53 protein-coding genes (2 of these 53 only partly in view) are annotated in these 55,996 nt (G+C 59.4%); 34 read left to right on the forward strand and 19 right to left on the reverse strand.

Annotation, left to right across the window (positions count from 1 at the left end; translation table 11 throughout):
- Positions 1-608, reverse strand: partial view of a homocysteine S-methyltransferase gene (gene mmuM, locus HMPREF3147_RS06840; RefSeq protein ID WP_070446285.1) — the 5' portion only. Its footprint begins 271 nt before the window's first position; only the first 608 of its 879 coding nucleotides appear in the window; its start codon is at positions 606-608; its stop codon lies off the left edge, out of view.
- Between the two features lie 275 nt (positions 609-883).
- Here mmuM and HMPREF3147_RS06845 point away from each other — a divergent pair, with 275 nt between their 5' ends.
- The 4 genes from HMPREF3147_RS06845 (at position 884) to HMPREF3147_RS06860 (ending at position 4,953) form a co-directional block, all read left to right on the forward strand.
- Positions 884-2,080 (forward strand): quaternary amine ABC transporter ATP-binding protein, encoded by a 1,197-nt coding sequence (locus tag HMPREF3147_RS06845; protein WP_070446287.1) that lies wholly within the window; start codon positions 884-886, stop codon positions 2,078-2,080.
- A gap of 3 nt (positions 2,081-2,083) precedes the next feature.
- Positions 2,084-2,956: an ABC transporter permease gene (locus tag HMPREF3147_RS06850; protein ID WP_070446289.1), complete on the forward strand. Its 873-nt coding sequence runs from the start codon at positions 2,084-2,086 to the stop codon at positions 2,954-2,956.
- Positions 2,957-3,011: 55 nt separating this feature from the next.
- The gene (locus HMPREF3147_RS06855) at positions 3,012-3,911 is read left to right on the forward strand and encodes a glycine betaine ABC transporter substrate-binding protein (protein ID WP_070446293.1); all 900 of its coding nucleotides are present in this window, start codon (positions 3,012-3,014) and stop codon (positions 3,909-3,911) included.
- A gap of 487 nt (positions 3,912-4,398) precedes the next feature.
- Positions 4,399-4,953, forward strand: a complete 555-nt coding sequence (locus tag HMPREF3147_RS06860; protein WP_070446295.1) for a CAP domain-containing protein — start codon at positions 4,399-4,401, stop codon at positions 4,951-4,953.
- Between the two features lie 270 nt (positions 4,954-5,223).
- Here the strand turns inward: HMPREF3147_RS06860 and HMPREF3147_RS06865 are convergent, their stop codons facing one another.
- From HMPREF3147_RS06865 to HMPREF3147_RS12580, 3 genes are read right to left on the reverse strand one after another with little or no spacing between them, the layout of a single operon-like run.
- Positions 5,224-6,966, reverse strand: coding sequence for a CocE/NonD family hydrolase (locus HMPREF3147_RS06865; RefSeq protein ID WP_070446297.1), 1,743 nt, complete (start codon positions 6,964-6,966; stop codon positions 5,224-5,226).
- 10 nt (positions 6,967-6,976) lie between these two features.
- Complete coding sequence (locus HMPREF3147_RS06870) at positions 6,977-8,446, reverse strand: YfcC family protein (protein ID WP_083276455.1); 1,470 nt, start codon at positions 8,444-8,446, stop codon at positions 6,977-6,979.
- 29 nt (positions 8,447-8,475) lie between these two features.
- Positions 8,476-9,180, reverse strand: coding sequence for an IclR family transcriptional regulator (locus tag HMPREF3147_RS12580; RefSeq protein WP_083276456.1), 705 nt, complete (start codon positions 9,178-9,180; stop codon positions 8,476-8,478).
- 485 nt (positions 9,181-9,665) lie between these two features.
- Here HMPREF3147_RS12580 and HMPREF3147_RS06875 point away from each other — a divergent pair, with 485 nt between their 5' ends.
- A complete protein-coding gene (locus HMPREF3147_RS06875; RefSeq protein WP_141740723.1) occupies positions 9,666-11,489 on the forward strand; it encodes a GmrSD restriction endonuclease domain-containing protein in 1,824 nt (607 codons plus the stop codon).
- A gap of 121 nt (positions 11,490-11,610) precedes the next feature.
- On the forward strand, positions 11,611-12,117 hold the full coding sequence (locus tag HMPREF3147_RS06880; protein ID WP_070446299.1) for a GNAT family N-acetyltransferase: 507 nt from the start codon (positions 11,611-11,613) through the stop codon (positions 12,115-12,117).
- Here the strand turns inward: HMPREF3147_RS06880 and HMPREF3147_RS13005 are convergent.
- The gene (locus HMPREF3147_RS13005) at positions 12,114-12,416 is read right to left on the reverse strand and encodes an ASCH domain-containing protein (RefSeq protein ID WP_246815739.1); all 303 of its coding nucleotides are present in this window, start codon (positions 12,414-12,416) and stop codon (positions 12,114-12,116) included. The genes HMPREF3147_RS06880 and HMPREF3147_RS13005 overlap by 4 nt on opposite strands.
- Positions 12,417-12,884: 468 nt before the next feature.
- Here HMPREF3147_RS13005 and HMPREF3147_RS06890 point away from each other — a divergent pair, with 468 nt between their 5' ends.
- From HMPREF3147_RS06890 to HMPREF3147_RS06915, 7 genes are all read left to right on the forward strand, one after another.
- Positions 12,885-13,919, forward strand: coding sequence for an ATP-binding protein (locus tag HMPREF3147_RS06890; RefSeq protein ID WP_371325738.1), 1,035 nt, complete (start codon positions 12,885-12,887; stop codon positions 13,917-13,919).
- The gene (locus HMPREF3147_RS13135) at positions 13,891-14,079 is read left to right on the forward strand and encodes a hypothetical protein (protein ID WP_371325739.1); all 189 of its coding nucleotides are present in this window, start codon (positions 13,891-13,893) and stop codon (positions 14,077-14,079) included. The genes HMPREF3147_RS06890 and HMPREF3147_RS13135 overlap by 29 nt, the downstream gene beginning before the upstream one ends.
- A gap of 408 nt (positions 14,080-14,487) precedes the next feature.
- Positions 14,488-15,735 carry an arginine deiminase gene (locus tag HMPREF3147_RS06895; protein WP_070446301.1) on the forward strand — a complete coding sequence of 416 codons (1,248 nt, stop codon included), beginning with the start codon at positions 14,488-14,490 and terminating at the stop codon, positions 15,733-15,735.
- Positions 15,736-16,239: 504 nt separating this feature from the next.
- Positions 16,240-17,478, forward strand: a complete 1,239-nt coding sequence (locus HMPREF3147_RS06900; RefSeq protein ID WP_210384580.1) for a hypothetical protein — start codon at positions 16,240-16,242, stop codon at positions 17,476-17,478.
- Positions 17,479-17,508: 30 nt separating this feature from the next.
- Entirely contained in the window at positions 17,509-18,084 is a 576-nt protein-coding gene (locus HMPREF3147_RS06905) for a hypothetical protein (protein ID WP_070446305.1), read from the forward strand.
- Positions 18,085-18,087: 3 nt separating this feature from the next.
- A complete protein-coding gene (locus HMPREF3147_RS06910) occupies positions 18,088-18,681 on the forward strand; it encodes a hypothetical protein (protein ID WP_070446307.1) in 594 nt (197 codons plus the stop codon).
- 325 nt (positions 18,682-19,006) lie between these two features.
- Positions 19,007-19,354 carry a DUF2200 domain-containing protein gene (locus HMPREF3147_RS06915; RefSeq protein ID WP_070446309.1) on the forward strand — a complete coding sequence of 116 codons (348 nt, stop codon included), beginning with the start codon at positions 19,007-19,009 and terminating at the stop codon, positions 19,352-19,354.
- 34 nt (positions 19,355-19,388) lie between these two features.
- On the opposite strand, the gene HMPREF3147_RS06920 is transcribed toward HMPREF3147_RS06915, so the two are convergent.
- Together HMPREF3147_RS06920 and HMPREF3147_RS13010 are read right to left on the reverse strand one after the other, a co-directional pair.
- On the reverse strand, positions 19,389-19,670 hold the full coding sequence (locus HMPREF3147_RS06920) for a hypothetical protein (protein WP_236659317.1): 282 nt from the start codon (positions 19,668-19,670) through the stop codon (positions 19,389-19,391).
- 220 nt (positions 19,671-19,890) lie between these two features.
- Positions 19,891-20,298 carry a nucleotidyltransferase family protein gene (locus HMPREF3147_RS13010; RefSeq protein ID WP_246815740.1) on the reverse strand — a complete coding sequence of 136 codons (408 nt, stop codon included), beginning with the start codon at positions 20,296-20,298 and terminating at the stop codon, positions 19,891-19,893.
- Between the two features lie 274 nt (positions 20,299-20,572).
- On the opposite strand from HMPREF3147_RS13010, the gene HMPREF3147_RS12585 reads away from it, so the two are divergent.
- The 8 genes from HMPREF3147_RS12585 to HMPREF3147_RS06965 all read left to right on the forward strand — a co-directional run bounded on the left by HMPREF3147_RS12585 (position 20,573) and on the right by HMPREF3147_RS06965 (position 29,323).
- Positions 20,573-21,496 carry a DUF2891 family protein gene (locus HMPREF3147_RS12585; RefSeq protein WP_144656096.1) on the forward strand — a complete coding sequence of 308 codons (924 nt, stop codon included), beginning with the start codon at positions 20,573-20,575 and terminating at the stop codon, positions 21,494-21,496.
- Positions 21,497-21,914: 418 nt separating this feature from the next.
- The gene (locus tag HMPREF3147_RS06935; protein ID WP_246815741.1) at positions 21,915-22,568 is read left to right on the forward strand and encodes a sortase family protein; all 654 of its coding nucleotides are present in this window, start codon (positions 21,915-21,917) and stop codon (positions 22,566-22,568) included.
- 285 nt (positions 22,569-22,853) lie between these two features.
- Positions 22,854-23,591, forward strand: coding sequence for a hypothetical protein (locus HMPREF3147_RS06940; protein ID WP_070446311.1), 738 nt, complete (start codon positions 22,854-22,856; stop codon positions 23,589-23,591).
- A gap of 404 nt (positions 23,592-23,995) precedes the next feature.
- Positions 23,996-24,364: a hypothetical protein gene (locus tag HMPREF3147_RS06945; protein WP_070446312.1), complete on the forward strand. Its 369-nt coding sequence runs from the start codon at positions 23,996-23,998 to the stop codon at positions 24,362-24,364.
- 210 nt (positions 24,365-24,574) lie between these two features.
- Entirely contained in the window at positions 24,575-25,336 is a 762-nt protein-coding gene (locus HMPREF3147_RS06950; RefSeq protein WP_070446314.1) for a 5-oxoprolinase subunit PxpA, read from the forward strand.
- Complete coding sequence (locus tag HMPREF3147_RS06955) at positions 25,336-26,883, forward strand: 5-oxoprolinase subunit B/C family protein (protein WP_070446316.1); 1,548 nt, start codon at positions 25,336-25,338, stop codon at positions 26,881-26,883. Before HMPREF3147_RS06950 ends, HMPREF3147_RS06955 begins: the two co-directional genes overlap by 1 nt.
- A 24-nt stretch (positions 26,884-26,907) precedes the next feature.
- On the forward strand, positions 26,908-28,701 hold the full coding sequence (locus HMPREF3147_RS06960; RefSeq protein WP_070446318.1) for an acetyl/propionyl/methylcrotonyl-CoA carboxylase subunit alpha: 1,794 nt from the start codon (positions 26,908-26,910) through the stop codon (positions 28,699-28,701).
- Positions 28,702-28,723: 22 nt separating this feature from the next.
- Positions 28,724-29,323 (forward strand): GntR family transcriptional regulator, encoded by a 600-nt coding sequence (locus tag HMPREF3147_RS06965; RefSeq protein ID WP_070446320.1) that lies wholly within the window; start codon positions 28,724-28,726, stop codon positions 29,321-29,323.
- A gap of 232 nt (positions 29,324-29,555) precedes the next feature.
- Here the strand turns inward: HMPREF3147_RS06965 and HMPREF3147_RS06970 are convergent, their stop codons facing one another.
- Complete coding sequence (locus tag HMPREF3147_RS06970; RefSeq protein ID WP_371325740.1) at positions 29,556-30,335, reverse strand: putative hydro-lyase; 780 nt, start codon at positions 30,333-30,335, stop codon at positions 29,556-29,558.
- Positions 30,326-31,489: an NRAMP family divalent metal transporter gene (locus HMPREF3147_RS06975; protein WP_187357538.1), complete on the reverse strand. Its 1,164-nt coding sequence runs from the start codon at positions 31,487-31,489 to the stop codon at positions 30,326-30,328. The genes HMPREF3147_RS06970 and HMPREF3147_RS06975 overlap by 10 nt, the downstream gene beginning before the upstream one ends.
- Positions 31,490-31,797: 308 nt before the next feature.
- Between HMPREF3147_RS06975 and HMPREF3147_RS06980 the strand changes: the two genes are divergently transcribed.
- The 5 genes from HMPREF3147_RS06980 to HMPREF3147_RS07000 all read left to right on the forward strand — a co-directional run bounded on the left by HMPREF3147_RS06980 (position 31,798) and on the right by HMPREF3147_RS07000 (position 39,519).
- On the forward strand, positions 31,798-32,958 hold the full coding sequence (locus HMPREF3147_RS06980) for an acetyl-CoA C-acyltransferase (protein WP_070446593.1): 1,161 nt from the start codon (positions 31,798-31,800) through the stop codon (positions 32,956-32,958).
- A complete protein-coding gene (locus tag HMPREF3147_RS06985; RefSeq protein WP_070446324.1) occupies positions 32,959-35,166 on the forward strand; it encodes a 3-hydroxyacyl-CoA dehydrogenase/enoyl-CoA hydratase family protein in 2,208 nt (735 codons plus the stop codon).
- 277 nt (positions 35,167-35,443) lie between these two features.
- On the forward strand, positions 35,444-36,253 hold the full coding sequence (locus HMPREF3147_RS06990; protein ID WP_070446326.1) for a metal ABC transporter ATP-binding protein: 810 nt from the start codon (positions 35,444-35,446) through the stop codon (positions 36,251-36,253).
- On the forward strand, positions 36,250-38,016 hold the full coding sequence (locus tag HMPREF3147_RS06995) for a metal ABC transporter solute-binding protein, Zn/Mn family (protein ID WP_246815742.1): 1,767 nt from the start codon (positions 36,250-36,252) through the stop codon (positions 38,014-38,016). Before HMPREF3147_RS06990 ends, HMPREF3147_RS06995 begins: the two co-directional genes overlap by 4 nt.
- A 291-nt stretch (positions 38,017-38,307) precedes the next feature.
- Positions 38,308-39,519 carry an IS110 family RNA-guided transposase gene (locus tag HMPREF3147_RS07000; RefSeq protein WP_070446328.1) on the forward strand — a complete coding sequence of 404 codons (1,212 nt, stop codon included), beginning with the start codon at positions 38,308-38,310 and terminating at the stop codon, positions 39,517-39,519.
- A 238-nt stretch (positions 39,520-39,757) separates the two neighbouring features.
- Here HMPREF3147_RS07000 and HMPREF3147_RS12590 read toward each other — a convergent pair whose 3' ends face one another.
- The gene (locus tag HMPREF3147_RS12590) at positions 39,758-40,669 is read right to left on the reverse strand and encodes a DUF559 domain-containing protein (protein WP_083276458.1); all 912 of its coding nucleotides are present in this window, start codon (positions 40,667-40,669) and stop codon (positions 39,758-39,760) included.
- Positions 40,670-41,032: 363 nt separating this feature from the next.
- Positions 41,033-42,208, reverse strand: a complete 1,176-nt coding sequence (locus tag HMPREF3147_RS07010; RefSeq protein WP_070446332.1) for an acyl-CoA dehydrogenase family protein — start codon at positions 42,206-42,208, stop codon at positions 41,033-41,035.
- 244 nt (positions 42,209-42,452) lie between these two features.
- Here HMPREF3147_RS07010 and HMPREF3147_RS07015 point away from each other — a divergent pair, with 244 nt between their 5' ends.
- On the forward strand, positions 42,453-43,010 hold the full coding sequence (locus HMPREF3147_RS07015) for a TetR/AcrR family transcriptional regulator (RefSeq protein ID WP_046647001.1): 558 nt from the start codon (positions 42,453-42,455) through the stop codon (positions 43,008-43,010).
- Here HMPREF3147_RS07015 and HMPREF3147_RS07020 read toward each other — a convergent pair.
- Both HMPREF3147_RS07020 and HMPREF3147_RS07025 read right to left on the reverse strand, forming a co-directional pair.
- Positions 43,007-44,056, reverse strand: a complete 1,050-nt coding sequence (locus HMPREF3147_RS07020; RefSeq protein ID WP_070446334.1) for a hypothetical protein — start codon at positions 44,054-44,056, stop codon at positions 43,007-43,009. The genes HMPREF3147_RS07015 and HMPREF3147_RS07020 overlap by 4 nt on opposite strands.
- Positions 44,049-44,543 (reverse strand): RNA polymerase sigma factor, encoded by a 495-nt coding sequence (locus HMPREF3147_RS07025; RefSeq protein ID WP_010189329.1) that lies wholly within the window; start codon positions 44,541-44,543, stop codon positions 44,049-44,051. Before HMPREF3147_RS07025 ends, HMPREF3147_RS07020 begins: the two co-directional genes overlap by 8 nt.
- Positions 44,544-44,638: 95 nt before the next feature.
- Between HMPREF3147_RS07025 and HMPREF3147_RS07030 the strand changes: the two genes are divergently transcribed.
- Both HMPREF3147_RS07030 and HMPREF3147_RS07035 read left to right on the forward strand, forming a co-directional pair.
- Positions 44,639-45,679, forward strand: coding sequence for an RNase H family protein (locus HMPREF3147_RS07030; RefSeq protein WP_070446336.1), 1,041 nt, complete (start codon positions 44,639-44,641; stop codon positions 45,677-45,679).
- Between the two features lie 38 nt (positions 45,680-45,717).
- The gene (locus HMPREF3147_RS07035; RefSeq protein WP_070446338.1) at positions 45,718-46,191 is read left to right on the forward strand and encodes a hypothetical protein; all 474 of its coding nucleotides are present in this window, start codon (positions 45,718-45,720) and stop codon (positions 46,189-46,191) included.
- Here HMPREF3147_RS07035 and HMPREF3147_RS07040 read toward each other — a convergent pair.
- On the reverse strand, positions 46,172-46,642 hold the full coding sequence (locus tag HMPREF3147_RS07040) for a YdcF family protein (RefSeq protein ID WP_070446595.1): 471 nt from the start codon (positions 46,640-46,642) through the stop codon (positions 46,172-46,174). The genes HMPREF3147_RS07035 and HMPREF3147_RS07040 overlap by 20 nt on opposite strands.
- Before the next feature lie 31 nt (positions 46,643-46,673).
- Between HMPREF3147_RS07040 and HMPREF3147_RS07045 the strand changes: the two genes are divergently transcribed.
- A complete protein-coding gene (locus HMPREF3147_RS07045) occupies positions 46,674-47,567 on the forward strand; it encodes a ribokinase (protein WP_070446340.1) in 894 nt (297 codons plus the stop codon).
- 9 nt (positions 47,568-47,576) lie between these two features.
- On the opposite strand, the gene purE is transcribed toward HMPREF3147_RS07045, so the two are convergent.
- Positions 47,577-48,077 (reverse strand): 5-(carboxyamino)imidazole ribonucleotide mutase, encoded by a 501-nt coding sequence (purE, locus tag HMPREF3147_RS07050; protein ID WP_046647007.1) that lies wholly within the window; start codon positions 48,075-48,077, stop codon positions 47,577-47,579.
- Between the two features lie 99 nt (positions 48,078-48,176).
- Positions 48,177-49,439, reverse strand: a complete 1,263-nt coding sequence (locus HMPREF3147_RS07055) for a 5-(carboxyamino)imidazole ribonucleotide synthase (RefSeq protein WP_083276461.1) — start codon at positions 49,437-49,439, stop codon at positions 48,177-48,179.
- On the opposite strand from HMPREF3147_RS07055, the gene budA reads away from it, so the two are divergent.
- Positions 49,425-50,144 (forward strand): acetolactate decarboxylase, encoded by a 720-nt coding sequence (budA, locus tag HMPREF3147_RS07060; RefSeq protein WP_070446344.1) that lies wholly within the window; start codon positions 49,425-49,427, stop codon positions 50,142-50,144. The genes HMPREF3147_RS07055 and budA overlap by 15 nt on opposite strands.
- On the opposite strand, the gene HMPREF3147_RS07065 is transcribed toward budA, so the two are convergent.
- The 3 genes from HMPREF3147_RS07065 to HMPREF3147_RS07075 form a co-directional block, all read right to left on the reverse strand.
- Positions 50,141-50,584, reverse strand: a complete 444-nt coding sequence (locus HMPREF3147_RS07065; RefSeq protein ID WP_070446346.1) for a hypothetical protein — start codon at positions 50,582-50,584, stop codon at positions 50,141-50,143. The two genes, budA and HMPREF3147_RS07065, sit on opposite strands and share 4 nt — an antisense overlap.
- A 293-nt stretch (positions 50,585-50,877) precedes the next feature.
- Positions 50,878-51,783 carry a biotin--[acetyl-CoA-carboxylase] ligase gene (locus HMPREF3147_RS07070; protein ID WP_070446348.1) on the reverse strand — a complete coding sequence of 302 codons (906 nt, stop codon included), beginning with the start codon at positions 51,781-51,783 and terminating at the stop codon, positions 50,878-50,880.
- A 42-nt stretch (positions 51,784-51,825) separates the two neighbouring features.
- A complete protein-coding gene (locus HMPREF3147_RS07075) occupies positions 51,826-52,482 on the reverse strand; it encodes a hypothetical protein (RefSeq protein ID WP_246815743.1) in 657 nt (218 codons plus the stop codon).
- A gap of 48 nt (positions 52,483-52,530) precedes the next feature.
- On the opposite strand from HMPREF3147_RS07075, the gene HMPREF3147_RS07080 reads away from it, so the two are divergent.
- The 3 genes from HMPREF3147_RS07080 to HMPREF3147_RS07090 all read left to right on the forward strand — a co-directional run.
- Entirely contained in the window at positions 52,531-53,520 is a 990-nt protein-coding gene (locus tag HMPREF3147_RS07080; RefSeq protein ID WP_070446350.1) for an ABC transporter ATP-binding protein, read from the forward strand.
- A 125-nt stretch (positions 53,521-53,645) separates the two neighbouring features.
- The gene (locus HMPREF3147_RS07085) at positions 53,646-54,935 is read left to right on the forward strand and encodes an ABC transporter substrate-binding protein (protein ID WP_070446352.1); all 1,290 of its coding nucleotides are present in this window, start codon (positions 53,646-53,648) and stop codon (positions 54,933-54,935) included.
- Between the two features lie 196 nt (positions 54,936-55,131).
- Positions 55,132-55,996, forward strand: the 5' portion of a protein-coding gene (locus tag HMPREF3147_RS07090) for a carbohydrate ABC transporter permease (protein WP_070446354.1). It continues 113 nt past the right edge of the window; 865 of the gene's 978 nt are visible here — the first part of the coding sequence; its start codon is at positions 55,132-55,134; the stop codon falls past the right edge of the window.

Here is a 55,996-nt window from a genome sequence, read left to right on the forward strand (position 1 = left end):
AGTCGCGGCGACTGGTTGGCAAGCTCAATAACCCGCGAGAGCTTCTCGGGGTCCGCCGCGATGGCGCCGGTAATACTCAGTGCGAAGGGCTTAGGCTGCTCCTCAAAGAGCTCGAGCAATGCGGCCGCCTCATCGACGTTGGGAATGGTCTCCGCAAGGAGGAAGTCGGCGTCCGTATCCGCAAGTATCGCTACCCTGCGGGCATGCCAGCGCTGTAGCTCACCGCGACGCAGATCATAAGCGCCGTCATAGTCCGTCCCCTTCCCCGGACCCGCGCCATAGGGGCCGATGGATGCAGCGACCAGCAGATCACCATGGGCAGTGCGCTTGTCGACGGCCACTCGCACCGCCTCACGGGCCACTGCGACGCTGCGGCGAAGAAGCTTCTCCGCTTCTTCACCAAGCACATCGAAGGTGACTTGGTAGGAGGCCGCGGTAGCAACCTGCGCGCCGGCGGCGAAGAAGTCCACGTGCGCAGACTCAATGAGCGCGGGGTTCTCCCGCAACACCCGCGCCGACCACAGCGGGCCAGAGATGTCATGCCCCTGGGCTTCAAGGTGGGTTCCGAGGCCGCCGTCGACAAGCATCGGCGCATCACACAGTGCCATGACGCACGAGCCTAGCAGCGCACCGTGCCCGCAAGGTCCAGCTCGACAACAGGAAGTTGTTATAGCTTCGTTATTTACTTGAGATTGGTGGACTCCCACCGCGTCAGAACCCTAAGTATCCGCAGCACTCAGGCATGGGACTGCACTCTTCACAACACGCGCCGCGAGCGCGCAGCTAACTGCAAAACCTGTCCGCAAGCTGATTTTTTGGTTGAAACAATCTGGATGTCATGACACGGTGGACGAGTTAGCGATTCCCGCAGCAAGGAGGGGAAATGGCAGCGATTACTGCCAAGAATCTGTACAAGGTCTTTGGCAAACATGCCAAGAGAGGGGTGGAATCCCTCAAGAATGGGTCTACTCGTGAAGATCTCCGCGAGCAGGGCCTCACCGCCGCGGTGATTGATGCCAGCTTTGAGGTTGAACCGGGGGAGATCTTCGTTGTTATGGGCCTGTCGGGCTCCGGAAAGTCCACGCTCATCCGAATGATCAACGGTCTGTGGGATGCCACCTCAGGCGAGATTTTCATTGGCGACCAAAACTTAGCAGCCATGTCGGAGGAGGAGCTACGCGCTGTAAGACGCGACCGTATCTCCATGGTCTTCCAGTCCTTCGCTTTGCTACCCCACCGCACTGTCGGTGAGAACGCGGCGTATGGGCTGGAAATCAAGGGCGTCGGAAAGCAAGAGCGTGAGGCCAAGGCAGAAGAAGCCTTGGCCATGGTGGGGCTCGAAGGCTGGGCTGATTCCATGCCAGACGAGCTCTCTGGCGGCATGCAGCAGCGTGTGGGCCTCGCCCGTGCGCTGGCAGCAGATACAGACATCCTGCTCATGGATGAGGCGTTCTCCGCATTGGACCCGCTCATCCGCAAGGACATGCAGGATCAGCTCATCGACCTGCAGGCTTCCCTCAACAAGACCATCGTCTTTATTACCCACGATCTCAATGAAGCCATGCGCATCGGTGACCACATCGCCATGATGCGCGACGGCCGGGTGGAACAAATTGGTACCGCCGAAGAGATTTTGCAAAACCCCGCCAATAATTACGTGGCCGACTTCGTCAAGGATGTTGACCGCTCCCGCGTACTCAATGCGGAGAATATCGTCGAACGCCCACAGAACACCCTAAACGCGAGCCAGGGCCCGCTCACCGCGCAAAAGCTACTGCGGGAATCTCAAAACTCCTGGCTCGTGGTGCTCAATGCCGACCGCACACCAGCCGGCGTGGTCTGGGAAGAGGACATCGCCAAGGCGGTGCGCAACGGCAACAGCGAGCTGCCGCTGGATTCCAGCACCACGCACATTGTCCATGAGGGCCAGAACATTGCGGAGCTCTTCGGATATGCCGCCGACACCACGACCCCTCTGCTCGTTGTCGACGGCAACGGCAAGTTCACCGGTGTTATTCCGCGCGTGACTCTCTTGTCCGCCGCATCGAGTGACATCGACACCACTGGAGAGGAGAACTAAGCCATGGATCAAAACGCATTGCCCCGCATCCCCGTGGGCGATTGGGTCTCGGACGGCATTGACTGGCTCACCGATAACGCCGCCGTGCTTTTCGACGCCTTCTCCGCCATCATGAGCTTCCTCATTGACGGTTTCTCAGAGGTGCTCCTCTCCGTCCCTGGCATCATCATGCTCGTCATCTTGGCGTTGTTGGGTTGGTTCTTCCGCTCGCCCAAGTTCGCCATCGGCTCCGCCCTGGGCTTTTTGCTGGTGATGTGCATGCGCCAATGGGACACCATGTTGGAGACCATGTCGCTGGTGCTCATTGCTACTTTGTCTGCCACCATCCTGGCGGTTCCACTGGGCATTTGGGCAGCAAAGTCGAACACTGCCAGCGCGATCATCCGCCCCATCATGGACTTCATGCAGACCATGCCGGCCTTTGTCTACCTCATTCCAGCGGTGACATTCTTCTCTATCGGCGTGGTCCCGGGCATTTTCTCCACCATCATCTTCGCGCTGCCTCCGGGTGTGCGCATGACCGAACTGGGCATCCGCCAGGTGGATAGCGAAACCGTAGAGGCCGGCAAGTCCTACGGTGCCACCAATTGGCAGATCCTCAAGGGCATCCAGCTCCCGCTGGCCGTGCCGACCATCATGGCCGGTATTAACCAGGTCATCATGCTCTCTCTGTCCATGGCAGTCATCGCCGGCATGGTGGGTGCGGACGGCCTGGGCAAGGAAGTGGTCTCCGCTATTTCCACCCTGGATATTGCTCAGGGCGTTGAAGCCGGACTCGCGGTGGTTATCTTGGCCGTCTTCCTTGACCGACTCACCGCGGCTCTGGGTTCGCTCAAGAGCTACCCGGCCTCGATTCTGAACTTGGTGCGCAAGTAATACCGCGCACCGATAATTTCATATCTCTCACTGCTCAACTCCGAAAGGACATTGCATGTTCTCCCGTAAGATTCTGGCCACCGTCTCTGCCCTCGCGCTGAGCGCTTCCCTCGTGGCCTGCTCCTCTGACTCCTCGGACTCCGCATCTGGCTCCGACAATGATGGCGACAAGGGCACCATCACCATGGGCTACATTCCGTCCTGGACCGATGGCCTGTCCACTGCCCACCTTCTTCAGAACAAGCTGGAGGAGGCCGGCTACACCGTTGAGCACGAGCAGCTTAACGACGCCGCCGTGGTCTACACCGCCCTCGCTTCCGGCGACATCGACATCTACCCGTCTGCCTGGTCCGAATTCACCCACAAGCAGTACATGGACAAGTACTCCGACAAGATTGAGGACTATGGTGCCTACTACGGAAATGCCCGCCTGACCTGGGCAGTGCCGGAGTACATGGATGATGTCAACTCCATCGAAGACCTGAAGGGGCAGGCTGACCGCTTCGGCGGCCAGGTCGTGGGTATCGAGCCGGGCGCAGGCCTGACCAAGGCCTCCCAGGAGACCATCGAAGGCTACGAACTGGACGGCTACAACCTGTCCACCTCTTCCACCCCGGCTATGCTTTCTGAGCTGAAGTCCGCTACCGACGCTGAGGAGGACATCGTAGTCACCCTATGGCGTCCGTTCTGGGCTAACGCTAAGTTCCCAGTCAAGGACCTCGAGGATCCGAAGGGCACCCTGGGTGATACCGAGGGTCTGCACTGGCTAGCCCGCGACGGCTTCGAGGAGGACAACCCTGAGGTAGCCGAGTGGCTCAAGGGCCTGAAGCTGGATGATGAACAGTACGGCACCCTGGAAGACCTCGTGGTCAACGAGTACGGCGAGGGCAAGGAGCTGGAAGCCGTCCAGGAGTGGCTGGACAAGAACCCGGACGTGGTTGAGGACATCAAGTAAACTTCCTCACCTCCCCCATACACAAAGCAGCCCCGCATAACGCTTCTGAAGAGGCGTTATGCGGGGCTTTGCCAATCCCAACTTCCCCCTCACCAGACAGCCACATAGTTAAATAAGTGCAAACTATGCTTTTCAGAATTAATCCCCGCTTTTGCGCAGAACAACCTTATTTTCTGCCAATAGTTGACAGATCACCAGCAGGTTTTGAAAGCCTTTTCCACAACCCTTAACCCCCTCCCCCGACCTCCACCCCCGACGCCCGGATTTCCTGAAGAAACCGCCGCAAATTGAGGCCATAAAAGCCAGCACCCCAAGAAAATCTTAGGCCCAGCACGCACAACACCATAAACCCATAGACAAACCTTAAAATCGCTGGTCAAGTGGATTTTATGCACTATTTCGAGCTTTAATTTTAAGTGAAAGTACCGCTCGGTACGCGGCCAGAAGGGCCGCCGCTTAACCCCTGAAGCAGAAAGAGGTGCCCGACATGTTCCGCCTCCCATTCGGACATAAAACCACAAAGATCATCACCCCGATTGCTGCCACCGCTGTACTCTTCACCGGCGCTATCAACGCCCCTGCTCAGGCCACCAGCTCCTTTGGTTCTTTCACCCCTGCCGCGTTCGGTTTCACCATGCCGTCGGCCGCCGGCCCAGTAGCCGCAACGCCACACGCCACTGCCAGCGTTCAAGGAATCATTAACCAGACCAATGCCCAGCGCGTGGCCAATGGTCTCGCACCGCTGCGCGTGGACCCGCGCCTGGCTAACCTGGCACAGGACTGGGCCAACACCTTAAGCCGCGACGGCAATACCCGCCACCGCCCGAACTACTGGACCCACTACCCCGCCGGCCTGCCAGCCGGTGGCGAGAACGTCCTCCAGGCATGGAGCGACTACTCCGACGCTCGCGTTGTTCAGCTGTGGATGGACTCCCCGGGCCACCGCAAGAACCTGCTTGACCCCCGCGCCAAGTCCGTGGGCATTGGCATGGCCGTTGCTGCTGACGGCAAGCTGTATGCCGTGCAGAACTTTGGGCGCTAGCGGCTAGGAGCTAGGAGCACTCATATAGGTGCTGAATTCCTTCAGCATTATCCGCCAACGACTTGTGGGCGCAGCCAGATTTTCCGTGCTGCGCCCCTAAACGATCATTAACGGGCCCGACCCCCGGAAAGTAGACACGTCGGGGGTCGGGCCCCGCAATTGTGCCAAACACAATTGCAATACGCATCCCAAATAGTCGAATGCCTTAGCTGATCAGTTCATGGCTAGCGCTACAAATCCAAACAGAAATCAACCAGCCCTCGTGACTTCCTACTCGGATAAAACCGAGAGTCTGATACTAGAGAGCCCGGTTCCTAGCAGAATTTGAGTTCGCGCAATTTCAGGGTGCTCAGCATACCCCTCTGGTTCACCTGAATTTGGATTTACATCAAAGTGCGGGAAGTTGGAACCGGCTATATCCAACCGCAATCGATGACCAGCTTTGAAACGAGTATAGGTATCAGGTAGCTCGACGACTAGAAAATCCCTTTCTCCTATAACCACATCAACTGGTTCTGAGAAGCTCCTTCGATAGCGCGCTCGCTGTATGCTGTCGGTAATATTAAATGCTTTTCCATCAGGGTGGACGTCTACAAGCTTTGCCGCAATATCAAAGTCCGGGGTACTTGCACTGAAATGAATTTCGACTGTTACAGAGCCGGCCACCACGCAATCTTTCTCTAACACTCCTGTGGAAAAAGACAGTACGTCCTCTCTCAATCTCAAGGCCCTCCCACTACCATCTGCCCCAAAAAAGCCCTCGGCTTCGATCTGATCGAAAGCCCCGCCTTCGAAAATTGGCTTACCTGAAGTTGCCTGGCCCCCCACTGTCGGAACTGGGGAATTAGGATTCGCAATTAGCTCTACCGAACTGGTCTTCCCTTCTTCAGCGAGTCGACCTTCCGGCGCCAGATGGAGTACCTGTGCTTTTGCATTCGGAAGGGGCCAAGACGATCCTGTGACCCAACGATTGCTTCCCATCTCAAATAGACGGATCTCGGGATCAGGATCCCTTTTCTCAACCAAGACTTGGCGCATCCATTCCACACGGTGTTGAACCCACGTATGCCCAAAACCGGCGTCGAAAACTGCCTGCGAGCCAAAACAGAGGTCCCCCGAATTGGAAATGATACGGTCGCCGTGCAGCCACGGTCCCATAATAAGAGACGGTTTAGTTCCTTTTTGAACAAAGGCGCGATAGTTCCGAATCGTGGAAGGAACATACACGTCGTACCAACTTGACATGAAGAGCACGGGAATATTCGGCATATCGTCATAAAATGCTGCATTATGCAGCCCCGGAACATCCCAGTACTCGCCGAAAGCCCCTTCTCTCCACTGTCGAAGGAGATACTCTTCGTATTCTGGAAAGTCTGCCAATGGCGAGTTCCCTTCGGACCAAGGCATCTTTCGGAACCAAGCCGCGATCTCAGCCTTTAATTCCTCGGTGGGAGTCTCCTCTCCCCCCGAATGACGAAGGCTATTCAATGCTTTTGACTGCTTGAAAGCCCAAGTGGCCTGCTTGAGATCAAAGGCTCCTCCTTGACGAATTCCCCAGCGATATGCGTTATCAAAACCGCCCGAATCAAGCACCATTGTCCTTAAGCTAGGAGGATTCAAACACGCCGCCGCTAATTGAGTGTGCGCCGCGTACGATAGACCAAGCATACCGACATCCCCGTCACACCAATCTTGTTCCGACAACCAGTCAAGTGTGTCATACCCGTCGGTGGCCTCATTAACGTATTTTTCAAATTTCCCCTCGGAATCATGCCTACCGCGGCAGTCTTGATAAACAACCGCCATCCCTTCGCACACAAATGCTTGCGCGAACTCAGCCCTGTCAATCATTCGCCCATCTCCATTGATTTCTGAACGAGATTGAACAGATTTTCCATAAGGAGTCCGCTCTAGAACGACAGGCCATGGCCCGGGGCCCTCAGGCAGATAGACATCTGTGGCCAGCTTCACGCCGTCTCGCATCTCTACGTACAAATTTTGAAAAAACTCCACGCCAAGTCTCCTAGTATCCGACTGCCACCGCTAGAGTCAGCATGGCAATTGCTATTAGAACCATCAAGCCCCAGAGGGGAAGCACATATTTGGCCCACTTAGTCCAGGGCACCTCTGCAGCGGCAAGAAAGATCAGAAGTCCGGAAGAGGTAGGGGTAATGACATTCGTAAGACCATTTCCCATCAAGAAGGCGAAAACCGTGGTTTGAGGAGTGACGCCCACTATTTCGCCTACCGGTCCCAAAATTGGCATAGTCACAGCAGCCTGTCCTGAAGTAGATGGAATCGCTACGTCGATGAACAGCTGGCTTATCATCATTGCGTAAGCCGATACATAGGGACCGTGACCACCAACAAGGCCTACAAAGAAGCCAATAATAGTGTCGAGAACCATGCCCTGTTTTAGAACGATTGCCACTGCTGTTGCCATACCAATGAGGACAGCGGCAATCATGACTTTCTTCATTCCAGAAACGAATTCCGTCGCTATCCTTGAAGGACCAAATCCTGCCACGGAACCAAAAACAATGGCAAGAAACAAATAATAAGCAGCCAACGCGTCGGTCTTCCAGTGCCAATACTGGGACGCAAACACCATGAAAGCGACCCCAATTGCGAGCGCCACAAGGATCCAACCTTGACGTGCGCTCATCTCTCCGCCCTGGAATTCCGCTGCGACTTCAGAGCTTTTACTTTGGTGACGCCGAATAGTGAAGAGCACAAATCCAATCCCAACAAGCATCATGATGCAGTAAGTGAGAACCCGGAGCCACAATCCAGAAAAGACCGGAACTCCAACCAACGGTTGTGCTACTGACAGTGCAAAAGGATTCGTAATCGAAGCCGCATACCCAATCTTTACTGGCACAGCCACGATTGCAAGCCCTATCACCTTTGGTAGGCCTAAACGATCCGTCATGGCTATGACAATAGGAATCACTAGCAAGTATTCCTTCGCCATTCCCAAAAAGGTTGAGCCGAAAGAGAACACCAACATGAGCACGGGAACCAAGACATATACGTTCCCCTTTGCAGTTTTGAGTAGCTTTTCCAATCCGGCGTCAATGGTTCCAGAAGCTTGCAATACCCCGAACATGCCCCCGATGAACATCACCATGATTATCAGATCTGCTTGTTCGATAATTCCCTGCGGAATCGCATGCACCATCTGCAAAAGGCTCACAGGTGCTGCTTTACCTTCTACAGCTCCTATGCCAATGAACACATCTAAAAAGCCAAAATCTTTTTCGATGGTGCGGTAGCTGTCAGGAACAATCTTCTTGCCGTCTCGCTCAAAGGCTCCCGACTTAACAATATAAGTCAAGACAGTAGCTAGAGCGACGATTAATCCCATTACAACCGTCGGGTTTGTGGACTTCTTTTCCCCACTCCCCTTCTTCTCCGGACTTGCTTGCCCCTCTGAATCATTCAGGGAAGCACCCCCGGCAGAACGTGAAACTTGAGATACCTTATCCCTCATTGTTCCTTCCTTCACCTATCTTCTAATGACTAATAACTATCCCCAGCTAAACTGCCCGCAATACCCCTAAGCCCCTCTATAAGGGATTCCTTGTAAGGAATTGACATTCGAGCAGTGGGCACCGATGCCGATAGACATGCAATACAACGACCCTCAACAGAAAAAATAGGCACAGCAACCGCCTCTACACCTGCGGTCAACTCTCCAGATGAGTCGCTATAACCTTGTGCCAGAATTTGACTTCGCAAAGACTCTTCAAGCAACTTCCCCTTATAACCCGAAGCTACGATTTCCTCCGGAGTCATATGAGCAAGCAATAGACGGCCCGAGGCACCAACTCCAAGCGGTCGACGATTTCTTTGGCTAGAAATGACACGCAGACGTTGATTGGACTTTCGTGAAAAGACCTGAACATTTTCAGCTCCATCTCGGACACGGATTTGTATGTTCTCGTCAAACTCTTCAGCCAGCTTGGCAATACGCTCCTCTGCAGTCCGGACTAACCCAGTCCCTTGCCGCGCATGCTGCCCAACGATCATCGCTTGGAGACCCAGGTGGTAACCCTTGTCTTCAGATTGAACAACAAAGCCCTCCTCCTCTAGGGTCAGGAGAATTCGATACGTCCGCGACTTCTTCACACCAGATACTCTTGCAAGCTCTGACAGGCCAACACCTGGGTTGCCGGCAACAGCCTTTAGAACTCCCAGTGCAGCCCGCACTGACTCTATAGTCACGTTTCCACCCTCCTTTCCGGTCTAACAGCCGAACCAGTGATCTAGCTGTTGCCTAAAGCTACCATTGATTCAGATCACATTTTCCGCTTTTACTCCGCGTTATTGCAGGTCCACCCCTCCAACCTGCACGGTCTTCTGAGCGAACCACAAAACTCACAGTTATCGAGACGTTTTTGAAGCAGAAAGCCCCCACACTTCCCTTGGGGTTAGCCTTGTTTCGCACTCCTTAGCTTTGGCGTCTTAACTAAAGTGTGGACCATCGACAGCTTTAGCTTCCCTGGGCCACCCCACCACTGGCGCAGGTATGGAAATCCTCCAATGGTGGGCTATGCCTGAATGTGCCAGAAACGAGTACTGTCTCCCCATCCTCAATGCTCCGAGTTCTCTTCAGCGACAAACTTTTTGAGGCATGCTAGAGATGACCGTTCACCACAGAGAAGGAACCAGTGGGTTTCAACACCAACATGCAGTAACTATCGGCGCTGATGCGCTCTACCGAGAACGGAGAGATTCAGCTCCCCGATTTCCAGCGAAAGTATAAGTGGGAAGACGAGCGTGTTCGTCAGCTCCTCATCACCATCTTCCGTGGGCATCCGCTGGGCATCATCATGTTGTTGGAAACTGGTAACTCCTCTGTCAGGTTCAAGCCACGCCCCATCGAAAGCACCGAGGCTACGGCTACTTCCGAGCCCAAATTCTTGCTTCTCGATGGCCAGCAGAGACTGACGTCACTTACCCAAGCCCTCAAAGGTGACGGCGTTGTTCACACCAAAGACTCACGCGGTAAACGCCTTGACCGCAGGTATTTCATCAATATCCAGAGGTCTATTGACGACCCCTTCGATCTGGATGAGGCAGTAATCTCTGTGCCGGCTGATGGGGTTATTAGGACCAACTTCAATCGCGATATCGTGCTCGATCTCAGCACCATGGAGAAGCAACACGAGGCCGGTTATATCCCTGTTTCGCTGCTCCTTGATCAAATGGGACTTTTCGAATGGTTCGGCAAGCTGGGTGACACCGCACTCATGACGGCATTTAGCGATGGGATTCTCCGCCAGGTCAACGAATACAAGATTCCTGCAATCGAGCTAGACAAGCAGACAGATAAGGCAGCAGTGGCCACTGTTTTCGAAAAGGTCAATGTTGGTGGACTTCCGCTCAACGTTTTTGAGCTTCTCACAGCAGTGTTTGCAGGCGATGCGGAGTATTACGAAAAGTATCAACATGACTTCCGCCTCAACGATGACTGGGTGGAGACTAAGGAGCTATGGAAAGAACATGATGTCCTCCACAAGGTGGAGAACACGGACTTCCTCCAAGCAATCACGATGCTGACGACTCTTGATCGGAGTAAGCATTCCTCGGGAGGCCGCAAAGTCGGTCTGCCTGCCAAGAGGGAAGACGTTCTCAAACTTGAATTGAACGACTACCTCGCCTGGCGCGACGCGCTGCGTCAAGGTTTCATCTGGGCAGCCGGCTTCCTCGCAGACTTGCACATTTACCGTTTCAGGGATGTCCCCTACCCAAAACAGTTGGTCCCGTTGGCTGCCATTGCCGTTGTACTTGGCAAGGAAGCAGACAAGCACCACGTCAAGGAGAAGATTACGCAGTGGTTCTGGAGCGGCGTCTTGGGTGAGCTCTATGGCTCTGCCATTGAAACGCGCTTCGTACGTGACCTCGAAAGGGTGCCTGCTTGGGCGATGGGTGAAGAAACTACCGCCCCACGCACAGTGCAGGATGCTACCTTCGCTGAATCTCGCCTTCATTCGTTGCACACCCGCAATGCCGCTGCCTACAAAGGTATTGCTGCGCTCATCATGGCACAGGGATCAACAGACTGGGTCGAAGGAAAACAATTCGGCGCATTCCAGTACAGGGATATGGCTGTCGACATTCACCATATTTTTCCTAAGGACTGGTGCAAGAAAAACGAAATCGATAATGAGCGCCGCGAGTCTATTGTCAACAAGACAACGCTGAGTGCACGCACCAACCGTGTCATCGGCGGCGTTGCACCGTCGGCATACTTGTCCAAGGTTGAGAGCGAATCTGGCTTCGATTCTGAAGGCGTGGACGACGTTCTCCGCGGACACCTCATTTCGCCTGAAGCACTGCGCAGTGACAACTTTGATACCTTCTTTAAACGTCGAAGGGAATCGCTCTGCACGCTCATTGAGGGTGCTCTGAAGAAGACGGTTCAGCGCGATGTCAGCGAAGGAAATGCGGTGGAAGACTCCTCGTTCTTCGAGGAAGAAGCCCTTGAAGAACCAGGCCAGTTGGTAGAGGAACCCGTATCAGAGGTCTGAAGCAACATCGTTTTCGCACCGACCAGCGCAGCAGTGCAGCCTTCGACCAAGAACGACTGCACCACACATGTCCAAATTGGGTAACCTTGGCAGACCGCAGCTTTCAATCTTAGGAGTCGCAATGAACGATGCTCACGACCTCCATACCCAGCGGCTTTCATTGTCGGTTCCTACGGATGCCGACATTGATGCCATCTTCGCCATTCACTCGGATGCCCGTACGTACGAGCACCGCCCTGAACTGGCCATGAAGACCAGGGAGGAAGCCACGGAGTTGGCACGCGCATGGCAGGCCAATTGGCGAGAGAAGCAGCTGGGCTACTACGTGGTATCCACGCTTGATGGCACCACCATAGGTTTCACAGGTGTGCGTCATAGCAAGGAAGAAGGTGAAGAAGTACTCAACCTCTACTACCGCTTCGCACCAGAATCGCAGGGGCAAGGCTATGCGAAGGAAGCCGCAGCCGCTGCGATTGCCAGCGCGCGAGAACTTTTCCCGCAGCTCCCTGTCGTCGCCATCATCGATCCCACCAATTCAGCCTCGATTGCCCTAGCCTTGAAGCTCGGTCTGCAGCACGTTCCCGGCGCAAGTGTGCCGGATGACTACGAGGTGTACCGACTCTCCTAGGTTTCGGCGTTCCACGGCTCCAGTGCCTTAACCGGGTACCGCGAGTCGATGGCGAAACGCTGGCACACCACCTGTGTGTCATCGTTGATGTCTATCTCTCCGATGTACTCAACGAATTCGGGTGAGCGCCAGAACTGCTCATGCCCAGCGCGCCATTCGCTGACATCAGCGTAGCCCTCGCCTTCAGCGAGGGCATGCTCGTCGTTGACGTCGGCGAGCCGGCAGACCTGGACCTCGGTGGTACGGATGACGCACACCACGTTGTCATGTGAGTCAAGGACTGCTTCGAGGTTGCCCACGTCCTCCTGTGGTTTGTAACCGTGCGGATACTCGGCCAACAAGGACGTAGTAGTGGTTTCGTGCCGTTCAGGATGGCGGTGACGAGGGCGTCGCGAAGCGGGCCAGGGAAAGCGAACTCGCCGCGAGGCAGTACCGATATCGGTTCCAAAGCGTCCTGAGTCATACGTTTACAGTACGTGGCCAGTTATTGTTGCCGAGCAAGCTCGCGCTCGCTTTCTTTTCCGCCCGATCGGATGTTCGCTCCTCAAACTCGATTCATCCACGACGATGTCCGGGCGCTTCCCTTGCGCCAAAGACGCTCCTTAAAGGGCTGGTAAACAGCTTCTTTCCCATCACTCCGGTCCGCACCGCCAGTTCCTATTGATAGCGGCGCGGCCCCTTCTTCAAACTTCACAGCTCTTCATAAACTTCAAAGAATTCATAAACTTCACAAGACTTCAAAAGCTCTGTGGTCTAGAGCGAAGGACATGAATCCGAAACCCACCAACCCTTTTACGGCCACCTTCGGCGCCACTCCCCCGTTGTTGGTTGGCCACAGCGATGCCATCCGTGTTTTCGGTTTTGCACTCGATGAAGGCCCCGGCGCCCATGAGAGAATCTCACTCATCATTGGCCCCCGTGGCATCGGGAAAACCGTCCTTCTCAACGCTTTCGAAGACGAAGCGCTCGAGCGCGGTTGGCTCATACTCAGCGACACTGCAACGACCGGCTTTGTAGAGCGCTTGCGCAGCAGTATCATTCAGCTCTTGGCTAAGGAGAGGAAGCAGATCAAAGGCCTTAACGTCTCCATCCTCGGCATTGGAGGTGGGCTCAATTGGGATACTCGAGCTATTGCAGAGTCCACATATTCACTGCGCAATGCACTGAAGGATCTACTGGCTTATAAGCGCGAACTCGACCGAAAATCCCGCCAGGAGCCTGGTGGTGTTCTCGTAACTTTGGATGAAATGCACCACCAACGCAGCCAGGAGCTCATAGAGTTCGGCGCCACAATTCAGCATCTGGTTCGCGAAGGTGAAGACATCTCCGTTGTCATGGCGGGCATCCCATCTTCATTTAGACCGTTGCTATCCGGAAAGCTGAACAGTCGCGGCGACGCCAATCTAGTAACCTTTCTTCGCCGCGCCAACCACATTGAGCTGTGCAGGGTCTCCGATTCCGATGTACGTGAAGCACTGGAGGAACCCCTTCACAGCGCCGCCACCTCGTGGTCACAGGATGCATTGGATACCGCGGTTGAAGCGTGCCATGGATATCCATTCATGATTCAGCTAGTCGGCCAGTGCTCCTTTCGGGAAAAGGAGCGCACCGTTAACGGAGGCACGGAGATTTCCCTCGACGCTGCCCGGCGCGGAGTTGCAACAGCACAGCGCAAGCTCGGCCAACTTGTTCATGAGCCCGCACTCTCGGATCTCTCCCCCCGTCGACCGAAGCTTTTTGGTTTGCATGGCCCAAAGCGATGGCCCTTCCAAGATGGCGGATATCAAGGCACGCTTCAATAAGACTGATTCTTATGTAGGCAACTATCGCCGCCGGCTTCTCGACGCCGAAATGATCACCACCACGGGCCACGGCGAAGTCGATTTCGCCTTGCCGTACTTACGCGACTACCTCCGCGAGCACGCAGCGAGTCTCATAGCCGAAGACTTCGACTCCCAATAGTGAGCACATGCTCGCCCCGGAAACTGCACGCCGCAATTACCCCCACGCGTTTACTTCTCTGCTATTCGCGCAGAATTTCCATTCCTTTCAAAGTTATTCATCTAGCTCTCCAGGCAATGCCGCCCCTGCCAACGCGGGTGTTGCCGCAGTGGCGGAGGGATGGGCGTCACCAAGCGCGGCGTAGGCCTCACCGTGTACTCACCTGTACCACGTGAATAAACGCGGATAATAGTATGCACACAGCCGAAAAACCTGCACCTACGTGGGCTTTCCCACTGTCGGAAGCTTGAAAAAGTCGGAACTTATCTTAGAATTGTCACCTAGTTCACAATCGTCTCCTGCGGCGCCGACTCTCACTGCCCACGTGGCTGGCACGGTTCACCGCGCGCCAAGAAAGGTTTCAGACACATGACAACTCCCCCGCTGGGCGTGTGGTCCGAGGTCGGCAAGCTCCACCAGGTCATGGTGTGTGCACCAGGCCTCGCGCACGAGAGGCTCACTCCGAGCAATTGTGCGGAGCTGCTTTTTGACGACGTCCTCTGGGTCGACGAAGCCAAGAAGCACCACGCGGAATTCGTCGCCCAGCTGCGCGGCTACGGCGTCGAGGTGCTGGAAATGCACAAGCTTTTGGAGGAGACCCTGGACACCCCGGGCGGGCGGGATCTCATCCTCGATTACAAGCTGCTGGACAAGAACGTTGGTGCGGGCATCGGCGGCGAGCTGCGCCACTGGTTCAATGAGATGCCCACGGCACGTCTGGCCGAACTACTCATCGGCGGGCTGTCCTTCGCCGAAATCCCGAAGGGCTTAGGCCACGGAACCATCGACGCCATGCGCGAGGTCTACGGGCCTTCTGCTTTTGCATTGCGCCCGCTGCCCAACACGCAGTACGCGCGCGATAACTCGGCGTGGATTTATGGTGGGGTCTCCCTCAACCCCATGCGCATGCCGGCGCGCCACCAGGAAACACTCCTGACCAAGGCTATCTACAACTATCACCCGCGGTTTGCGCAGGCGGATTTTAAGTTTTGGTACGGCAATACAGATGAGGAACCCGGGTTGGCAGCGCTGGAGGGTGGAGACATCATGCCGATTGGCAAGGGCATCGTGCTGGTCGGCATGGGCGAGCGCACCACGTGGCAAGGCGTGAGCCAGCTGGCCATGCGCCTGTTCGAGGAAGGTGCGGCGGAGAAGATCATCATCGCTGCCATGGCCGCCGATCGTGCCTCAATGCACCTGGACACTGTGCTCACCTTCTTGGACGCGGACAAGGTCACTGCCTACCCCAAGGTTGTGGACAGCATTCGGCCCATCGTGCTGCACCCTTCCACGAGCACGGCGCCTTTCGACGTTGAACTGCCCACCGATTCTTTCCTCGATGTCGTAGCCCAGGCACTCGGTATTGGACGCTTCGAGGTCATTGAAACAGGTGGGGATGTTTATACCGCCGCGCGTGAGCAGTGGGATGATGCCAACAACGTCGCGGCTATTGAACCTGGCGTTGTAGTGGCCTATGACCGCAACAAGCACACCAACAAGAAGCTGCGGGCTGCCGGCATTGAGGTAGTGGAGATCGGCTCGGCAGAGCTGGGGCGCGGGCGTGGTGGCGGGCATTGCATGACCTGCCCGATTGTTCGCGAGGCGGTGGATTACTAACAACACGATGGGAATATATTTTCGCATCTGCCGTCTCACGCCCCGCCCTCCACCAGGAGAGCAGACGGTGGGGTGAAGGGGACGTCGCCAAGCGCAGCCCCATTCCCACCACGGCCGCAGCCACACGCTTCTCCCCCAAAGGGTGAGAAATGCAGGCATGGCGCGAGCATCAGTACCATCAGCTCTCCTACGAAACTTCCCCGAGCAAAGCTCACTGCCAGCAGATTCGTTTGAAATCCTGAAATTTCGGCAACCCCGTATAGGGTCAATCGAATTATTGTGCACGAAAGGTCAAAACACTGGCAGTCACCATATTGACACCGCCAACTTGCCCCAAGGCCTTAAGAAATCTCTTGTCCAGCTTTCAAAGCCTCCGGTTTCGGCACCTAAGATTGTTTCAGGATTAAATTAGTTCCCCATCATTCTTTGAGTTTCTTTAAGGACGGTATCCAGGTGCACATCAAGGGATTGCGCGCACTCGCGCCGCTGGCGGCTACAGCCGCGATGGCAACCGCGGCCTTCATCGCGCCCGCAGCACAGGCAGCCAATATTCCGCCGATGCCGCAGGCCTACCCCATCACGAACCTCTACAAGAGCTGCAGCGCAGCAGGCGAAGACCTCACCACCCCGGAGTGGCACTTTGCCGAAACCGGCCGCCGTTACTTAAGCGACGGCACTCTGCAGTTCAAGAACACCACTGACCAAGAAGTGCCCTATACCGCTTCGGTGGAAACGGGCACCAACCACAAGATTGAGGCCAATTCCAAGGCCGCGATGCCCTCTGGGTGGGACACCACCGCCAAGTCCGATATCGGATTAAAGCTGAGCAACGGCTGGCAGGAGAAGGAAACCTTCGGCCCCATCACCCTCAAGCCGGGTGAATCCTTCCGCGTGGAATACGGCGTGGTGGAAAAGGACTTCATCTCTATGTTCGTCGGCTGTAACGACGACCGTCTAGAGAACATGCCCGGCGCCAACGTTATCCGCGGCAAGGGCCCGGCCGAGCGCTATGCCTTTGCCTACATCATCAAGGCGGACGGCTCCGTTTCGGACCTGGCCATGGAGATTCCTTCCCGCTCCCCGGGCGCCAATTCCAAGCCCATCGAGGGCAACTACACCTCCGTATCCGGCCCCAGCCTGGAAAAGATTGCGGACCCGAAGAAGGATGAAATCATGCAGCCTTCCGAGGAACTGCAGCGCGATCCCTCCTGGCCCAAGGAGGGCGAGACCTGCGAGGGTCGCGATAGCTCCTGGTACCCACTGGATATCACCGCGGTGGCGCCGACCTTCCGCAAGCCGGGCTACTCCACGGACTTCCTCAACTGGTCCAAGGGCGACTATGAATACGCGCCGGTTACTGACTTCGTCGTTGGCGCCGAGCACGCCCCCTACACCAACTGGCGCGGAAACCGCGGCGATATCCCGAAGGGCTGGCTGGAATCCGTCGGTGCGGTCAAGCGCGCCTACATGCCGGTGGGAACTGAACTCGAGCACATCGACTTGGCCCCAGGTGAGCGCGTGCGCGTGGAGTACGGCACCACTATGACCCGGATCAATTACCGCGAAATCCACTGCGGCAAGGACGGAAAATACAGCCTGACCTCCAACTACAAGCAGACCACCGCTCCCAGCGGCTTCTGGGCGGAGGCCACCATCACGGGCAAGGACGGCTCCACCCGTACCGAGGACGTCACCCCGGAGGAGTACCGCAACCTCCCAGTCCCGACCCAGACCATCTACTAATCCACCTTTAATCCCCAAGGAGAAATCACCATGTTCAAGACCAAGATTGCTTCCACCACCGCCGCCGTGGCCATCGCCTGCGGCCTAATCGCTACCCCAGCCGCCAATGCTGCTCTCCCGACCCGCGACCTGGGCCCGGCCAACCCGACCACCATTGGTGAGCACTGCACCAACCCGGGTGACACCGGCCAGACCGTCGAAATTAAGCGCACCTACTTCGACGGCTCCGCCGGTTCCTGGACCATCTCCAACTACAACGACGAGCCGCTGCCGGTAACTCGCTCCATCAAGGAAACCAAGACCAAGACCTGGAACGTCTCCGCCGGCGTGGACTTCAAGCTGCTGGATCTGATCAACTTCACCTTCTCCTCCAGCTACACCGACTCCCAGTCCTACGAGGTCGGTGAGCAGGTCGGCCCGTACAACATCGCTCCGGGCAAGACCGCCGTCATGCGCGCGGGTTGGGTGGTTTCCGACTTTGAGGGCAAGAAGACCATCTGCGGTTCCGATAACACCTGGCAGGCTAACGGCGACACCTTCACCGCTACCCTGCCGAAGGAGCGCCACGTGGAGGTCTCCACCCGCGACAACAACGATTGGGGCTAAGACGTGCTGAAGAAGTCCATCGCGCGCACTGCCGCGAGCGTCTTCGCTGCGCTGAGCCTGCTGGCAGCCGCTCCCGTTGCCCACGCCGCTGACTTCGGCGGGGACTTCGAGCTGCCCCAGCGTTGGAACGATGATTTCAAGCCGGGCACGCACTGCGCAACACCCGGTGAGAACGGCACCTATGTCACCGCCACTCGCCGCTGGTTCAAGCAGACGGATGCCACCAGCGTGGCCAACCGTAACGATGAGCCCGTGCCGGTCAGCCACACCGTGACCCAGGCCCGCACGCAGACCATTGAGGTCTCCGGCTCCATCAAGGGCGAGGGCGAACTGGCCAAGGTGCTGACCCAGACCTACGGTTTCACCTACGTCCACGAGCAGCACTGGAAGCTGAACCAAGAGGTTGGCCCGTACACACTGCCGGCGAACTCCCAGGGCAAGCTGGTGTGGGGCTTTACCATGCTCGACACCGACGGGCAGGACGTTCGCTGCAACGCTGATCAGGAATGGGAGGCCGTGGGCAAGCCCTACTCCGCCACCGTCCCGGAGGCGCGCTACTCCGAGCTGCAGCTTGGCGATGCCCCCGTCTGGAACTAACCCAGCTATCTCACCCGCCCAGACTTTACAAAAGAGGGCACCTTCACACCGCTTCGCAGCGGCCGAGGGTGCCCTCTTTTTGGCGTTTCACAGCATGATCAAACGGCAGCGGGAGCATTGCAGAACGGCAATGGGAACCTTGCAGAATGGCAACGAAGTCTTTGCAGAACGGCAGCGCGAGCATTGCGGAACCACAACAGCGCAGGCGATTCCTACCAATAGGTGACAACCACTGGGCGATGCTAATCTCGTCGCTCTGGCACGGCTAACCCGCGACGCCGAACGGCCTCCACGCATTTCGAGGACCACGAATATACTGCGCCACATGCCTCATCGAATCTTTTCCGTGCCCTTCGCCGACATCTATCCGCACTACGTCAACAAAGTGGAGCGCAAAGGCAGGACTGTCAGCGAGCTCCACGAAGTCATCACCTGGCTTACCGGCTACTCGGTTGAAGGACTGGGGAGGGTCCGAGAGCAAAAGATCACCCTCGAGGAGTTCTTCGAGCAGGCCCCTCAACTGAACCCGTCTCGCCACCTCATCACTGGCAGCATCTGCGGACACCGTGTCCAGGACATCGAGGACCCACTGATGCAGAATATTCGGTACCTGGACAAGCTCGTTGACGAGCTAGCCAAAGGAAAGGCCATGGCGAAAATCCTTCGCGGCTAGTATTCGCCAACTGCGCTATTCAAAGCTTCAAGCTTTAAGCCACAAAGGGGTACGGCGGCGCGGTCTTCTCACGGAAGAAGTAGCGCGCGTGCGTATGGCGGACGGATTCTAAATTCTTAGCGCCAATCGCCACAATCTCGACGTCAGGATCCTTATTTACTTGATCCAGTCTATGACGAGCGCGGGTTCCCTCGATGAGGGATTCGTACTCAGTTACTTCCAGTGCACCTGTCGGTCGATGGTATTTAATCAAATAGGCTGGCATCGATTTATTCTCCCTCCACGTCACGTTGAACTCGGCGTTCTTCGAATTCATGGATTAATTTATCTAGCATCTTATACATGCTACGTCGCAATTGACGTGCTTCTCTTTGCGTTGTATCAGCAGGTTGGTTGCCTTCGAAAGGCTCAGTAAGAATATCGACGAGCTTTTCCACCCTGTTTACGACTTCGGACAGTTCATGCAAAGCGCGGGTCTCAATCTCAAATCCTGCCGGAATTTTTCCGCCGAATTCGAGGTATCGGATTTCTCTCCCCTACAAGTCTCCTGCCATTTCATAAAGGTTTGCCCACTGCGACTGAAGCGCCGTTCGTAACTGAATTTCTGCACGCCCGGCCTCAGACATCACATGTAGGTGCACCGCGCGATAGCCCGAGTGCGGTTCCTCGCGCATGTCCCGGAGCTCTACCTTCCTCGCCCCAGCCTTCATAAGATCTCGAGAAAGAAGCTCCGCCAGTATCGATTGTTCCTTTAGAGTCACGTCGAGATCCAGCCGTACTCCAGAGACGTCTTGGATATTCTCCAAAGGAAAGCTCGGCATTCGACTCAACTTCTCCCTCAACGTGTCTCGTGTTTTTACACGAGAACCCAGGAAGTATGTATCTGAATCTGGCTCCACAATCGAGTCTGAACTCAGTGTCAACCGATTATCAAGTTGTGCCATGGTCTGACCTGCTTTTTGAATTATCGCATCACACAGGGCTGATTGCTGGCCCAAGAACAGACCAAACCGTTCCTCATCAACCGCTTCCCCATTCCGTAACGCACTTCCTATTCGATGTACTTGTCTCTTACTAAACGTCGTCGGCTTGTGTTCCAAGAACCTCAAGGTTCCCCCTTCTTCGATAATGGCAACCCCCAAGACGAAGTGTTGCCTGTAGCTCCAGACACCCTTGCTAGACCGCGTGCGTGCGGACGTGCATTCCCCCACCTCTTGGATGCCTGCTCTAAAGAATACGAGGGCGACCGGACATCAACACCACAATGTCGCTCATGCGTTCGATGGTCAATTTCAAACGCACACCCCAGAAGTCAAGAGAAGACACACCCCACCTTCAGCTTTGCCATACTTAACGCATGACTTCGCTAGAAACTTGTGCCAGCGACTGGGCGGAAACAATTGCGGCCGCACTCGAGCGCGAATTCCCCGCCGCGATGCACCACACAAGCGCTTCCACAGAAGACTGCGACGTGCGCCCCGCAAGCTGCACCCCAGTTTCTACGGTTGTTTCAACTGGCACTCCAGCGTCCACATGCAGTACTCAGGCACGCTACTAAACGAGATTCTCGGTCCCGAGTCTCCCAAAGAACTTTCTGCGCTTCTCGACGATCGCCTCAGCACAGAAGCCCTCACCACGGAATACAACTACCTCCTTGCCCACCCTGGATATGAAATACCCTATGGGCGCGCCTGGCTGCTGCAGCTCGCCTCGGTTCTCCTTTTTGGCGACGACCACAACTACCCGCTCGAATGGGAGCTGTCTGGGCACGATTTCCTGTCCAACGGACTATCGGAGGCGCTACTCATGTCGCGCGTTCTGCCGGATTTCCCGCGTTGGTTTGTTGCCTTTCTCCCCCGTCGCTCCGAAGCGCTGGACTTCTTGACCACGATCCCAGAGGTACTCGACCCAACCGATGGCCGTTTGGCCCACCTCTACGGCCTAGCGCTGACCAGGGCGTGGATGCTCGTTGAACTCGCTGAGCATTTCGACGCCTCCGTCCTACCCCGCGCACAGGCGCTTGCTGCCAGCGCACAACCGCAGCTTGTCGACGGCCACTTCATGTCCACCCACTGGCTCATCACCTACGCACTACGCTTTCAGCTCGCCTGTGAGGGAAAACGCGTGGATGAGCTTCGGTAACAAGTGATTCATAACGCGCACTTAAGGAATGGTTACTGAGCGAGTAGTACTGTAATTTTCTAATTATCGTTCTTCTCAGGAGCTCACCATGGATTCTCGCTACTCGGCACAGCGCGATAGCTACCGCCTGCCGGAAGAAGGAATCCGTATTGATCTTCGTGCTGAGCGTGCACGCCGTAGCCGCTCTCTTCAAGGCCGCGCGGACGCTACCCCTGAGCGCTCGGCCTACCGGCCGCGACGCCGCCCCAGCCAAGAACGGTTAACTTCTCCCTCTTCGACCGCTACCCCTTCACGGCGATCCGCTTCCCTGTCGGCGCCTACCCAACAAACACCAACACGAACAGCACCGACGAGAAAACAAGGAACTTCACCACGGCGCCACACAGCGCGCCATCGCCAGCCTGACAGCCGTCGCGGGATGGGGGTCCTCCTGATTCTGGCGTTGGTGTTCCTCGGGATTGTCACCGCGCTTAAGTTCAATAAGGAACCAGAAGCACCCGCGCCGCAACCCGCCGACATAGTCACGGAACCCGCCGCAGTCATCGAGCCCTCCCCCGCAGTCGAGATGTACATCCCAGCAATTGATGTACGCACGGACTTCGAAGAAGGCTCCTGCCGAGTCAAAGACAACAAGATCAATCCGGACTCGATGAATAAGGCCTGCACCTATACCGCGGAGGATAAGCCCTATTCACTTCCCGGTACGGATGCTCAAGACATCGTGGTTATCGCCGGCCATACCGGCGCGGGTGTGCCGGCAGTATTTAATAATCTCTACGACGGCCGGGCAGACGAGCACAAGGCTTCAATAGGCGACAAGCTATACCTGCGCACGCAGAACTCCGGCGATCAGTGGCTGGTGTACACCGCAACGGATTTGCACGACCCCTCAAAGGACGGTCTCGAGCAGGATGAGAGCATCTGGGGCGCCGATGCCCAGCCCGGCCGCCTGCTCACCATCAGCTGCATCCAGCCAGCCAACCCACTGGCAGCGGCGGTACGCAATGCCGTGGTGGGGTGGCAGTTTGAAGGCGTAGCCGAAACGCCTGAAGCTGCCACTAACCAAGGCTAGAGCTTCCTGCCATACCCCCATAGAGGGGGACACTCAGCGCATTGGTGTTTTATCGAATATTTTCGCAGCTCAACGATTTCACCCTACACATTCATGCAGGTAAACAGGCCCCAAAGACACAATGGGCAGGCTTCCACGTGTCGAACACGCGGCCCGTTTGGCGCGATAAGCATCCGCCATGTTAATGAGAGAAACCCCCAAACCCTTGTGACTGATGTGAAAGTTGTGACTATTGTTGTTCACGTTGGGTTGAATCCCTCTCACTACCCTCACAAGGAGAAACTTATGAAGCACATCAACCGCACTTTGACCGCAGCCGTCCTGGCTGGCTCCCTCACACTCGGCGGCACCGCCGTTGCCTCTGCCCAGATCCCGGCCCCGGCCGAGTTTGAACTCGATGGCGTGACCTACCAGAGGCAGGCCGACGGTACCTACGCGCACCGCAACGAGGACGGCGAGCTGGACGGAACCACCAAACTGACCGAAGAGCAGGCACAGTGGGCTTGGGAGCAACTGCAGGCTCGGCAGGCCCCTGAAGAGGAAGCTCCTGAAGAGGATGCTCCGGCCGACGATGCAGAAAACCCGGAAGGCGAGGGCAACGAAGGCTCCACCAACGAGGGCGAAGGCTCCACCAATGAAGACCCCTCCTCCAGCGAGACTGACTTCGACAAGAAGCAGCTGGCTTGGCTGGCTCTGCCGGCTGCCCTCGTCATCGGTGGCGTGACCTGGTACCTGGCCAAGGATGGAAAGACCTACGTGAAGTCTCAGGAGGCTGCACAGAAGGACGCTCCGACCGCCGAGGAGAAGGCTGCTTCCGAGCAGATGCTGCAGGAGAACAAGGACGAGGTCATCGCCCAGGGTGGCCAGATTGCTGACAGCACCGCCGCACAGACCCCGGCACAGACCCGCGGTATCTCCGCTGAGACCGGCTCCAACACCGTTGCTCGCGGCCTTGCCGCCCTGGCCTTCGCAGCCATGATCGCTGCTGGCGCTTTCGCTGCTCGCCGCAAGTTCTTCGCTTAAGAACAACTAGCACCACACACCGCGTTCCCCCACCTAAAGGCGGAGGAACGCGGTTTATGCGTTTTAGCAACCTCCCGACGCGCAAATCACCACCACCCAACCGGTGGCACACCTTGGGGCAAGTTAAAAAATTCAACGAATGAACTAGAACAACGATAGGCCACAATATCGAAGTTAACCAGGAGCATTGCCACAAAATGACTCCTCGCAGACACCCCCAACCGCCACCCCGCACCCTGAAACCTTCATGACAATTCCCGTGGAATAGCTTAAAAATACAAAATAGTTTGGCGCATCTCACTTTTTCTGGTTAGTATGTGGGCAGTCGAAATCAGTTAACGGTGACAACATCGTCTGATACGGCATTGACCCAACTTTCCCGATTTATTCCCAGGAGAAGAAACATGAAGCGCATCTCCCGTAACCTCACCGCAGCAGCCCTGACCGGCGCCCTCGCACTCGCAGGCGTGACCGCCGCTCACGCCGAAGAGGGCAGCAGCCAGGACACCAACACCAGCTCTTCCACCGGCGCCCAGGGCGGCAATGACGGCAGCAGCGAGCAGGGCGGCGACAACGGCAGCAGCGACGGAGACAAGGGCGACAAGAACAAGGATGGCCAGAGCTCCTTCGATGACTTCAAGGGCAAGCTCTCCTCCGAGGACGGCAAGCCGACCGACTTGGGCATCGCCGCTATCGTCCTAGGTGTCCTCGGCGTACTGGCCGCAGCCGGTCCTGCCGTAGCACAGACGCTGGGCATCAACCTCCCGTTCTAGTTCAAAGCTTCTACACCTAAGCCTTTAAAGCGCCAATCTAAAAGCGTTAACCAGCAGCACCCCCATCACGCGACAGCGATGGGGGTGCTTTCACTTCCCACAGCCGCAAAGATGAGGGACACACTTCACAAATTGACGTGATGCGGGCTACACTAGTCACCCATAGATTGTTCAACAATTCGGGAACTATAGAAGAGGTGTCCTCCTGTAATGAGCGCGCTGCACATAGACCTCAACGCTGACCTCGGCGAAACCACCGCCGGCAACCCCGTGGCCGATGACGCCGCGATGCTCCAGCTTGTCTCCTCCGCCAACGTCGCCACCGGCTTCCACGCCGGTGACCCGCACTCCATCGCGGAAACGCTCAAGGCGGCCGCAGAGGCAGGAGTTACCGTCGGCGCGCACGTTGGCTATAACGACCCAGCAGCATTCGGCCGCCGCTTCATCGATTACGCACCTGCCGAGCTTGCCGCCGAAATCACCTACCAAATCGGTGCCCTCCAGGCCCTGGCCCAGGCCAACGGGACACAGGTGGCCTACGTGAAGCCACACGGCGCAATGTACAACACCATCGTCCACCACGAGGCCCAGGCCCACGCGGTTATCGACGGCATCAAGGCCTTCGGCGACCTGCCCGTCATGCTGCTGCCCGGCGGCATCGCCGTCGACATCGCCGAAAAGAAGGGCCTCACCGTCATCCGCGAGGCCTTCGCCGACCGCAACTACAACCCCGATGGCACGCTCGTCTCACGACGCGAGGCGAATGCGGTAATGGGTGATGAGGGGGACGTCGTCAAGCGCGTGCTCGAGGTCGCCGAAACCGGCTCTATTACCGCCATCGACGGCTCCGTACTCAACGTGGATGCCCAGTCGGTGTGCACGCACGGTGATTCGCCCGGCGCGGTAGAGCTGCTGCGCGGTGTGGTCAAAGAACTGCAGGCGCGCGGGATTGAGATTCGGAGCGCCATCTGATGCATATTCACCCCGTAGGAACGCGCGCGCTGCTCATAGAGCTGGAGGACTTGCCCCAGGTCATGGCGTGGCACGCGGCCCTCGACGCTAATCCGCTCAAAGATCAAGTCGACGCGATTGCTGCCGCCACCACCTTGCTGTTGACCTTTGCCACGCCGAATTCCGCCGCCGCAGCCGCGGAGAAGCTGCAGGACTTCCACCCCACCGCGCAGGCGGGCGAGGATCCGCGCTTTGTGGAGATCGACGTTCTCTATGACGGCGAGGACCTCGATGAGGCCGCCGAGTTGATGGGCATGTCACGCGAAGGCCTCATTGATTGGCACACGTCCACCGAGTGGCTCGCCGCTTTTGGCGGCTTCGCGCCCGGTTTTACTTATTGCACCCCGGCGGACTCGGCGCAGAATTTCAACATCGAGCGCCGCGCCACCCCGCGCACTGCGGTGCCGGCTGGTGCCGTCGGTATTGCCGGCGGTTTCTCCGCTGTCTACCCGCGCGTCTCCCCGGGCGGCTGGCAGCTGTTGGGCACTACTTCAACTCCGATGTGGGAATCTGATGCCCACCCGCCGGCACTGGTCCAGCCCGGTGACCGCGTGCGCTATCGCGCGGTGAGCTCGCTGCCGGACGTGGTGTCCACCACGCCTTTTGGCCGCCGCACCCCGGCGCGCTTGCCGCGCTTGGAGGTCCTCGATGCTGGCCTGCTGACGCTTTATCAGGATCAGGGCCGCCCCGGCCGCGGCAACTTGGGCGTCACGCCCTCGGGTGCTGCTGACTTGGCTGCGGCCGCCACGGCCAACGTCGCGGTGGGCAACCCGCGCGGCGCCACCGTACTAGAGAATATCGGCGGCATTCGCCTGCGCGCGCTGACCGACGCCGTCGTGTGCGTCACCGGCGCCCAATCCCGCGTGCTTCTCGACGATATGCCGGTACACCTCGCGCGCCCAGTGCTCGTCACCGTCGGCTCAACGGTCACCGTGGATCCCGCGACGGTGGGCCTGCGCAGCTACATCGCCATCCGCGGTGGCATCGTGGCGGATGCGGAGCTGGGCTCAGCCTCCACCGACGTGCTCTCCGGGCTGGGGCCTACACCGGTACGGCTGGGCGATGTCATCGGTGTCCTCCCCCGCTCCACCGCAATGACGGATGCGCAGCTGAGCAACCCGATGCGCGTTCGCGAAGGCGCGCACGGACAGACCGAGGGTGTGCTGCGCTGCGTGCTCGGCCCGCGCGATGACTGGTTTACGCCCGAAAGTCTGGAGGCGTTCCTGGCCACCGAGTGGACCGTTACTGCACAGTCCAACCGCGTGGGCGTGCGCCTGGTCGGCCCGGAGGGCTCCGTGTCTTTGGGCCGCGCCCGCGAGGGCGAGCTGCCCTCGGAGGGTATGGTCGCTGGCTCCGTCCAGGTACCGCCGAGTGGCGAGCCCGTGATTTTCCTCCGCGATCACGCCGTGACCGGTGGCTACCCGGTCATCGCCACAGTCCTCGAAGAAGATATTGATATCGCCGCGCAGCTCCCGCCGGGGGCGACGGTCCGCTTTGAACTCGCTTAAACACTAGTAAAGGAACACCCACCCATGATCTCTGCAGTCCTTATTGCTAACCGCGGCGAGATCGCCGTCCGTATCGCCCGCACCGCGCGTGACCTGGGCATCCGCTCCATCGCCATTTACTCCGAAGCCGATGCCGGTGCCCTGCACACTCAGGTGGCCGACGAAGCCTATGCGCTTCCCGGCAACTCCGCGGCGGATACCTACATGAACATCCCGGCTCTCCTCGATATCGCCGTGCGCGCCGGCGCGGACGCCATCCACCCCGGCTATGGTTTCCTCTCGGAGAACGCCGACTTTGCTCGCACCGTGGCCGAGGCCGGCCTGACGTGGATTGGCCCGTCGCCTGAGTCCATCGAGCTGCTCGGTGACAAGATTGCTGCGCGCCGCGTAGCCGAGGAGGTCGGAGCCCCGCTGGCACCGGGTACTTCTGATCCCATCGATGACTGGCAGGAGGCCCGCGCCTTCGCTGAGGAGCACGGCCTGCCCATCGCCATCAAGGCAGCGTATGGCGGCGGCGGACGTGGTCTCAAGGTGGTGGAAAACCTCGAGGACATCGAGGCGGCCTTCAACTCCGCCGGCCGCGAGGCCAAGGAGGCCTTCGGCCGCGCGGAGTGCTACGTGGAGAAATTCCTGACGCACCCGCGCCACGTGGAGGCGCAGATTCTGGCCGATACGCACGGCAACGTCGCCGTGCTGGGCACCCGCGATTGCTCCACGCAGCGCCGCTTCCAAAAACTCATCGAGGAAGCCCCGGCGCCCGCGCTTTCCGACGAACAGCGCACCGGCATCCACGAGGGTGCCCGCGCCATCTGCGCGAAGGTGGGCTACACCGGTGCCGGCACCGTCGAGTACATCGTCTCCGAGGATGGCACGATCTCCTTCCTCGAGGTCAATACCCGCGTGCAGGTGGAGCACCCGGTGACCGAGATGGTCACGGGCGTGGACATCATCGCCGAGCAATTCCGCATCGCCTCCGGCGAACCCCTTTCCTTCGTGTCCTCATCTTCGTCCGATGCGTCTGAAGCGCATGCGTCTGAAGCGCATGCTTCAGACCCTGAAATGGACGGCCACGCCTTCGAGTTCCGCATCAACGCCGAAGACATCCTCAACGGCTTCGCGCCGTGCCCCGGCACCATCGTGCGCTTCGAGCCGCCGACCGGCCCTGGCATCCGCGTCGATTCCGGCGTGCGCACCGGATCCATCGTGCCTCCCTACTATGACTCGCTCGTGGCCAAGCTCCTGGTCTGGGGCCCAACCCGCGAGATCGCGCTGAAACGCGCGCAGCAGGCCCTTCAGGAATTCGATATCGAAGGTGTTCGCACCGTGCTGCCCTTCCACCGCGATATGGTCTCCTCCCAGGTCCTCGTGGACCATGGCGACGCCGATGCCGCGGCCGGCATCTACACCGACTGGCTCGACCACAACTACCGCCCCTCCGCGGAGGCCACGAGCACTACCGTTCCTGTCGAGGCCATCTACGCGCAGCGCACCCGCGTGGCGCTGGAAATCGACGGCAAGCTGGTCAGCGTGGGCTTCCCCACGGAGATGTTGTCGCAGGGGCCGGTGAAGGGGGCGTCGGCAAGCGCGGCGTCTGGAGCCAGCGGCAGCGGCAACGAGGTGACCTGCCCCTACGAGGCCAACCTCGTGACATGGAACGTAGAAGACGGCGAGACGGTCGAAGAAGGCCAGGCCATCGCCACGATCGAGGCAATGAAGATGGAATCTGCGGTCAAGGCCCCGTCCGCGGGCAAGCTAAGCCGTGTGGCAAAGGAAGGCTCGAGGCTGGAACCGGGCGCGGTAATCGCCACGATTTCTTAAGCGGCGGGCTACTGTAAGTCGCATGCTTGCAGATTCCGTCGCCTCCGCGCTCCGCGCCGCCATCTCTGAGGGCGAGTACATGCCTGGGCAACAGCTCAGCGAGGTCCGCGCGGCCGAGCGCTTTGAATGCTCCCGCAACACGTTGCGGGAGTCTTTCGCTATGCTCGCTTCCGAGCGAATCGTGGAGCGCATCCCGCACAGGGGCGTCTTCATTGCCACCCCGGATGCCGATTTCGTGCGCGATCTATATTTAGCACGCGCCGCCATCGAGCCGGCCGCGGCACGCTATGCCACCTTCGAGGACCCAGGCGAGTTGGTGCGGCTGACCGAATCCGCCGTGCAAGATGGCGCTCCCCGCCCCCTCATCAACCAGCGCTTCCACAAGAGGTTGGTCGCTGGTCTGGGCTCACCGACGCTGGACCGCTCCATGTCTCATCTCCTAGCGCGCATGCGACTCACCTTCTTGCTGACATTGGAGCGCTACCCGCAGATTCACGATAACCACGTGCAGGCCAACATCGACTTAGCCCATCTCATCGCGCAAGGCGAACGTGAGGCCGCCGCCGATGCCTGCCGCGCGGACTTGATGCGCGCGATGGAATCGATTCTTCGGGTCCTTTAGTCTCCGAGTCCTCTACGCTCCTGTTAGCCGGTTCCACCCGCGCGAAACTGCTCGGCCCACATGGTTCTAGTGAGATGGTTCGGGTCAAAAGGTTCGTTTACCCCCAAGTGAACCATGTACGCATTCACAGAAGGTTTGTTTTCCCCCAAACAAACCTTCTGACCAGAACCATCTGAGTAGAACCATGTATCGGCGTCATGAGAGCTAGAGGAAACGCCACCGAACTGGGGGCTCAGGGGATGAGGAAGTCGCGGTCCGGGATGTCGGTGACGAGCATCTTGCCTGGGGCATGCGTGATGGCCAGGCTGGGACGCGAGTTCATCACGATGGCCTGCGGGGTCACGCCGCACGCCCAGAAGACCGGGATTGTGCCCTCAGGAATGTCGACGGCTTCGCCGAAATCGGGCTGCGATAGGTCTTCGATGCCGATGGCGGCCGGGTCGCCCACGTGAACCGGGGCGCCGTGGACGCCTGGATAGCGGGAGGTGATGCGGACGGCATCGGACACCTGGCTCGCAGGAATGGGGCGCATGGAGATCACCATCGGCCCCGAGAAGGCACCCGCCGGGGTGCAGGGAATCGTCGTGCGATACATCGGTACGTTGCGGCCCTGCTCGATATGAGCGATGGAAATACCATCTTCCACAAGTGCATTCTCAAAGGTGAAGGAACAACCAATGAGGAAGGAGACGATGTCTTCGGAGTAGAAGGGGGAAGCGTCGCCAAGCGTCTGCGTGAGCTGGCCGTCCTCGTAGATGTTATAGGCGGGAATGTCGGTGCGGATGTCCCCGCCCGGGATGAGGTCGGAGGTGAACTGCCCCGCCTCCAGCACGCCCACGATGGGGCATGGCTTGGGATTGCGCTGCGCAAAGAGGAGGAAGTCGAAGGCGTACTCGCGCGGCAGCGCAATGAGGTTGGCTTGCATGAAGCCGCGGGCGTGGCCGGCGGTGGTGGTCATGTCGTGTGCGCGGGCGAAGGCGCGCACTTCTGCGGGAGTCTGCATCATGCCCATAGGTTAACGATTCCGGAGATGGACTTGATGCCGATGAAGATTTCCAACGCGAGTGCCAGCACACCGGCGATAAGCAGCCACATCGGCTGCTTAACACCGTGCGTGAGGTCGTGGCGCTTGAACGCCACCCACATCACCATGGCGAAAGCGATGGGCAGGATGATGCCGTTGAAGGCGCCCGCGAAAATGAGGAGCTTCTGCGGTGCGGAATTAAGAATGCCGAAGAGAATAGCGCAGACAACGATGAAGCCTACGGTGAGGAAATTGCGGGTGCGCGGGCTGACCTTCTGGGTGGTCACGAAGGTGATCGAGGTGTAGGAGGCACCGATAACGGAGGACAGGCCGGCAGCGAAGAGGACGACGCCGAAGGCGCGGAGACCAAATTCGCCGGCTGCGTGACGGAAGGCATCGGCGGCAGTGTTGTCTTCAGAGAGGGCAACGCCCGTGGCGACGACGCCCAGGACCGCGAGGAAGAGCAGCACGCGCATGATGCCGGTGACGATGATGCCGAGGACAGAGGTCTTGGTAATCGCGTTGACGTTTTCCGGTCCGGACAGGCCGGAGTCGATGAGGCGGTGCGCGCCGGCGAAGGTGATGTAGCCGCCCACGGTGCCACCGATGAGGGTGGTGATGACGAAGAAATCGACGCTCTCCGGCATGACGGTATTCTTCAGGGCCTCGCCCACCGGCGGCTGGGAAACAATCGCCACGTAGAGCATGAGCAGAATCATGATGGCGCCCAGCGCGGCGACGATGCGGTCGAGCGCGACGCCCGCCCGCTTGGACAAGAAGATGAAGATGGCGATAGCGGAGGCGATAAGGCCGCCGATACGAGCATCGATGCCCAGCAGGGCGTTAAGGCCGAGGCCCGAGCCGGCGATGTTGCCGATATTAAAGACCATGCCGCCGATGAAGACGAGAATGGCGAGGAACCATCCCAGCCCGGGCAGAACAGTATTACCCAGCTCGTTGGCACGCATGCCGGAGATGGCGAGCACACGCCACACGTTCAGCTGGATGGCGATGTCGACGATGATCGACAACGCAATGGCGAAGGCAAAGGCCGCGCCCATCTGCACGGTAAAGACGGAGGTTTGGGTCAAAAAGCCCGGGCCGATGGCGGAGGTGGCCATGAGGAACATGGCGCCGGCCATGGCGCCGATACCCTTGGGAGCCTGCGCTTCTTGCGGCGCGTTCTGGGCGGCTTCCTGGGAAGCGGAGGGATTGGTGGGTTCCGAACTCATTGTTGGGCACCTTTCGTGACGAAGGTCGCATTAAACGTTGGTGAAAGCATAAGGGTTGTTGAACAATCTGTAAACAGCGCGGGGGTGGCGCACGTTACACCCACGCCAAAAGTGCAGCCACCCCCACACCCCTCGCCTGATTTCATTGCACGGCAATAGAAAGTGACCTAGGATACATGTTAACTAATGGCCATTCGCATAAATCTATGGAGGAATTCATGCCCCAGGACATTTACATCGCCGGGGCTGCACGCCTGCCTATCGGCAAATTCGGCGGCAGCCTCGCTCGACTTTCCCTGACCGAACTTGGCTCCCTTGCGGCCGAAACGGCTATTGAGCGTTCGGGGCTTTCAGGAGCAGACCTCGACACCGCCGTGGCCTCCAACGTCATGCCCGTTGTGCCGAAGGACCTCTACCTCTCCCGCGCGATTGCCCGGAACGTAGGGTTGCCAGACTCCTCCACTGCCATGGGTGTTAACCGCCTCTGCGGCTCCGGTGTCCAAGCAGTCATCAGTGCGGCCCAACTCCTGCAGTCTGGCGACGGCTCTCTAGCGTTAGCCGTCGGCGCAGAATCCATGAGTAACGCGCCCTACTCCGTCGAAGGAGCGCGCTTTGGCAAGCGCATGGGGGATGGCAAACTCTACGACTGGCTCACCGGCGCACTCTCCTGCCCCTTCGGCACCGGCCACATGGGTGTCACCGCAGAAAACGTCGCTGCGGATAACAACATCTCCCGCGAACGCCAGGACGAATTCGCCGCCGAATCCCAAGAGCGCGCCGCGAAGGCCCGCGCGGAGGGTGTGCATGCCGAGGAAATCGTCCGCGTCGGCGAGCTGGACTTTGATGAGAGCGTGCGGGAGACGAGCGTCGAGAAGCTGGCAGAGCTCAAGCCGGTCTTCGTTAAAGATGGAACCGTCACCGCCGGCAACGCCTCCGGCATCAACGATGGCGCTGCGGCCGCCGTGCTGGCCACCGCAGAGGAGGTGACCAAGCGTGGCCTAGACCCGCTGGCGAAGATTGTGTCCTGGTCCATCGCGGGCGTGGACCCGACGCGCATGGGCATTGGCCCCATCGCCGCCGTGCCGAAGGCACTTGAGAAGGCCGGCCTGGAGTTGCAGGATATTGACCTCATCGAATCAAACGAGGCCTTCGCCGCCCAAGCCATCGCCGTGCAGGACCAGCTGGGCTTCGACCCGGCCAAGACGAATATCTATGGCGGTGCCGTCGCGCACGGTCACCCGGTTGGCGCGACGGGCATCATCCTGCTAACCAAGCTGGCTTATGCGCTGCGCCACCAGGGCAAGCGCTATGGCCTGGTCACCATGTGCATCGGCGGCGGTCAGGGAATCGCCATGATTATTGAGAATGGAGCGAAGTAAATGAGCATCACCAAGGTAGCCGTCATCGGCGCAGGTTCCATGGGTTCTGGCATTGCGGCACTGTGTGCGTCGGCAGGCATGGACGTCGTGCTGCTGGACCAGGACGCGGAGGGCGCCCAGAGGGGCGTCGAGATCCAGCTCAAGCGCAAGGGTTTCCACCTGCCGGAGTTTGCCGAGCGCGTGCGCGCCAGCGATGACTACGCCTTGCTGGAGGACCGCGAGTGGATCATCGAGGCCATCTTCGAAGACCTCGGCGCCAAGCATTCGCTCTATCAGGCCATTGAGCCTCATTTGTCTGCGGATGCTCTGTTGAGCTCGAATACCTCTACCCTGCCACTGGCGTCGCTCCTGGAGGGCGTGCCGGAAGCCCGCCGCGACAAGTTCGCCATCACGCACTTCTTCAACCCACCGAAGGTCATGCGCCTGGTAGAGCTCATCGCTTCCGGCTCCACGGAGGCTGCTCTGCGAACGACCATCGAGCAAACCCTGGGCAAGATTGCGCTTGAGTGCCGCGATACGCCGGGCTTCATTGCCAACCGCGTGGGCTGTTACTGGATGGCCGCCGGCGTGGCCCGCGCCCGCGAGTTCGACGTGAGCTACGAGCTTGCGGACGCTGCCTTCGGCCGCGCCTTCGGCATCCCCCGCACCGGTATTTTCGGGCTGCTCGACTACATCGGTCTCCAGCTGGTCAAGCCCATTTGGAAGTCTTTGGAGACGGCCTTGCCGGCAGGTGATCCGCTGCTTGACGTCCCCCTTGGTGATGACTCCTTCATCGAAGGTCTCGTTTCTCGGGGGCTGACCGGCCGCACTGGTGAGGGTGGCTTCTATCGCGGCCGTGACGAGGTCATCAACTCCTCTTACGAGTACGTGCCCCGTACTCAACCCTCCGATCCTGTCGTGGGCCTCAAGGATCCGCGCGAGGTCATGGACACTGACTCCCCCGGCGGCCGTTTTGCCCGCGCGGTCTTCCTCGACACGCTGGCCTACTGCTGCGAGGTAGCTCCCTCCATCGCGGACCACGTGGGCCTCATCGACGAGGGACTGACCTTAGGCTTCGGCTGGAAGAAGGGCATCTTCGCGCTTGCCGACGCCATCGGTATCGACCACGTCGCCTCCGCTTATGGTGCAGACGTTCCTGAATTGGTCTCCGCTGCTGCTCAGGCGGGTGGCTTTTATGGCGAGGGCTCAGTGCTGTCCTCGACGGGTTCTCGTCAGGAGCTCGCGCCGCGCGAGGGCGTCGTAACGCTGTCTTCTCTTGATACTGAGACCATCGTTTCTCTGGAGGCGGGCGCGGTCCACGCGGTGTCCACCTCTGCTGGACGCATCGGCATCATCGACCTGCACACACCGATGAACTCCATGCCAACCCCGGCCTTTTCAGTTATTCGCGCGGCCCTCGACGCTGTGTCCTCTTCCAACCTTGTCGCTCTGGTCATTGCTAACGACAAGCCGGTCTTCTGCGCGGGGGCGGACCTCGCTTCCATTGCGGCTGCGGGTGAATCGGGTTCCGCTTCGCGCGTCGAATCTTTGATCGCGGATGGCTCCAAGACCCTGCGTGCGCTCAAGTTCGCCCCGGTTCCCGTGGTGGCGGCTGTGCGGGGTGTTGCCTTGGGCGGTGGCTTTGAAACGGCACTGGCCTGCGACCGCATTGTTGCTCATGCTGATACGCGCCTCGGTTTCCCGGAGCGCACGGTGGGTCTCTACCCAGGCTGGACGGGCACGATCTCTTCGCTGGAGCGGCTCAAGGCGGCCGGTGTCGAAGACTATCACCAGAAGGCCTTCGACTTCATCGCCTCGGCGCGCAACTTCTCTTCTGCTTTCGAGGCACAGAAGGCTGGTTTCTTGGCTTCGGATGACGTCGTGCTCATGTCCTTCGACCACGTCCTCGCTCACGCTTTGCTCGAGGCCGCGGACCTGGCTGCCTCCTACACCCCGCCTGCAGACGCTTCTATCGAGATGTACTCCGGCTCCCCCGCCTTGGACCATGACTGGCCCATCGAGGGCACCACCGAGAACGACCACGTTATCGTGGCCAAGCTCGCCGAGATGTATACCGCCCCTACTTCCTCCAACTCCGCCTCGGCTTCGCTGAGCTTCACCGAGTTCTGTGAGCGCGAAGTGGAATTCGACGTACCGCTGGTCCTCCTCCCAGCCAACGTGGAGCGCGCCAAACACATGGCCGCAACCCGCAAGCCCCTCAACAACTAGCCCCGGCCGCTTCTATTTCCCAACCCCGCTCCCTTTTTCGGAGTGGGGTTTCTCCTTGTTCGTTGCGACCTGGACCGGCAATTGACAGGCAGGTTTAAGCTGGTCACTTGCAAGTTTGAGCTGGTCATTCTGTGTACAGCTCAAACTTGCACATGGTTCCACTTAAAAGGCATTAGTCACATGGTTTACTTGCCCGTTACCCCCAACACCACCCCACCCCAAAGTTCAATACATTGAATTTGGTGATTCATTGAACTGAACACTATTCTTGGCTGCCATGAGTATTAGCGTCAAGAACTTGAGCGTGAGCTACGGCGCGAACACCGCGATTCGGAACATCAGCTTCACCCTCGACTCCCCCGGCATGCACGGCATCATCGGCCCCAACGGCTCAGGCAAATCCACCCTCATGAAGGCGATGCTCCAGATCCTGGACAAACACAACGTCCACGGCACAGGCCCCACCGGCGCCCCTGCCGGCTACCCCGTCACCCTCGACGGCAAGGCCCCCGCCGAGCAGCGCCGCGCAATCGCTTATATCGAGCAGCGCTCTGACCTCGACCGCAACTTCCCCACCAGCGTCTTCGACACCGTCCTGATGGGCACTTACCCGCGCCTGGGTCTTTTCCACCGCCCCGGCAAGGCCGAACGCGAAGCAGCCACCCAGGCTCTCAAGGACGTCGACATGTGGGACTTTCGCCACCGCCACATCAGCGAACTCTCGGGCGGACAGTTCCAGCGCGTCCTCTTTGCCCGCGCCATCGTCCAGGACGCGGAGTACATCTTCCTGGACGAGCCCTTCGTCGGCATCGACGTCCCCAGCGAGAAGACGATCGTGACCCTGCTGCGGCAGATGGCGGACGCGGGCAAGCACGTCGTCGTCGTGCACCACGACATGAACACGGTGCGCGGCTACTACAACGACCTCATCGTCCTCAACGGCGAGCTCGTCGCGGCGGGTCCCACCGAGGAGGTCTTCGTCCCCGACGTGCTGCAGAAGGCCTTCGGCGCGCTCGTCATCCGCGAGCCGTCAGCACCAGCCCACCCCACGCCACGGCAGGCAGCCCTCCAGGAGGAGACAGCATGATCGCGGAGTTCCTCGACTCACTACTCAGCCACGGCTACCTGCAAAACGCGCTGATCACCTCGGTGATCGTGGGCGTGGCCTGCGGCATCGTCGGCAGCTTCATCGTGCTGCGCGGCATGGCCCTGATCGGCGACGCCATCTCGCACGCCGTACTACCGGGGGTCGCGGCCTCCTACCTGCTCGGCACGAACCTCTTCCTCGGGGCGGTGGTCGCGGGTCTACTCGCCACACTGGCGATCGGGCTGATCAGCGAACGCTCCACTGTGAAGAACGATTCGGCGATCGGCATCGTCTTTTCCGCCTTCTTCGCGATCGGCGTGCTGCTCATGGCGAAAGCGCAGACGGCGACGGATCTGACGGAGATCCTCTTCGGCAACGTCCTGACCGTTCAGGACGCCGACCGCAACCTCTCGATCGGTATTGCCGCTGCCGTGCTGATTCTCACGCTGGTCTTTTACAAGGAGCTCAAGCTCAGCACCTTCGACCCCGTCATGGCGCAGTCGGCTGGCGTGCCCGTGCGGGCAATCCACTACGGGCTGATGGTGGTGCTCACGCTGGTGACGGTCATTTCCCTGCAGACGGTGGGCGTGATCCTGGTGGTCTCCCTGCTGATTACTCCGGCGTCGGCGGCGTACCTGCTGACGAACCGGCTGGGAGTGATGATCGGGCTTTCAGTGGCGATCTCGGCGCTCAGCTCCGTAGTGGGGCTGTTCCTGAGCTATAGCTACAACGTGTCCTCCGGCGTGACGATCGTGCTGACCGCCAGCGCGCTGTTCCTGCTGGCTTTCCTCTTCGCGCCAGGCAAGGGACTGATTGCTCGCTCGCTGGGCAATAAGCCACTGGCCGCGCTGTTGGCCCTCCTGGTGGGCGGTGCCCTCGTGTTCGGGGCCGTGACCTTCTCGACGGAGGAGAAGGCAGACGGTGAGCAGCTGAACGTCGTCACCACCTTCACGCTGCTGGCGGACCTGGTGGAGGAGATCGGCGGCGAGGCGGTGGACGTCCATAACCTCGTGCCGACCGGCACGGACCCGCACGACTACGACCCCCTGCCCGCGGACCTGGATGCGACGAGCGACGCCGACCTGCTGTTCTACAACGGGCTGAACCTCGAGGGCGGTGAGCACGGCTGGCTCGCGAAACTGAAAAACACCGCGGGCCTGGACGATTCCCAGATGGTCGAGGCCACCAAGGGCGTGGAACCGAAGTACCTCAAGGACGAAAAGGGCAATCAGGAGATCAACCCGCACGCCTTCCTGGACCCGACCGTCGGCATCGCGATGGCCGAGAACGTGACCGCGGCGCTGGCCGAGGCCCTGCCCGAGCGTGCCGAGCACATCGAGGAGAAGGGGGCGGAGTACAAGGCCATGCTGGAGAGCATCGACGCCGACTACCGCGAGCAGATCGGTGCGCTGCCGAAGGAGGATCGTGTGCTCGTGGCCAGTGAACATGCCTTCCAATACATGGTCGACACCTACGGCATGGAGCAGCTGTATATCTGGCAGATCGACACGGATGAAAACGGCTCCCCCGCGCAGATCGGACACCTCGTGCGCCAGCTGAAGGACAAGCGCCCGAAGCACCTGTTCGTGGAGTCGAACGTGGATACGCGCCCCATGAAGACCGTCTCGAAGGAGGCCGGGATTCCGATCTTCGACGAGCCACTGCACTCCGATGAGCTCGGCAAGCCGGGCACGGTCGCGGGAACCTACGAGGATTTCCTGCGCAGCAACTTGAAGACCATGATCGCGGGGCTGAAGCGCTAAAACGCGAATGCTCGAGGCCCACATGCGTTGGGCTTCCCCGGTCGCATTCCCGTTACCTTGTGAGTGTCCCCGATAATGGGGATAGTCGCTGGTCCCGGTATGGCTTACCTGCCCTGTAGTTTCCATAATCCGGGGGGTGTTGCCGCCGGGTGCCAGGACTTTCGATGACAGCTGATAGGGACACGGCCAGTTTTAAACTAGGTCTCTTTGTAACGTGGGTGCTTGCAACGAAGGTCATGACACCAGCGACTGGAACAACGCCATACCCATCTCGTTTTCTAGGAGCTCATCATGTCTCCGGAGCATTCCATCGACATATTCCTTGGGTTAGACGTCGGCAAATCTGAACACCACGCCTGCGCCTTAGACCGTGATGGCAACAAGGTCTTCGACAAACCGTTGCCTCAACTCGAATCCGAACTAGCAGGCGTTTTTCACCAGCTTCAGAAGCTTGGCACCGTGCTCGTGATCGTCGACCAACCCAACACCATCGGCGCACTACCGATTGCTGTAGCCCGGGACTGCGGTTGCGAAGTCGGATACCTGCCAGGTCTTGCGATGCGCAAAGCTGCAGATCTCTATCCGGGACGTGCAAAAACAGACAAACGCGACGCATTCATCATCGCCGACACCGCCCGCACAATGCCCCACACGCTACGTGCCGTCGACCGCAATGATGAGGTACTCTCCGCCCTAAAGATGCTGTCCGGCTTCGATGATGACATCGCCCGCGATTGCACTCGCACTGTCAATCGGCTTCGCAGTGTCCTCACCCAGATCTACCCCAGCCTGGAACGAGTTTTTGCTGGTAGCACCCTGACTCGCACGCCGATCCTGGAGTTATTGATCCATTACAAGGGACCGCAGGGGCTAAAAAGAGCCGGATACCAACGAGTGTTGAACTGGATGATCAAGCGCACACGTAAAGACTCCACCCCGCTGGTAGACGACATTTTTACAGCGCTGAAAGCTCAAACAGTCACCGTGCCTGGAAGCGATGCCGCCGAGTTAGTAATTCCTCAACTGGCTGCAAACATCCAGGCCCTCAAAGAGCAACGAAACACCATTGCTGAGCAGGTTGAAGAGATGCTCGCTGATTTCCCTCTTTGTGAGGTCTTGATGAGTATGCCCGGAGTCGGCATCAAGACCGCAGCGCAGATCCTTCTTGCGATCGGTGATGGCTCCGACTTCGCTAGTGCTGGCCACTTAGCTGCTTATGCTGGAATAGCACCCGTGACTAGACGATCCGGTTCGTCGATCAGAGGTGAATTCCCGGCACGGTCAGGCAATAAACGACTGAAAAACGCCTTGTTCTACTCCGCATTCGCAGTTATCCGCAGCCACGAACCGTCACGGCGGTATTACGAACGCAAACGCGCTGAAGGAAAACGCCACAACGCAGCAGTCATCTGCCTGGCACGACGCCGATGCAATGTCATCTACGCGATGCTGAAAAACAAGGAGTTCTTCCGCGAAATCCCGCCACGCCCCGTCGCCGCATAAAGCCCCAAAGACGAAGCCGACCAGCACACGCAGGCCGGCTCCTAGGCACGCCTAAGAAACTACTCCCAAGACTGTGCTCGTCAACATCGGTCTGGCACTTGACAAAAACATAGGGACACCCCCCAAGTAAACCATCTAGGCGTTTACAAACGGTTCGTTTGCCCCCAAACAAACCTTTTCACTAATGCCTTCTGAATGAAACCATCTGGCAGCGCCCTCGTGCTGACAAGGAGGCTCGCTAGGCTGAACGAGGTTGCACGGTGTTTAACGCACCGCGCACCTCGTTAAGAACCTGTTCTCGGTTCTGGAGAAGATCCCGTGGTGAATAGCGCAGCACGATGTATCCGAGATTCTGAAGGTATTTCTCTCTTTGCCGCTCAGCCCGTATCACCGCTTCGGTAGATTTTCCGTAGGTCGCTCCGTCGTACTTCACAGCGCCGTCTATTTCCATGATGACTTTGCCGTTGAGAAGCAAGTCCGGCCGATACCCACCCTGAAGCTCTGGCTGAACCACGAGTTTCTTTCCCAGACCTTCCACAATTAACATGCCGCGCGCATAGGACTCATAGGGAGATTCGGCGAGGGCGGTAGCGTGCATAACCACTTTCCTAGCCTGAGCAGCACCTTTTACACGGCCCATTGCCGTGATCATTGACCGTAAATCGTCAATGCTAACGAGTCGTTTGCGCAAAGCGGAGTCGACAGCCATCAGCCCTTCCTCAAACGTCGCAAGCCGTGCGACGTCGATGCAGGTGCGCGCAACCGACGTGCACCGAAGCCCGAAGCGCTCCATAATGTCTGAGGTTGGCAGCCACATTTTTCGGTACATCACCTTGCTATCCCATTGCCGTCGCGGCGGGACTGTTTTGGATTGCCGTGCTAGAACAACCTGTGCGTCCCGAGACGACAGCGTCCACAAGCCCAACAGTTTGGCCGCAGATCTTTCCACGAGAACTGACCGATGAGCGCTACGCCCGAAGGCAACGATGTCAAAGAGATGGCGTTGGTAGTAAGGAAGAGCTGAATAGTACTCGCTGTTTATCGCGTAACGCGAGGTGAGGCGAATAAGTTCACCTGAAGCAAGTTGTTTCCACACAGGGTGGTTGTTCGAAAGGGGTCGTAGGTAAATGAGGTGTGAATCGTCAATCATGCTTCCATCATCATGGCTTCCAGCCCTCAAAAGCTACGGTCGATTCCCCGTCTGTGGATAACTACAACTCATCCATCGAATTGGCTGATCCTTCAACAAAGTAATCCACAAGGTTCCACTCACAAGGCTTCACTCAGAAGTCTCTAGTCAAAAGGCCCGTTTGCACCCAAGTAAACCTTCTAACAGCACAAAGAAGGTTCGTTTGCCCCCAAACAAACCTTCTCACTAATGCCTTCTGAGCAGAACCATCTTCGACCGCTCACGACGGTTCCAACAGAGGCCTCCCCACCAGGACTCGAACCTAGAATGACCGCGATAGTGGGAAAAGATGGGCACGGTGGAATATGGGGCCACTTCGAAACGCTACTTGTAGGCCGAGAAACCGGTAATCTTCTTGCCCATAATCAGGGATTGCACGGTATCGGTTCCTTCGTAGGTGTGCATGGCCTCGATGTCGGCGAAGTGGCGCGCGATGTCGTTTTCTAGCAGGATGCCGACTCCGCCGAGCATGTCGCGGGCATCAGCGGCAATTCGACGAGCAGCGCGGGTGTTGTGGAGCTTCGCCGCCGAGGCCTGCTCCGGGGCCAAGGTCCCCGCGGTTTCGCGCAAAGAGACCTCACGGCAGGTCAGCATCATTTGGCTCAAGTCAAGCACCATATTGGCCAAGCGCTGCTGAATAATCTGCGCTTTCGCCAGCTCGCGACCAAACTGCACGCGCTCCAGCACATACGAGCGGGCAATCTCGTAGCAGGCCACCGCGGAGCCCAGCGCCATCCAGGACACACCAATGCGGGTAGCGGTGAGAACGCGAGACACATCCTTGAAGCTGCGGCAGCCCGGCAGTTGGTTGGCGGCGGGGATGCGGCAGTCGGTCAACGTAATGTGTGCCTGGTGGATAGCACGAAGAGACAGCTTGCCTTCGATAACGGAAGCCGAGTAGCCGGGTGCGTCCTGCGGGACGATGAAACCGCCAACATTGCCGTCCTCCATGCGCGCATAAATGATCGTGATTCCGCCGGAAGCGCCGTTGCCGATCCACTTCTTCTCGCCATTAAGCACCCATTCATCGCCGTCGCGCACCGCGGTGGTCTCCAAAGCAATTGAGTCCGAACCGTGAGCCGGTTCCGTCAGCCCGAAGGCACCAAGCAAAGAGCACGAAGCCATCTGCGGCAAATACAAGGCCTGCTGTTCCGGAGAACCCAACATCGAAATTGAGCGCATGGCCAGCCCAGCCTGCACCGCAATCACCGTGCCCATCGAGGCATCCGCGCGCGTGACCTCCATGAGTGCCAGGCCAGCACCAAGCGTGGACATCTGTTCATGGCCTTCCACCGCCAGGCCATCCGTCATCACGTCCAAGTCGCCCAAGCGCTGAACCAAGTCCAGTGGGTACTCCGCAGCCTGCCAGTGCTGGTTGATCACCGGGGCGGAGTACTCACGAAACTGCGCTGCACGCTTCCACCCCGCAGCATCGGACTCAGAGAGGTTGTCAAAAACACCCAGGAAATCAGTGGTGGGCTCGAAGAGGTTGTGGGACATGGTCAATTCTCCAACTAACAGGCAATACGAATGGCGATTAGCGTCAATTGTGACCTGACTCTCCATTGACTGTCAAGTGCCCCACACCCAACGCGGTGACCCCACGCTCAACGTGACACGACCACACACAACGCGGCACGACCACGCAAGCACAGCCACCAGACAAACCAGCCCCCAACCGTCCCCCACAACCCACATCGCAGGTATACTAACCACCATTAGCTCATTGAGGAGGACGCCCACCATGGCCAACCAGAGACGCCGCGACCAAATCGCCGCCGCCGCACTCGACCTCTTTGACCAGCGCGGCTACCACGCCACCGGCATGGAGGACATCGCCAAGGCCGTCGGCATGCGCGCCTCCAGCCTGTACAACCACTACTCCTCCAAACAGGAGCTCCTCGCCGAAGTCACCATCACCGCCATGGAGGACCTGCTGCGCGCCAACGCCGCCTGCCTCGCCGGGCTCAGCGATCCCCGCGACAAGCTCGTCGCCACCATGAAAGCCCATGTCATCTACCATGCCACCCATGCTCGGCGCGTCCGCGTGGTCAACAACGAGCTCACTAACCTCGAAGAGCCCCACAAGTCCGTCGTCCTGCAGCTACGCCGCGACTATGTCGCGCGCTGGATGGCCGTGGTCAACGAAGGCGATTTCCACGCGGAGAACCTCAAAATCGCCTGCTGGGCGCTCATCGATATGGGCATCGGTGTGGCCCAATGGTTTAGCCCCGACGGTGATTACACCGCCGAGGCTTTAGGAGACATGTACGGCCAGTTCGCCCTGCGCCAACTTACCTAGGGCGCACAGCCAATCTGCTGCTCTTCCTCACGCCCATCCGGGTACTGCACGCGCACGCGAGAGTAAACCTCGGCATGGTAGCCGCACGCCACGCGCTTATCGACGACCACCTTCACCCGATCCTCATTGAATGTGCCTTCCGCGCAGTTTGGGTCACAGTCATTTTCGATGGCCACGCCCTCTGCCTCTGCGGAGTCGGCTCCCCAGCGCTGCCAGTCCAATTCGTTGACCAGGTAATTATTGTCAGCGCACGCTAGCGAGATGCGGTCCGGGCCCTCCAGGCCTGTGACGGAGACGCAGTCCAAGATCGCGGTGGCATCGATGGTGGTTTCCACGTCCGGGCCTACGAGGCCGACCACGCGCACCAGTTGGCCGGTCGCAGGCAAGACGGAGAAGGAGACGCGGTCAGAATCGCGAATCACGGTGACCAGCTGGTCCTCGCCTTCGCCCTCAACAGTGCCGACCTCATTGCCTTCCGCATCCGCCAGCATGTCATAAGCAATCTTCTGTTGCTCGCTACTTAGTCCGGGCTGGAGCAGCAGCTCCAGCGCTCCGAGGGCGTGGTTCGGGAAGGAATCCGCCAGCTTCTCCAACCCGGCGCGATCGGTCGCAACGACGAGGTCCTCCGGGTTGATGGAGGGCTGCGGATCAAAGCCCGGGACCTCTCCCTGCGAGGAGACCTCCACGGCACCGCCGGCATCCACCGCATATTCGGTGATCGCGGTGGCATCACCAAGTGTGTCGACGCGCTTCATGTATTCCTTCGCGGTCACACCTTTATCCACGGCATCGGGCTGGGTGGCCGCAGCTTCGCCAGCCTGCGTCAGAATCTCCGCGGCCGAGGCCACGGGCTCCGAGTTATTGAGCAACGGGAAGGCTCCGCCGATCAGCGCAAGCACCGCGACGGAAGCCGCCGCTATTGTCCACGTGGGACGACGCTTCGTGATCTGTGCGAGGGTGTCTTCGGAGCGGGCGAGGGATGCGTCGTCAAGCGCGGCGTCCGGTACCGGATTGGCGGCGCGGAGCATATCGAGAGAGTTAGGCATCGGTTTCTCCTGTGAGTTCGGATAGGTGGGTACGCGCGCGGTGCAAGCGAACACGCACGTTATTGCGGGAAATGCCGAGGACCTCGGCGATATCAGGGTGGTCGAGGCCCTCCCACGCATGGAGGGTGAGAATTTCGCGCTCGGCATGCGGCAACTGCATCAACGCGCGAGTGATGTCGAGATTGGCATCGACTGCGTCATAACCGGCATAGGATTCCAGCTCATGGTCGTCGAGGTTCTCCGTCTCCCGCCGAGTGCGGTAGAACTCCCGCATCACATTGCGGGCGATGCCATAGAGCCACGGCAGCGGCGTGCCGCGCAAGGAGTCGAAGCCAGCCCACGCTCGCTCAAACACATCAGCCGCCAGCTCTTCCGCGTGACTCGGTGGGACGCGACGGCGCAGGTAGGCCAGCACCGCCGGGTAATGCTCGCGAAACAGGCGGGAGAATTCCCGCTTACGCGAACCAGGCAAGGTAAGGACAGACACTAAATAACTCCATATTGTTCGTGGGCTCACTGAGTATGTTGCATCAGACAGCCGAGCATTACAGAAAAGCGCTGAAATGGTTTACTAGTAGAGCTATGGAACCACTCGAGCTCTCCGCCCTGACGGGCACGCAGTCGCGCACCTACGGCACGCGCAAGATCACCAAGGACATGATCTCAGCACCCGTGCACGTGGCTATTGCGCTGTGGGATGAGCGCTGGGATTCCGCCGAGAACGGCACGATTGATGGCTGGGTCATCGCCGTTAACACCAAGAAAACGCGCTTCGTGCGCAAGGGCCAGATTCGGAAGGGCGATATCGTTGAGGTAGCCGTCCGCGAATTGGAGAAGGCCACGAAAAGTATTCGAGGGCGCAAATGGATCGTCACTGGGCGCCGGCAAGCGGCACTTCGCGCCGCCCTGGAGGAACGCGGCTATACCGTGACGGGGAGTTTTGCGGAGGAGAATAGGGCGTCGAAAAGCGCTAGCTCCGTGCGACGCAAGCAGGCCGGGATCACCGCGCGCCGCGCGAAGAAAGAAGGCGAGGCCCCACGCAAGAAGCAGGTCGTCAAGGTGGAAACGCCGGAGGCGCACTGGTGGCCGAACTTCTCGACAGCCTCCTCGTGGCCCATAGACGCCACCGTGCGCATCGCCACGGATGCCTCCTCGGACACGGTGTTTAAGGGCTCCATGTGCTTCGTGGCCAGCAATGGTGACTACCGGTTGCGCACGCGCAAGACGACGGCCAGCACCGATGAGCTTGAGCTCGAATCCCTCACCCTGGCGTTGAAATACCTGCTCAAAGTCGGGGCAACCAAGGCGATCATCGAGTCAGATTCCGTCGCCGCATTAGAAGCGGTGGAACAGATTCGGCAGAAGGGCTCGAAGGCGATGCGCTCGCGCGGGGTGTGGCGGGGGCTGTCTTCCGGCTCGCGCTCGCGCTTCCAGCAAGCGTGGAATGACGTGGAGGGAGTCTGCGCGGTGACCATCCGTCGGGTGATGGGGCATGCGGGTGACCCGTTGAACCGCGCAGCGGACCAAATTGCATACATGGGCCTGCGGGCGATTGCGCATCCGATGAAGCAATCACGGGCAACGCTGAAAGAAGGCATCCGGAAGACGCTGGCCAAGCTCTAATTCGGGGTTCGGTGTACTAGTGGCCTAGTGTGAATCGCATGAGCAATCCCTTTGACTCCAACCCTTTCGAGGAGCCGGCCAAGCCAATCAACGGCCGCGGGGCTAATCCCTTCGCGGAGCCCGCGCGCGAATCCTACGCGGCGCCTTCTGCGAATCCTTCTGCAGAGCGTTTCGCGGATCCGGCCGCGGAGCCTTCTGCTGAACCTTTCACTGAGCCTGAGCGCGCCTACCCACCGGCGCCGATGCAGGACTATTCCCTTGAACAGCACTCACCGGGCGGCACGATCCACAGCTTCTCCCTGTTCAAAGGGCTTTTGAGTCTGTTTTCGGTCCTCGTAGGCTTCACCGGAATTACTGATGGCGATGTAGCCATGGGCATCGGCTTCGCCTTGCCTGGAACGTGGTACTTCCTCAAGTCGCTGCAGCAGAAGGCCAACCCGACCACTCCGCAAAAGCGCCACTGGTTTGTCATTTGGATGATTGCCATCGTGCTCATGTTCTTCGGCGCCTAGCCACCACCCGCCGCCACACAATGCGCAGCAGCGAATGCGGCGTCGCCACCACCTCGCGCAGGTAATTCCACCAGCGGTCTTTCCGCGGGGTCCGCACGCCGTGCATGTGAACGCGAATCCCTAGGTGCCCGGCCCACATGCGGGTGCGCAGCACGTGGAAGTCATTGGTCACAACGCGGAAATAGGTGTATTCCGGGCACAGCGCATGGGCGCGCTCGAGGTTCTCGTTGGTGCTGGTAGCGAGTGGTTCGAGGAGAATCCGCTCCGGATTAACGCCCCGCTCGATGAGGTAGCGCGCCATCGGCTCCGCCTCCCCGAAGCCGGTCACGATGATTGGCTCCTCCGGCAACAGGCGAGCCAACACCACCGCTCGGTCCAACCGGCTACGTAGCAGCGGACCAGGCTCGCCGCCCTCGACGCGCGCGCCCAACACCAGAAGCGGAAACTGCATGCCCGCTAGCTTAGCGTGCATACTGGTCAGCATGAGCATGTGCGTAGTCGGTTCCATCAACGCTGACCTCGTGGTCCACACCGCGCGACACCCCCAGCCCGGCGAAACCCTCTTGGGGCACGGCGGAACCATCACCGCGGGTGGCAAAGGAGCAAACCAGGCGGTCGCGGCTGCCCAGCTGGGTGCGCAGGTGAGCTTCGTCGGCGCGGTGGGCAGCGATGCTTATGCCGCGCCTGCGATGCACTACTTGCAGGCCAGCGGCGTGGACCTCACGCACGTCGAGGCCAGCGAAGAGGTAACAGGTTTAGCCGTCATCACCGTAGATAAGCAGGGTGAAAACACCATCATCGTGGTGCCGGGTGCTAATGCGCTTGTCAGCGATTCATTCGTCACCACGCACTCCTCCCCCATCACCGCATCGGAGCTCATTTTGCTCCAAGGTGAGATACCGCCAGCGGGCTTTGCCAAGGCAATCGAGCTGGCCAAAGGTCGGGTCGTGGTCAACCTCGCACCGGTCATCGAGGTGGAAAAGGAAGCGCTCCTGCGCGCCGACCCGCTGCTGGCCAATGAGCACGAGGCCGGGCTCATCCTCGAGCAGCTGGGGTTGAGCGGCCAGGGCGCGCCAGCGGAGCTAGCGCAGCGCTTAAGGGAGGCCGGCTTTGCCTCGGTGGTTCTCACGCTGGGCGCGCGCGGGGCGCTTGTGGCCGAGGGGGCCGAGCTTATCGACGTTCCCTCCCCACGCGTCACCGCCGTCGATACGACCGGCGCGGGCGATGCCTTCGCCGGCGCGCTGTGTGCCCGCTTGCTGGAGGGCGATTCGCTGGTGGATGCCGCGCGCTTCGCCGCGCGGGTCGGGGCCTTTACCGTCACGGGCTCCGGCGCCCAGGCCTCCTACCCGGATCTGACAAGCGAGTTGCCCGGTTAAAGCCGCGTCTTATTCGCCGAGGAGCTGGGAACGCAGGTTCTCATCCTTCTTTTCTACTTCGGCGGCCATGTTCTCTTGGTAGGCTGCCATCTTCTCCACCAGTGCTGGGTCGCCCGCGGAGAGGATGCGCACGGCAAGCAGGCCCGCATTCTTCGCACCGCCGATGGATACGGTTGCCACCGGCACCCCACCCGGCATCTGCACGATGGACAGCAGTGAATCGAGACCATCGAGATCCTTCAACGCGCGCGGGATGCCGATGACCGGCAGCGGCGTGGCCGCGGCAACCATGCCTGGCAGGTGGGCCGCACCACCGGCACAGGCGATGATGGCCTTGAGCCCGCGCTCGTGGGCAGACTTGGCATAAGCCAGCATCTTTTCTGGGGTGCGGTGCGCACTGACGACGCCCACCTCAAAGGGCACGCCGAACTCGGCGAGCACTTCGGCTGCGGGCTTGACGGTGGGCCAATCGGAATCGGATCCCATGATCAGTCCGACGAGTGGTTCCATGAAAAATCTCCTTCTTTACTAGCGTTTAAGCTCGCTGCGGGCTTAAGAGTGCGCTGTGGGCTTAAGAGTGCGCAGTGGGCTTAAGAGTGCGCAGTGGGCTTACGCCCACTGCGCGTGGACGAGGAAGTGGGCGGCATCGTGGGCGATGCGGCGCGTTTCCTCCACGTCCTCACCAACGACGTTGACGTGGCCGATCTTGCGACCCGGCTGGTGGTCCTTACCGTAGAGGTGGATCTTCGCTTGCGGGTAGCGCTCCATGACTTCACGGACGCGCTGCGGCATGGGCATCTGCGGATCCTCCTCAGCCCCCAGCACATTGGCCATGACCGTTACGGGTTCCAATGGCGCGGTGGAGCCCAGCGGCAGGTCCAGCACGGCGCGCAGGTGCTGCTCGAACTGCGAGGTCACGCAGCCATCCTGCGTCCAGTGGCCGGTGTTGTGCGGGCGCATGGCCAGCTCGTTGACCGCAATATCTTCTTCCACAACCGCTCCCGGCGCGCCTGAAGCGGACGCGATGATGCAGCCGGCGTCTTGCTTCGTGGCAAAAGCGAAAAGCTCCACTGCCAGCACACCCGTAACGCCCAGCTCGGTGGCTACCTTGATGCCCACCTGCATGGCGCGCTCCGCGAGCGCTGCCGACAAGTTCGGGGCTGGGGCAAAAGCCTCGGCGCAGATGCCGTCTCGCTGCACCGACTCGGTGACCGGCCAGGCTTTGACCTCGCCGGAGGGGCGGCGGGCGACGAGCACGGACAGCTCGCGAGTAAGGGAAACTTTTTCCTCAGCCATAAGCGGAGTACCAGCGGCGAGAAGCTCTTCTACCAGCGGCTCCAGCTCCTCCGCTGACGGGAACCACACGCCATGACCGTCGTAGCCGCCGCGGCGGGCTTTGAGGCACACGTGACCGTCGACAAGCGCGGCGAAATCCCGCGCATCCTCCACCGATTCAATAGCGGCAAAGCGCGGCACTGGGGCGCCCAGCTCGGCCAGCTTCTCGCGCATGAACAGTTTGTCCTGCGCGTAGAGGAGAGCGGAAGGCTGGGGCTGGACGTTGAGGCCGTCGGCGATAAGACGCTCGACGTGCTCCGTCGGGACGTGCTCGTGCTCAAAGGTAATTGCATCCGCGCCTTCCGCGGCGGCGGTGAGCACGTCGAGATCGTGGTAGTCACCGAGCACCACATCCGGGATCACCTGTGCGGCGGACTTGTCTGGCGCGGAGGCCAGCACGCGCAAGCTGATGTCGAGCTCTGCGGCGGCCGGCTGCATCATGCGTGCAAGCTGGCCGTCTCCATAAACAGTAACGAGGGGTTTGTGTTGTTCACTCACCCTTTCAATACTAGCCTTGGGGCCATGATCGTCCGGCATACCATCTTTCAGAACTCCCTCATGACCGCGCTGTTGGATGGCATTTACGACGGCGAAATGACCATCGGCGAGCTCTTGGGCAAAGGCAATTTTGGCATCGGCACCTTCGATGCGCTGGATGGGGAGATGATTATCCTCGACGGCGTGTGCTACCAGCTACGCGGCGATGGCACCGCGACGGTAGCGGACTTGGACCAGGGAACCCCCTTCGCGGTGGCCACGAACTTCGTCCCCCGTATTAAGGTGGCCGCGCCCAAGGGATTGAAGCGCGAGGAGCTTTCGGCCTTCATCGATGAAGTCGAGCCTTCCGCCAACTACATGTACGCGGTGCGAATCACCGGACGCTTCAGCAACGTGGTTACCCGCACGGTGGTCAAGCAGAGCAAGCCTTATCCGCCGATGGCGCAGGCCGTGGGCGGCGATAAGGAACTGCGCTTTGAAAACGTCGAAGGCATCATCGGTGGTTTCCGCACACCGGTGTTTGAGAAGGGTATTTCGGTGCCGGGCTGCCACGTGCACTTTATTGACGCTGCGCGCACCTCCGGCGGGCACGTGCTGGACTACACGGTGGATGAGGCCACCATTGAGCTCTGCCCTGGCACGGACCTGGATCTGCGCTTGCCGCTGACCCACGAGTTCCGCTCCGCCAACCTAGCCCCTGATGACTTGGACCAGCAGCTACACACGACGGAGATTAAGGACTAACCCCAGACCGGTTGTTCGTTGAGGATATCCTCGACGCGCTTGGCTTTAGGGATGGATGGGAAATACATCGGCTTCTCGTATCCGTGGAGTGCCAGCGAAATCCCGCCGCGACGGCGGCGCGCACCGCGGATATCGGTGAGCGGGATCGAATCAACGCGTTTGCCTTCGCGAGCGATGACGCGCAGGTTGGTCACGATGAAGCGCTTACGACGGGCCTTGACGAGGGGAACGATGAAGCGCCAGGCAGCAAGCAGGGCCCATAGAGCTACTAAGCCATTGCGAAGCGCCAGGTCCATGCCGTTATAGTCGCACCAGCCGATGGCAATCCAGCACACCCCGGTAATCACGACGAGCTCTAGAAAAGGAAAGAGCAGCGTCCGAAATGGGGCGGTCATGTCCGCGCGCACTACCTCGCCGCGGCCCATCTGCATGAGGTTCATGGGGCTCATGGTACCTGCCTGCTCCCGCCGTCCAGGCAAGAGGACGTCACGTCCTAGGCCTTGCAGGCCCAGCCAAGGCTTCGCACATGGCATTTCCTAAAAGGCGTCAGTCAAAAGGCGTCTTTGCCCCTGAAAACGCCATGTGGAGGCGTCCAAAAGGTGTCTTTGCCCCCAAAGACGCCTTTTGACTGATGCCTTCTGACAGACGCCTTTTGAATAGCGCCATGTGTCGAGCACGGCGTCTTCTATGGGGTCTCGCCGGTCGACGCTTAGACGCCACGCAGCGCGGGCGACTAATTATCAGCCGGGCGAAGGTGGATGACATCACCCGCGGAGTAATACTCGCCGCCAACGTTGATGCGGCCATCATCGGCCACGCCCTCGACGGTGCCGATGACGTCGCCGGCCGGGGCTTCGAGGCGGACTTCCTGCCCGATGGAAGAACACACCTTACGGTAATCAGCCAAAAGCTGTGGGTCCTGCTGCTCCCACTGGGTAATGCGGCGACGCAGGTTCTTCAGCACGGTGATGGCCAGCTGCGTGCGGTCGGTCTCAAGGCCTTCGAGCGCGAGCGATGTCGCGGCCTCGATGGGCAGTTCCTCGCGGGTCAGGGTGACGTTGATGCCCATGCCCACGACCACGCGGGCTGAAGGCGGGTTCGCAGACTGAGTCTTGGGGGCGATTTCAGCTTTACTGACCTCGGCTTTGTTGATCTCTGCCTTATTAATCTCTGCCTTGTTGATCTCTGCCTTGTTGACCTCGGCCTTGTTGATTTCAGCCTTGGAAACTTCCGTCTTCGGAGCAGATTTGAAGGCCTCGCCCACTGGACCAGCCTCGGCGAGGATGCCGCACAGCTTCTTACCATCGATGTGCACGTCATTCGGCCACTTGAGTACCGCACCCTCTACGGAATCAGTCACGGCCAAGCCGGCAGCTAGCGGCAAAGTACCGAGGTGATCCAGCGAATCCGGAAGGATGAGAACGGAAAAGATGAGCTGCGAACCAGCCGGGCTCACCCACTGACGGCCCAATCGGCCCTTACCGGCAACCTGCTCATTGGCCAGCAAAACGGTGCCATCAGCCACCTTGTCGGCCTGCATGAGATCGGTGTTGGTGGAGCCAGTGGACTCGGTGTAATCGATAACAGCGAAGTCTTCGCTCAGCGCCTCGCGGATTCGGTCCATATCAAGTGCAGTCATGCACCCTAGGTTACCCGCCGGATCACTGCCGCCTCGAAGTAACTAAAAGTAATCCGGATTGGCCAGAATTGTGCGGGCAGTAGCATCGTCAAGACAGGTAGTCAGCACAGCCTGCGGCAACGCATGGGTGACCTGCTCAGGCGTGACGGTGATCTGCCGCGTATCTGCCAGGAAAGAAACAGTATCCCCGATCAACTTGTCGTAATCAGCGCGGTCTTGTTCCCCAAGGCTGTCCGGCTTCCCTTCAGTCACCAGCACATAGCGAGTTGCTGGGGTAACCCATTCACAAACCCACTCGCCGTACTCTTGCAATTCCGAATCCGAGACATCCAGGCCCATCCCCTTCATGCTGGCACGCATGGTGGAGCGATTCACGTGGCCATTGTCCACCAACTGCGAGCGGACGTCAGACGCGTCGACAGTATCGGCAAAAATAGCGCGGAACACGGTATCGCGCTGCGTCTCTGCAGCCGAAGTCGTCGGCGATGTCGCGGACTCCTTCGAGGGCATCGTCGGGGAAGGCTCTTCCGAAGAAGATTTGGTAGTGGAGGTCAATGACTCCGTCGTAGTCTCCGAAGGCGCTGAAGACGCATCAGCAGTCCCAGTAGAAACGGTTGTCAGTGGCGCAAAGGACTCCGCGGATTCCGTACTGGAGCAACCGACCAAGAGCAGCGCGAGGAATGGAGCGAACTTCTTCATAACAAATTCCAGCCTAATGCACGCACCGCCAGGTGCTAGTGTGAATCCATGGCAAAGGTCACTTTTGAGAACGTCGGCATCACCTATCCCCGTGCCGAGAAGCCCACGGTCAAAGACCTCAATCTCGAGATTGCGGACGGCGAGTTTCTAGTCCTCGTCGGCCCGTCCGGCTGCGGTAAGTCCACCACCCTGCGCGCCCTCGCGGGGCTGGAGCCGGTCTCCAGCGGCCGCATCCTTATTGACGGCAAAGACGTCACGGGCCTTGAGCCAGGCGATCGCGATATCGCCATGGTCTTCCAGAACTACGCGCTCTACCCGCACCTCACCGTTGCCCAGAACATGGGCTTCGCCCTCAAGCTGGCCAAGATGCCCAAGGCTGAAATCAAAGCCAAAGTAGAAGAAGCAGCGAAGACCCTTGGGCTGACGGAGTACCTGCAGCGCAAGCCCAAAGACCTCTCCGGTGGTCAGCGTCAGCGCGTGGCCATGGGCCGCGCCATCGTGCGCGAGCCGAAGGCCTTCCTCATGGATGAGCCCCTGTCTAACCTCGACGCTAAGCTGCGCGTGCAAACCCGCGCGGAGCTGGCCAGCCTCCAACAGCGTCTCGGCACCACCACTGTCTACGTCACCCACGACCAGGTGGAGGCCATGACCATGGGTGACCGCGTGGCCGTGCTCAAGGACGGTGTTCTGCAGCAAGTCGCGCCACCGCGCGAGCTCTACGACGCTCCCGCTAACGAATTCGTCGCCGGTTTCATCGGTTCCCCCGCGATGAACATCTTCGACTACAACGGCGGACGCGTCGGCGTTCGCCCGGAAAAAATGTTCATCAATAAGGGGCCGATTGGCTTCCAAGGCACGGTGGAGTTCGTGGAAGAGCTGGGCTCTGAGTCCTTCGTCTACGTCATGGTGGGCGAGCAGCGCTTCGTCGCCCGCGCGAGCGACAACGTTCCGCAGCGTGGTGAGAACGTCGTGCTGACCTTTAACCCCCGCGAGGCTCACCGCTTCGATCCGGAGACCGGCCAGCGTATTGAGGCTTAAGAAACACCACGGACAGGGGTGATTTCACCCCCGTTTGAAGTGAATTAAAAGCCAAAACCACGTGCAGTGTGGGGATGATCCCCTATTTTGTAGTCATCAGAAGTTTTCCGAAAGGTGAATATTCAATGAAGAAGCCCTTCCTCCCCAGCTCGCTGCGTTCTGTCCGCCGCGGCGTTGTCGTCACCACCGCTGCACTCGCACTGACCTTGGCGGGTTGCTCCTCGAGCGACGAGGGATCGTCGTCAAGCACTGGCTCCGATGCCTCCTCGACTGATGGTGACGGCCGCGGCCCCATCACCTTCGCCATGGGCAAGAACGATACCGACAAGATCACGCCCATCATCGAGGCGTGGAACGCCGAGCACCCAGATGAGAAGGTCGAGCTCAAGGAGCTCGCCGGCGAGGCCGACGCTCAGCGCGAGACCCTCGTGCAGTCCCTGCAGGCTGGCAACTCCGACTACGACGTCATGGCGCTGGACGTGGTCTGGACCGCGGACTTCGCCGCTAACCAGTGGCTGGCACCGCTGACTGGTGACCTTGAAGTGGATACCTCCGGACTGCTGGAGCCCACCGTGGAGTCCGCCACCTACAACGACACCCTCTACGCGCTGCCGCAGAACACCAACGGCCAGCTGCTCTTCCGCAACACTGAGTTGGCGGACAAGGCTCCGGAGAAGTTCGCAGACATCGCTTCTGCCTGCGAGGCTCTCAAGGATGATGCTTCCTGCCTGACCACGCAGCTCAAGCAGTACGAGGGCCTCACCGTCAACACCGCCGGCTTCATCGAGGGCTGGGGCGGCTCCATCTTGGATGATGAGGGCAACATCGCTGTTGACTCCGACGAGGCCAAGGAAGGCCTGCAGGCGCTTGTCGACGCCTACGAAGACGGCACCATCTCCAAGGACTCCACCGCCACAACGGAGGAGGAGACCAACCTCGCTTTCACTGAGGGCAAGACCGCTTTTGCCATCAACTGGCCGTACATGTACACCAATTCCGAAGAGGCTGGCGTGAAGTTTGAGGTCCAGCCGCTGGTGGGCAAGGACGGAGTCGGTGTCTCCACCCTCGGTGGCTACAACAACGGCATCAACATCAACTCCGAGCACAAGGCTACGGCCCTGGATTTCATGAAGTTCATCATCAACGAGGAGAACCAGAAGTCCTTCGCTGAGGCTTCCTTCCCGCCGGTGCTGGCCTCCATCTACGACGATGAGTCCCTCGTCGAGGAGTTCCCGTACCTTCCGGCTCTGAAGGAATCCCTGGAGAACGCCGCGCCGCGTCCGGTCTCCCCGTTCTACACCGCCATCTCCAAGGCCGTGCAGGATAACGCCTACGCGGCTCTGACCGCTGACAAGTCCGTCGATGACGCTACGAAGGACATGAAGGCCGCCATCGAGGCAGCCTCCCAGGGTTAATCTTCCCAGCGTGAAATGGGGGCGCGAGTAAGTCCACGTGACTTGCCCGCGCCTCCTTCTTTGATCTGGATTTAAACCAATGGGCATCAAGGTGCTCGCGCGCAGAGGATGTCCAGAGGATGTCTACGCCACCCGCTATGATTTTCCCCAACCCCCGATAACCCCCTCCCCTATAAATCAGAAAGGCAGGCACCGCATGGCTGGAGCACCGCCTACCGCGCAGCCCCGCAGACAGTATCTGCGCGTTGCTGCGCTCATCGCGCCGGCGCTGATAGCGCTGGCCGTGGTCATCGGCTATCCCATCGTGCGCGCTGTGATGTTGTCCTTCCAGGGCAACAAGCGGCTTAACCCGACCACGGGTGTATTCGAGGAAGGCGCATTCGCAGGCCTCGAGAACTACCTGTACTGGATCACCAATCGCTGTATGTCTGCCACCGGCCAGACCACCGCATGCCCGGATGGCGTTATCGCCACTGATTTCTGGCCAGCGCTCAAGATCACGCTCTTTTTCACCGTGGTCACGGTGACCCTGGAAACGATTTTGGGCATGTTCATGGCGCTGGTGATGAACGGCGAATACCGCGGTCGCGGCCTCGTGCGCGCGGCGGTGCTGGTTCCCTGGGCCATTCCCACCGCAGTCACCGCGAAGCTATGGCAGTTCATGTTTGCACCGGATGGCATCGTTAACGCGCTCATCGGCTCGCGCATCGCATGGACCACGGACCCGTTCTATGCCCGCCTCGCGGTGATTATCGCTGATGTGTGGAAGACCGCCCCGTTCATGGCACTGCTCATCCTGGCAGGCCTGCAGATGATTCCGCGCGATGTCTATGACGCAGCACGCGTGGACGGCGCCTCGCGTATCCAAACCTTCTTCACCATCACCCTGCCACTGGTGCGGCCGGCACTCATGGTGGCCATCCTCTTCCGTACGCTGGATGCGCTGCGCATGTACGACCTACCGGTCATCATGATCTCCGCTTCCTCCAACGCGCCGACGGCCACCATTTCCCAGCTGGTGGTGGAAGACATGCGCCAGGGCCACTTCAACTCAGCCTCCG

This window comes from Corynebacterium sp. HMSC05D03 (assembly GCF_001807205.1).
GTDB lineage: Bacteria > Actinomycetota > Actinomycetes > Mycobacteriales > Mycobacteriaceae > Corynebacterium > Corynebacterium aurimucosum.

What these genes read in the sequence shown, in the direction of transcription:
- HMPREF3147_RS06890 (WP_371325738.1), top strand. Translation starts at nt 12,885, where the DNA reads ATGAATCCGAAACCCACCAACCCTTTTACGGCCACCTTCGGCGCCACT.
- HMPREF3147_RS06955 (WP_070446316.1), top strand. Translation starts at nt 25,336, where the DNA reads ATGCATATTCACCCCGTAGGAACGCGCGCGCTGCTCATAGAGCTGGAG.
- HMPREF3147_RS07020 (WP_070446334.1), bottom strand. Translation starts at nt 44,056, where the DNA reads ATGCCTAACTCTCTCGATATGCTCCGCGCCGCCAATCCGGTACCGGAC.
- budA (WP_070446344.1), top strand. Translation starts at nt 49,425, where the DNA reads ATGATCGTCCGGCATACCATCTTTCAGAACTCCCTCATGACCGCGCTG.
- HMPREF3147_RS12585 (WP_144656096.1), top strand. Translation starts at nt 20,573, where the DNA reads ATGCCTGCTCTAAAGAATACGAGGGCGACCGGACATCAACACCACAAT.
- HMPREF3147_RS07040 (WP_070446595.1), bottom strand. Translation starts at nt 46,642, where the DNA reads ATGCAGTTTCCGCTTCTGGTGTTGGGCGCGCGCGTCGAGGGCGGCGAG.
- HMPREF3147_RS06975 (WP_187357538.1), bottom strand. Translation starts at nt 31,489, where the DNA reads ATGGCCGGCGCCATGTTCCTCATGGCCACCTCCGCCATCGGCCCGGGC.
- HMPREF3147_RS06980 (WP_070446593.1), top strand. Translation starts at nt 31,798, where the DNA reads ATGCCCCAGGACATTTACATCGCCGGGGCTGCACGCCTGCCTATCGGC.
- HMPREF3147_RS06965 (WP_070446320.1), top strand. Translation starts at nt 28,724, where the DNA reads ATGCTTGCAGATTCCGTCGCCTCCGCGCTCCGCGCCGCCATCTCTGAG.
- HMPREF3147_RS06855 (WP_070446293.1), top strand. Translation starts at nt 3,012, where the DNA reads ATGTTCTCCCGTAAGATTCTGGCCACCGTCTCTGCCCTCGCGCTGAGC.
- HMPREF3147_RS06850 (WP_070446289.1), top strand. Translation starts at nt 2,084, where the DNA reads ATGGATCAAAACGCATTGCCCCGCATCCCCGTGGGCGATTGGGTCTCG.
- HMPREF3147_RS06900 (WP_210384580.1), top strand. Translation starts at nt 16,240, where the DNA reads ATGGCAACCGCGGCCTTCATCGCGCCCGCAGCACAGGCAGCCAATATT.
- HMPREF3147_RS06905 (WP_070446305.1), top strand. Translation starts at nt 17,509, where the DNA reads ATGTTCAAGACCAAGATTGCTTCCACCACCGCCGCCGTGGCCATCGCC.
- HMPREF3147_RS06895 (WP_070446301.1), top strand. Translation starts at nt 14,488, where the DNA reads ATGACAACTCCCCCGCTGGGCGTGTGGTCCGAGGTCGGCAAGCTCCAC.
- HMPREF3147_RS07030 (WP_070446336.1), top strand. Translation starts at nt 44,639, where the DNA reads ATGGAACCACTCGAGCTCTCCGCCCTGACGGGCACGCAGTCGCGCACC.
- HMPREF3147_RS06915 (WP_070446309.1), top strand. Translation starts at nt 19,007, where the DNA reads ATGCCTCATCGAATCTTTTCCGTGCCCTTCGCCGACATCTATCCGCAC.
- HMPREF3147_RS06940 (WP_070446311.1), top strand. Translation starts at nt 22,854, where the DNA reads ATGAAGCACATCAACCGCACTTTGACCGCAGCCGTCCTGGCTGGCTCC.
- HMPREF3147_RS07045 (WP_070446340.1), top strand. Translation starts at nt 46,674, where the DNA reads ATGAGCATGTGCGTAGTCGGTTCCATCAACGCTGACCTCGTGGTCCAC.
- HMPREF3147_RS06990 (WP_070446326.1), top strand. Translation starts at nt 35,444, where the DNA reads ATGAGTATTAGCGTCAAGAACTTGAGCGTGAGCTACGGCGCGAACACC.
- HMPREF3147_RS07000 (WP_070446328.1), top strand. Translation starts at nt 38,308, where the DNA reads ATGTCTCCGGAGCATTCCATCGACATATTCCTTGGGTTAGACGTCGGC.
- HMPREF3147_RS07010 (WP_070446332.1), bottom strand. Translation starts at nt 42,208, where the DNA reads ATGTCCCACAACCTCTTCGAGCCCACCACTGATTTCCTGGGTGTTTTT.
- HMPREF3147_RS06875 (WP_141740723.1), top strand. Translation starts at nt 9,666, where the DNA reads ATGCGCTCTACCGAGAACGGAGAGATTCAGCTCCCCGATTTCCAGCGA.
- HMPREF3147_RS06860 (WP_070446295.1), top strand. Translation starts at nt 4,399, where the DNA reads ATGTTCCGCCTCCCATTCGGACATAAAACCACAAAGATCATCACCCCG.
- HMPREF3147_RS07065 (WP_070446346.1), bottom strand. Translation starts at nt 50,584, where the DNA reads ATGAACCTCATGCAGATGGGCCGCGGCGAGGTAGTGCGCGCGGACATG.
- HMPREF3147_RS07055 (WP_083276461.1), bottom strand. Translation starts at nt 49,439, where the DNA reads ATGCCGGACGATCATGGCCCCAAGGCTAGTATTGAAAGGGTGAGTGAA.
- HMPREF3147_RS06870 (WP_083276455.1), bottom strand. Translation starts at nt 8,446, where the DNA reads ATGAGGGATAAGGTATCTCAAGTTTCACGTTCTGCCGGGGGTGCTTCC.
- HMPREF3147_RS06995 (WP_246815742.1), top strand. Translation starts at nt 36,250, where the DNA reads ATGATCGCGGAGTTCCTCGACTCACTACTCAGCCACGGCTACCTGCAA.
- HMPREF3147_RS06970 (WP_371325740.1), bottom strand. Translation starts at nt 30,335, where the DNA reads ATGGGCATGATGCAGACTCCCGCAGAAGTGCGCGCCTTCGCCCGCGCA.
- HMPREF3147_RS06920 (WP_236659317.1), bottom strand. Translation starts at nt 19,670, where the DNA reads ATGAATTCGAAGAACGCCGAGTTCAACGTGACGTGGAGGGAGAATAAA.
- HMPREF3147_RS07085 (WP_070446352.1), top strand. Translation starts at nt 53,646, where the DNA reads ATGAAGAAGCCCTTCCTCCCCAGCTCGCTGCGTTCTGTCCGCCGCGGC.
- HMPREF3147_RS06945 (WP_070446312.1), top strand. Translation starts at nt 23,996, where the DNA reads ATGAAGCGCATCTCCCGTAACCTCACCGCAGCAGCCCTGACCGGCGCC.
- HMPREF3147_RS06880 (WP_070446299.1), top strand. Translation starts at nt 11,611, where the DNA reads ATGAACGATGCTCACGACCTCCATACCCAGCGGCTTTCATTGTCGGTT.
- purE (WP_046647007.1), bottom strand. Translation starts at nt 48,077, where the DNA reads ATGGAACCACTCGTCGGACTGATCATGGGATCCGATTCCGATTGGCCC.
- HMPREF3147_RS06845 (WP_070446287.1), top strand. Translation starts at nt 884, where the DNA reads ATGGCAGCGATTACTGCCAAGAATCTGTACAAGGTCTTTGGCAAACAT.
- HMPREF3147_RS13135 (WP_371325739.1), top strand. Translation starts at nt 13,891, where the DNA reads ATGGCGGATATCAAGGCACGCTTCAATAAGACTGATTCTTATGTAGGC.
- HMPREF3147_RS07075 (WP_246815743.1), bottom strand. Translation starts at nt 52,482, where the DNA reads ATGAAGAAGTTCGCTCCATTCCTCGCGCTGCTCTTGGTCGGTTGCTCC.
- HMPREF3147_RS13010 (WP_246815740.1), bottom strand. Translation starts at nt 20,298, where the DNA reads ATGGCACAACTTGATAATCGGTTGACACTGAGTTCAGACTCGATTGTG.
- HMPREF3147_RS07070 (WP_070446348.1), bottom strand. Translation starts at nt 51,783, where the DNA reads ATGACTGCACTTGATATGGACCGAATCCGCGAGGCGCTGAGCGAAGAC.
- HMPREF3147_RS06985 (WP_070446324.1), top strand. Translation starts at nt 32,959, where the DNA reads ATGAGCATCACCAAGGTAGCCGTCATCGGCGCAGGTTCCATGGGTTCT.
- HMPREF3147_RS07015 (WP_046647001.1), top strand. Translation starts at nt 42,453, where the DNA reads ATGGCCAACCAGAGACGCCGCGACCAAATCGCCGCCGCCGCACTCGAC.
- HMPREF3147_RS06935 (WP_246815741.1), top strand. Translation starts at nt 21,915, where the DNA reads ATGGGGGTCCTCCTGATTCTGGCGTTGGTGTTCCTCGGGATTGTCACC.
- HMPREF3147_RS07035 (WP_070446338.1), top strand. Translation starts at nt 45,718, where the DNA reads ATGAGCAATCCCTTTGACTCCAACCCTTTCGAGGAGCCGGCCAAGCCA.
- HMPREF3147_RS12590 (WP_083276458.1), bottom strand. Translation starts at nt 40,669, where the DNA reads ATGATTGACGATTCACACCTCATTTACCTACGACCCCTTTCGAACAAC.
- HMPREF3147_RS06960 (WP_070446318.1), top strand. Translation starts at nt 26,908, where the DNA reads ATGATCTCTGCAGTCCTTATTGCTAACCGCGGCGAGATCGCCGTCCGT.
- HMPREF3147_RS07080 (WP_070446350.1), top strand. Translation starts at nt 52,531, where the DNA reads ATGGCAAAGGTCACTTTTGAGAACGTCGGCATCACCTATCCCCGTGCC.
- HMPREF3147_RS06950 (WP_070446314.1), top strand. Translation starts at nt 24,575, where the DNA reads ATGAGCGCGCTGCACATAGACCTCAACGCTGACCTCGGCGAAACCACC.